Here is a 56,186-nt window from a genome sequence, read left to right as displayed (position 1 = left end):
GTCGGACTCGTAGACCACCTTGAACTGGCCGTTGGGCTGCACTTCGCCGATGCGCGTCTTGCTCCACAGGTGATGGTTCTCGTGCACCTTCACGTAGCCTTCCGGTGCAGTGGTGAGCTCGATGCCTGGCGAGGCGGCGACCACCTTGTCGACGTCGAAGCTGCCGGCCTTCTCCACCGCGGCCTTCCACAGCCATGGGCCGAGGTAGGCGGCCTGGGTCACGTCGCCGATCACCGCGTCCTTGCCGTACTTGGCCTTGAAGGCCTCGACGAAGGCTTTGTTGTTGGGGTTGTCGAGGCTCTGGAAGTACTTCATCGAGGCGTAGAAACCGGCCATGTTCTCGCCGCCGATCCCCAGCAGTTCGTCCTCGGTCACCGACAGGGTCAGCAGGGTCTGCTTGGCCGCGTTCACGCCGGCGGCGTTGAGCTGCTTGTAGAAGGCCACGTTGGAGCCACCGACCACGGCGGCGAACACCACGTCGGGCTTCTTCAGCTTGACCTTGTTGATCAGCGAGCCGAACTGGGTGTTGCCCAGTGGGTAGTAGTCCTCGCCGACCACCGTGCCGTTCAGCACGTTCTCGATGTGCTTGCGCGCGATCTTCATCGAGGTGCGTGGCCAGATGTAGTCCGAACCGACCAGGTAGAAGGTCTTGGCGCCCTTGGTCTTGGCGATCCAGTCGAGGCTGGCGAGGATCTGCTGGGTCGCCTCCTGGCCGGTGTAGATGACGTTCTTGGACTGTTCCAGGCCTTCGTAGAAGGTCGGGTAGTACAGCAAGCCGTTCTCTTTCTCGAAGATCGGCAGCACGGCCTTGCGCGAGGCCGAGGTCCAGCAGCCAAACACCGTGGCGACCTTGTCGTTGACCAGCAGCTTCTTGGCTTTTTCGGCGAAGGTCGGCCAATCGGAGGCGCCGTCTTCCTGAACCACCTTGATCTGCCGACCCAGCACGCCGCCTGCGGCGTTGATCTGCTCGATGGCCAGGCGCTCGGCCTGGATCGAACCGGTTTCGGAAATCGCCATGGTGCCGGTGGCCGAATGCAACTGACCGACCGTGACTTCGGTGGCAGTAACGGCCAGGCCGGTGCTATTGGCCTCGTCGGCCAGTGCGCCCTGGCTGAACACGCTCGCCGCCAGCAGCGACAGCGCGGCGGCGCCCAGCGCCAGGCGGCGCGGCAACAGACCTTTGGTGCGGATCAATCGTGGTTCCATGCTGCTACTCCTATGCGGTGGTGGCACCAGCATGGAGCTGCACGACAGCGACAGGTATACGCAGCCTGACGTAGCGGCGTACGTCATTTGACGTAGGGTGAATTGCACCAGCATGGGGCAGGATGCCGGGGCGACTGTCTTTGTGAGTCAGTGGCGGCCTCTTCGCGGGTAAACCCGCTCCCACAGGTACCCCGCTGATTTCGGAGCCTGCGGGGTACCTGTGGTCGCGGCCCCGACAATCCCGGGGCATGAAACTTGCTCGATTCCCAACCACACCCGCCAGGCACGGACCGCCACCACCGCAGGAGCCACCTCACCGTGCCAGCCCCCGGTACCCAGCGCATCGCCAAGATCCGCCGCGACTACAACCGCTGGGTCGCCGACGAGACCATGGAGGACTACGCCCTGCGCTACACCCCCAAGTCGTTTCGCAAATGGTCGGAAACCCGCATCGCCAACACCGCCCTGGGCGCGGTGTCGTTCCTGGCCCTGGAAGCGATCGGCGGGGTACTGGCGCTGAGCTATGGCTTCACCAACACCTTCTGGGCGATCCTGGCGGCGAGCCTGGTGATCTTCTTCACCGGCCTGCCCATCAGCTACTACGCCGCCCGCTACGGTGTGGACATGGACCTCCTGACCCGGGGCGCCGGCTTCGGTTACATCGGCTCGACCATCACCTCGCTGATCTATGCCAGCTTCACCTTCCTGTTCTTCGCCCTGGAAGCGGCGATCATGGCACTGGCCCTGGAGATGTACTTCCACATCCCGCTGGCCTTCGCCTATGTCATCTGCTCGCTGCTGGTGATTCCGCTGGTCGCCTATGGCGTGACCCTGATCAGCCGCCTGCAACTGTGGACCCAGCCCCTGTGGCTGGTGCTGCTGGTGCTGCCCTACCTGTTCGTGCTGCTGAAAAACCCCCAGGCCTTCAGCGACTGGACCAGCTTCCAGGGCCGTAGCGCCAGCGGCGGCGATTTCAATCTGCTGGCGTTCTGCGCCGCCTGTACCGTGGCGCTGTCGCTGGTGACGCAGATCGGCGAGCAGGTCGACTACCTGCGCTTTCTCCCCGAAAAGACCGCGGCCAACCGAAAGCGCTGGTGGGCCGCACTGCTGTGTGCCGGCCCCGGCTGGATCGTCCCGGGCGCGCTGAAGATGGCCGGCGGCGCCTTCCTGGCGTTTCTTGCCCTGCAGCACGAGATCCCCATCGAGCACGCCGCCGAACCCACGCAGATGTACCTGGTGGCCTTTCATTACGTGTTCGCCTCACCGGAGTGGGCACTGGGGGCGATGGTACTGTTCGTGTTCGTCTCGCAGATGAAGATCAACCTGACCAACGCCTATGCCGGCTCCCTGGCCTGGTCGAACTTCTTCGCCCGGGTCACCCACAGCCACCCTGGGCGCGTGGTATGGCTGGTGTTCAACGTGGCGATCGCCCTGATGCTGATGGAACTGGGCGTGTTCGATGCCATCGAGCAGGTACTCGGGCTCTACGCCAATATCGCCACGGCCTGGATCGGCTCGGTGGTCGCCGACCTGGTGATCAACAAACCCCTGGGGCTGTCACCGAAACACATCGAGTTCAAACGCGCGCACCTGTACGACATCAACCCGGTGGGCGTCGGTTCGATGCTGATTGCCTCACTGCTGTCCATGCTCGCCCACGTCGGCCTGTTCGGCGCCCTGGCCCAGGCCGCGCCGCCGCTCATCGCCCTGGCCACGGCGCTGCTGGCGACCCCCGTGCTGGCGGTGCTCACGCGCAGCCGCTACTACGTCGCCCGCAGCAGCGACCCGCTGCAGTTGCAGCCTCTGACACCGCTCACCCAGGTCACCTGCGGCCTGTGCAGCAACCCGTTCGAAAGCGCCGACCTGGCGTTCTGCCCAGCCTACGCCACGCCGATCTGCTCGTTGTGCTGTTCGCTGGACGCCCGTTGTGGCGACCGCTGCAAATCTCCACAGGCACGGCTGTCGGCACAGTTCGAGAGCCTGCTGCGCTGGCTGCTGCCCAACACCGAACTGCCGCGCCTGCACACGCGCCTGATGCACTATCTCGGCCTGCTGCTGGTGTTGATCCTGCTGCTCAGTGGCGCCCTCGCACTGATCTACGGCCAGGCCTCGCAGCCCCTGCCCGTCTCGGCCCAGGCCACCCTGCAGCAAGCGTTCTTCAAGGCCTTTCTGGTGCTGTCGGTGCTGGCGGCGATCCTCGCCTGGTGGACCGTGCTGACCCGCGAGAGCCGCCACGTGGCCCAGGAAGAGTCGAACCGCCAGACACAGTTACTGATGCAGGAGATCGCCGCGCACCGGGTCACCGACCAGGCCCTGCAGGACGCCAAGGAAGCCTCCGAGGCCGCCAACGCGGCCAAGAGTCGCTACATCACCGGGTTGTCCCACGAGCTGCGCACGCCGCTCAACAGCATCCTCGGTTTCACCCAGGTCCTGCAGCGTGACGCGGCCATGCCGGCCCAGCACCAGGATGCTCTGGCGACCATCCTGCGCAGCGGCTCGCACCTGTTGTCGCTGATCGACGGCCTGCTCGACGTGGCCAAGATCGAGGCCGGCAAGCTGCGCCTGGAGCAAACCGAGATCCCCTTCCCCGAACTGCTCCACGACCTGGAGCTGATGTTCACCCCGCAAGCACGCGACAAAGGCCTGCGCTTTCACCTGGAGCCGCTCGGTGCGCTACCGGCGGTGGTACGCGGCGACGAGAAACGAGTGCGGCAGATCCTCATCAACCTGCTCGGCAATGCGGTCAACTTCACCGACAGCGGTGAAGTGCGTCTGCGTGTGGGCTACCTGCGCGAAACTGCGACCTTCGAAATCATCGACACCGGCATCGGCATCGACCCTGGCCAGCTCGAGCGACTCTTCCAGCCATTCGAGCGCGGCGACCTGATGCGCCAGGACAAGGGGGTTGGCCTGGGCCTGACCATCACCCGCATGCTCACCTCGCTGATGGGCGGCGAACTGCAGGTGCGCAGCGAGCGGGACAAAGGCACCTGCTTCCAGGTGCGCCTGTATCTGCCCCAGGTGCGCGCACCGCAGGCGGTGGTGCATGTGGCCCACGACATCATCGGCTACGACGGCCCCCCGCAGCGCGTGCTGGTGGTGGACGACCACGTCGACCACCGCAAGGTGCTCAGCGGCATGCTCACGCCGCTGGGGTTCGAGGTGGTGCAGGCCAGTAATGGCCATGAAGCGATCCGCCAGGTCGCCCTGCTCGGCCCGGACCTGATCCTCATGGACCTGTCGATGCCCGGCATGGATGGCTGGGACACCAGTCGGCTGATCCGTCGCAACGCCTTGTCCAAGGCTCCGATCATCGTCATCTCGGCCAACGCCCTCAACGACGAGCGCGCCCTGGCCAGCACCTGCAACGACTACCTGGCAAAGCCCGTGCGCACCCCCGACCTGCTCGAGCGCATCCAGCGCCAGCTCGGCCTGCAGTGGCGCCGCCGCCAGGCCACAGGCGCCTGCACGCAACGCGTGTTGCCGGCCTACGCCGAGCTGGTGGCCCTGGGCGAGCTCAGCGCCATCGGCCATGTGCATGGCATCAAGGCCCGGCTCGATGCAATCCAGGCCGAGGCGCCCGAGACGGCAGCCTTCCTCGACACGCTACGCCCGCTGCTGCGGCAATTTCGCCTGGACGAACTCACCCGCACTCTCAAGGAGGCCGAAGATGAATGCGCTGACCACCGCCCCTGAACCTGGCGTCGTGCTGATCGTAGACGACACCCCGGACAACCTCGCGCTGTTGTCCGACGCCCTCAACGACGCCGGACACATGGTGCTGGTCGCCCTCGATGGCCTGAGCGCATTGAACCGCATCGAACGCCGACGCCCGGACCTGATCCTGCTCGATGCGATGATGCCGGGCCTGGACGGTTTCGAGACCTGCCGGCGCATCAAGGCGCAGCCCGCCAGCAGCGACATCCCGGTGCTGTTCATGACCGCCCTCACCGAAAGCGCACATGTGGTGCAAGGCTTCGAAGTCGGTGGCAGCGACTACGTGACCAAGCCGATCCGCATCGACGAAGTATTGGCCCGCGTTGCCGCCCATCTGCGCACCTCTCGCTCGTTGCTGTCGGCACGCGCAGCCTCGCAGCCTGCAACCCTGAGCCTGGACGATGCGCCGGCCAGCCGGTTGCTGTCGGCGCGTTTCCAGTTGACCGGACGCGAAGTCGAGGTGCTGCGCTGGGTGGCCTGCGGCAAGACCAACCGCGACATCGGTACCATCCTCGACCTGAGCCCACGCACCGTGAACAAGCACCTGGAGCATGTGTACATCAAGCTGGGGGTGGAAACCCGTACCGCCGCCACCGCGGTGGTGCTGGCGGCGCTGAGCCGCGATGGCAGCACCCTGGACAATGTGCTTGCCTGAGCGGGCCTCTTTGCGGACAAGTCGGGGCGCCGAACCGTCGCACCCACAAAGGACGGAGGCCCCCGCGACAGGGTCGATACCTCAGCCCAGCAGGACCTGCTGGATGCGCTCCAGCCCCCAGTCCAGCTCCTCGCGGCTGATGCACAGCGGCGGCGCGATGCGCAGCACGGTCTCGTGGGTTTCCTTGGCCAGCACGCCCAGCGCCATCAGTGCCTCGCAGTATGGCCGCGCCGGGCGATCCAGCTCGATCCCGACCCACAGCCCACGGCCACGGATATCACGCACGAACGGCACGGCCATCTCACGCAAGCGCTGTTGCAGGTAGGCGCCAAGCTCGGCACTGTTGTGCGCCAGTTGCTCGTCTTCCAGCACGCGCAGCGCCTCCAGGCCTACCGCTGCCGCCAGCGGATTGCCGCCGAAGGTCGAACCATGGCTGCCGGCATCGAACAGGTCCATCAATGCGTGATCGGCGATGAACGCCGAGACCGGCAGGATCCCGCCGCCCAGCGCCTTGCCGACGATCAGGCCATCCGGGCGAATGCCCTCGTGCTCGAAGGCGAAGGTCTTGCCGGTACGCCCAAGGCCGGACTGGATCTCGTCAAGAATCAGCAGGGTGTTGGTGGCGTCGCACAGCTCGCGCAACTGACGCAGGAACCCCTGTGGCGGCACGCGAATGCCGGCCTCGCCCTGGATCGGCTCGATCAGCACGGCGCAGGTATCCGGACCGATGGCTGCACGGAAGCTATCGATATCGCCGAAGGTCGCCGTGTCGAAACCGTCGCTGAACGGGCCGAAGCCATCCTTGTACTGCGGCTCGGTGGAGAACCCGACGATGGTAGTGGTGCGACCATGGAAGTTGTCGGTGGCAGTGACGATACGCGCCTTGTCACGGGCGATGCCCTTGACCCGATAGCCCCAGCGACGCGCGGCCTTGATCGCGGTCTCCACCGCCTCGGCACCGCTGTTCATCGGCAAGGCGGCCTCGAAGCCGGCGATCTCGCACAGGGCTTCGAGGAAGTGACCGAGGGTTTCGGAGTGGAAGGCTCGCGATACCACGCTGACCTTCTGCAACTGGGCGATGGCGGCAGCGACGATGCGCGGGTGGGCGTGGCCATGGCTGACCGCCGAGTAGGCCGACATCATGTCCAGGTAGCGCTTGCCGTCGCAGTCCTCGACCCAGACACCCTGGGCACGGCTGATGGCCACCGGCAGCGGCGAGTAATTGTTGGCGCCGAAGCGCTGTTCACGGTCGATGATACGGGTGATGTTCATGAAAACTCCTGATCAGGCGCTGAGCAGCTTGCCGGTGCGAATGGGGGTGGTGCCGGTGACGCGTCCCAGCGGATCGCCAGGGCGCACGAAGCGCACGTCGCGGCGCATGTACAACACGCCAGCGGTGGCGCTGCGGACCGTGGTCACCTCGCCGCTGAGCGGGTCGATCAGGTCGAACATCGGTTCGCCCGGCTGCACCTGGGTGCCCAGGGCAACGCGGTGCACCAGCACGCCACCGACCGGGGCGATGAACTGCTCGCTGCCAGCCAGCGGGGTGCCCGGCCACCGCAGTTCCGGCAGCGCTGCCGGCTCGCCGCTGATGAAGCCGGCATGGCACAGGTAGTCGATGATCGCGCTGGCATCCTGTTGCGCCAGGGCGCTATCGACGTCGCGCTGGCCACGGTGCTCGACGGTCACGCAGGCATTACCCAGCGGGATCGGGTAGGCGCCTTGCAGACGCTCGCGCAGGCGCCACCAGATCAGACTCAGCGCCTCGTCGAACGACAGCGCCTGGGAGTCCACCGACAGCAGCGAAGCCTTCGCGCCAATGTAGCGGGCCAGCGGCTCGACCTGCTCCCAGCTCCACTCGGAGGTGTACAGGTGCATCACCGCCTCACGCGAGCAGTGCAGGTCCAGGACCAGGTCGGCATCGTGTGCCAGCAGCATCAGCCGACGCTGCAGCGACGCCATTTCATCGCGCGGGGCGATCGCCTCCAGGCTTTGCTGCCAGGCGGCGCGCACAGCCTTGAGGTTGTGTTGGGAATCGTCGGTGAGTTCCCCTTCCACCCGCTGCAGGATCGCCTCGAGCGGGAAGGGAAAATCACGGTTGTAGTTGCGCCCGCTGGCCAGTTCGAAACGTCCGCTCGGCGCGCCCATGACGAACTGGGCGAGCCCTGCCGGGTTGGCCACCGGCACCAGGACGATCTGTGCCGTCAGCCGGCCAGCCGCCTCCAGCGCCAGTAGGCGCTGGCGCAGGTCGGTGGCGACCAGCATCGCCGGCGTTTCGTCGGCGTGCAGGCAGGCCTGGATGTACACCTTCCTGGTGTAGACGTCCGGCCCAAAGTGCTCGCTGACGATCTCGCGTTGGGTGCCGTGGGTGGCAGTGAGCAGTGGATGTGCGATTCGTTTCATACAGAATTCCATGGCCGCGGGCGGCGTCGTTCATGAAGCAGAAGGCAAGCCACCTCCCGCGGGAAACCCGGCGCTACCAGAGCGCCCAGGTGTACCCCACGATGAAGCGGTTCTCGTTGATGTCGTTGGCATAGCTGGAGTTGAGCTGGGCGTTGCGCCAGCGCAAGGACAAGCCCTTGACCAGGCCGGACTGCACCACGTAGCCGATATCCAGGTCGCGCTCCCACTCACGGCCCTGCTCGCCGACCAGCTTGGTGGTTTCGATGCCCCAGCCCTGGGCGTAGCGCATGCCGAAGGTCAGGCCCGGCACGCCGAGGGCGGCGAAGTCGTACTCGTAGCGGGCATGCCAGGCACGCTCGTTGGTCTGCGAGAAGTTGACCAATTGATACTCGGTGAACAGGTAGGTGTTGGCGCCATCGACATACGGGAACGGGGTGTCGCCGTACTGCTTCTGGTAGCCCACGCCGAAGTTGTGGCCAGCCCACTCATAGCTGAAGCGAGTGCTCAGCGCGCGGTTGTCGACCTTGCCGGCCAGGCCTACGCCGTCCTTGTCGGCATCCCAGTAGCGCAACTCGCTGCGCACGGTGCCGGGGCCGAACTTGAAGGCATGCTTGAGGCCGAAGAAGTGCTGCTGGTAGAGGCGCTCGAGCTCGCCGTAGTAGTAGCTCAGCTGCAGATCCGGCAGCAGGTTGTAGTCACCGCCCGCGTAGCGGAACTGATTGCTGGTGGCGGCTTTGTAGGCGCCGTTCTGGGCGGTCATGCTCATGGTTTCGCGGTCGGTCGACTCGCGGTCACGCATGCGGTCGAACTGGCCCAGACCCAAGGTCAGGTTGGAAATGTCCTTGGAGCTGACGGTCGCGCCCTGGAAGGTCTGCGGGAACAGACGGCTGGTGTTGGGTTGCAACACCGGCAGCTTGGGCACCTGCTCGCCGACGCGCAGCTCGGTCTTGCTGATGCGCACCTTGCCGGCCACGCCGAGCTTGGAGTACTCGTCGGCGGCACGTCCGTCACTGCCCTTGGGCAGCAGGCCGGTGCCGGAACGGTCGGGGCTGGAGTCCAGCTTCACACCCAGCATGCCGGTGACATCCAGGCCGAAGCCGACGGTGCCTGGGGTGTAGCCGGAGATGAAATTGAAGGTGAAACCCTGCGCCCATTCGTCACGCTTGGACTGCTTGGCGGCCTCGCGGTAATCGCGGTTGAAGTAGTAGTTCTTGGTATCCAGGTTGGCGCTGGAGTCCTTGAAGAAGTCGGCCATGGCCGCCCCCGGCAGGACCGTGACGACGCTCGCGCCCATCAGGATTTTCTTGAAATCTCGGTTCATGTCTGTGCTCCCCACCTTCTTGCTTTTTTCGTTGTTGGATGTTTTGAAGGCATGACTTCCCCCTGGGCGCTCAACCGGGGGTTGGCGCCATCCGAGGAAGGTGAATCAAGGTTTGTGGATCAGCTCGTCGCAGGCGTCTGGCGCAGCCTGAAACCGCCACCTTCGAGCTTCTCCAACGGGCACGACGCTGCCAGCAATTGCCGGGTATAGGCATGCTGAGGGCGATCGAAGATCTCGTCGCGCGGCCCGATTTCCACCACATCGCCCTGGCACATCACCGCGACCCGGTGAGCGATGCGCTCCACCGCTGCCAGGTCGTGGGAGATGAACAGGCAGGCGAATCCGTACTGCTTCTGCAGGCGCTCGAACAGCTCGAGGATCTGCTTCTGCACGGTCATGTCCAACGCCGAGATCGGCTCGTCGGCCACCACCAGGCTGGGCCTGCGCACCAGCGCCCGGCCGATTGCCACACGCTGGCGCTGGCCGCCGGACAGCTCGTGCGGCAAGCGGTCGATCAGGCGCTCCGGCAGGTTGATGTCGTTCAGCGTCGCCAACACCCGTGCGCGACGCTGGGCCGGGCTCATGTCCGGCACGTGGCGCAGCGGCTCGGCGAGAATCTGGCCAATGCTCATGCGCGGGTTAAGCGAGGAGAACGGGTCCTGGAAGATCATCTGGCATTGCAGGCGATGGCTGCGATTGGCCGCCTGGGCAATGTCGTGGCCCTGGAAACGGATCTCGCCAGCGCTGGGCTTGACCAGCCCGACGATGGCCCGACCCAGGGTAGTCTTGCCCGAACCACTGCCGCCCACCAGCGCCAGCGTCTCGCCCGGCGCGATGTGCAGGTTGGCGCCATGCACCACGGGCCGCGCCTCGCTCTTGCGCCACATCCGACGCGGGCCGGGATAGGCGATCTGCACGCCATCGATCTGCAACAGCGGCGCGTTGGCCTGCGGCAGTGGCGGCAACTCACCACGGCTGGGCAGCGCTTCGAGCAACTGACGGGTGTACTCGGCACGGGGGTTGAGCAGTACCTGGTCGATCGGGCCCTGCTCGACCTCCTTGCCATTGCGCATCACCACCACCTTGTGTGCATAGCGTGCGACCAGCGACAGGTCGTGGCTGATGAACAGCACCGCGGTGCCCTGCTTGGCGGTCAGCTCGAGCATCAGCTTGAGCACATCGAGCTGGGCCAGGCAGTCGAGCGCGGTGGTCGGCTCGTCGGCAATCAGCAGCGCCGGGCGCAGCAGCATGACCGAGGCGAGCATGATGCGCTGACGCATGCCGCCAGAAAACTCGTGCGGGTAGGCCTGCAGGCAGCGCTCGGCGTCGCGGATGCCGATGTCGCCGAGCATCTGCAGGCATTTCTGGCGAATGGTCTGCTCGTCGAACTCGGTGTGCAGGCGCATGCCTTCGGCCATCTGCTCGCCGATGCGCAGTGCCGGGTTGAGCGACACCATGGGTTCCTGGAACACCATGCCGATCTTCGCCCCGCGAATCTCGCGCAGGGCTTGCGGGCTCAGGCTGCCAAGGTCCTGGCCCTGGAAGCGGATGCTGCCACCGCATACCCGCATCGGCGGCGGCAACAGGCCGATGGCGGCACGCGCGGCCATGGTCTTGCCGCTGCCGGACTCGCCCACCAGCGCCACGATCTGGCCCGGGGCGATGTCGAACGCCAGGTCATCGACCACCACCGGGCCATCGACACCGGCACGGATCTTCAGGCCCTCGACGGCCAGCAAGGGTTGGGTCTGGCTCATTGCAGCGTCCTCATGCGCGGATCGAGGCGGTCGCGCAGGGCGTCGCCGGCAAGGTTGAAGGCCAACAGCGAAAGGGCAATGCACATGCCGGGGAACAGCCCCAGCCAGCCCGCGGAGGCAATGAAGGGACGGCTGGCGGCAAGCATGTTGCCCCAGGTCGCAGCGGGTGGCGGCACGCCCAGGCCGAGGAAGCTCAGCGAGCTTTCGGCGAGGATGGTCCAGCCGAACATGCTGGTGGCGATCACACACACCGGCGCCACGCAATTGGGCGCGACATGGCGCAGCATGGTGTACAGCTCGGAGTTGCCGATCACCCGCGAGGCCTCGACGAACTCGCGCTCGCGCAACGACAGCACGCTGCTGCGCACCACACGCACCACCGACGGCGTGTAGGCGATGCTCAGGGCCAGGATGATGCCGTACTGGCTCGGGCCGATGATCGCCATCAGCGCCAGCGCCATGAGAATCCCCGGGAAGGCCAGCAGGGTGTCGTTGATCATCATCAGCACCCGGTCGACGTTGCCGCGCAGGTAGCCGGCGAGCAGACCGAGAATGGTGCCGCAGGTCACCGCGACGATCACCGTCAGCAGGCTCACCCACAGGCTGGTGTGTGCGCCGACCATCAGGCGGCTGAGCACATCGCGGCCGTATTCGTCGGTGCCCAGCCAGTGCGCGGCCGAAGGTGGCTGCAGGCGCGTCAACAGGTCCAGTCGCACCGGGTCGTGGGGCGTCCAGACCAAGCCGAGCAAGGCCACCAGGGTCAGGATCGCCAGCAGGGTCAGGCCGACCAGCGCGTTCAGTTGCAGCGGCCGACGGCGACGAGCGCGCGGTGCTGGCGTGGATGACATGTCCGCAGGGGACAGGGTCGGAGTCTGAGGCTTGCTCATAGCTTCACCCTTGGGTCGAACAGTGGGTACAGCAGGTCCACCAGCAGGTTGACCAGTACGAAGATGAAGGTGACCAGCAACAGGCAGCCCTGCAGCACGGGATAGTCGCGACCGAAGATCGCATCGACCATCAGGCGCCCGATGCCAGGCAAGGTGAACACCGTTTCCAGCACCGCGATACCGCCCAGCAAGTTGCCCAGGATCAGCCCGATCAGGGTCATGGTCGGGGCAAAGGCGTTGCGCAGGGCGTGCTTCCACAGCACTGCGCTTTCCGACAGGCCCTTGGCCCGGGCATGGGTGATGTATTCCAGGCGCAGCACCTCGATGGCATTGGCCCGGGCCATGCGGGTGATCGCACCGATCTCCACCAGGGTCAGGGTCGCCACCGGCAGGATCATGTAGCGCATCGACTGCCAGGCGTCCTGGTCGAAGCTCACGTAGCCCACGATCGGCAACCAGCCCAGCTTGATGCCGAAACCATAGAGCAGCAGCAGGCCCAGCCAGAACGACGGGATCGACAGCAGCAGGGTGGCCACCGCCACCACCGACAGGTCGAGCGAGCCGTTCTGTTTCCAGGCCGCCAGCATGCCGGCGGGCACCGCGATCAGGCTGGCGAGCAGCACGGCGATCAGCACGATGCTGGAGCTGACGCCGAAGCGCTCGAGCATCATCGGCAGCACTGCTTCGCGGGTGGTGATGGAGTGGCCCAGGTCGCCACTGAGCACGGCCTTGAACCAGATCACGAACTGCACGGCCATCGGCTGGTCGAGCCCCAGGGCCTGGCGAGTGCTCGCCAGGCTCTGTTCGTCGGCCATGTCACCGAGCATCAGCAGGGCCGGGTCGCCCGGAATCAGCCGAATGATGGTGAACACCGCTACCGCGATCAGCAGCAGGGTCGGGATCGCCATGCCCAGCCGCTGAAGGATGTACCGAAACATGTCAGCTCTTCCCCTGGTTATCGAGGCTGAGCATCCACAGGCGCGGCTTGGACACCGGCCATGGGCGCTGGCCCTGCACGTACTCGCGGGTCACGGTGATGGCATTGCCGTTGTACAGCGGGATCAGCGGCAGGTCGCGCAGCATGTCCTTGTGCAGCTCGTCGAACAGCGCCTGGCGCTTGGCCGGCTCGCCTTCGCGGCGGGCTTCGGCGATCAGTTCGCGGGCCTTGGCGTCATCCCAGACCTTGCGCGGCTCCTTGCTCTTGTCGCCGGCGGCAGCATCGTAGTTCAGCGCCGGGTCCAGGCGCTCGGAATAGGTGGAAACCATCACTTGGTAGTTACCGCTCTGGTAGCGCTCGAGCTGGGTGCCCCATTCCATGGTCTGCAACTGGATGTTCAGGCCGACCTGGCTGGCCATGGCCTGCACATAGACGGCGATGTCGAACATGTTCGGGTAGCGCTTGTTGGTGATCAGCTGGATCGGCTGGCCTTTGTAGCCGGCCTCCTTGAGCAGCCGTTTGCTTTCTTCGGGCGAGTAGCCCCAGCCCTTGTCCTGCGCCGCGGTGTGGTAACGGCTGCCCAAGGCGACCATCGAAGGGTTGGGCTTGGAGCGGCCTTCGGTCAGCGCGGTGACGATGGTGCTGGTGTCCAGCGCGTGGGCCAATGCCTGGCGCATGCGCACGTCGGAAAACAGCGGGTCCTTGGTCTGGAACAGCACGGCGCTGGTCGACATGGTGGTGCTCGCCGAGATACGCACGCCAGGCAGCGCTTCGAGCTCCTTGGCTTCCAGGGCACTGACGTCGTTGAGCATGTCGACGTTGCGCGACAGCAGCGCAGCCTTGGCGGCGGCCGGATCCGGGATGATGGTCATGTGCACGCGGTCGAGGGTGGTCGACTTGTTGCCGGTATAGCCATCGGCAGCCTCGTCACGCGCCTTGTATTCGGCGAAACGGTCCAGGTCGACGTATTGACCCGGTTTCCAGGTCGCCAGCTTGAAAGGGCCGGTGCCGATCGGCGTGGTCCACTCACCATTGACCACCGAGTCGGGGTGCATGATGCCGCTGCCACCGCACTCGGGCAGCGCCATGCTGGCCAGGAACAGGGCGTTGGGCTGGTCGAGGGTGAAGACCACGGTCTGCGCGTCAGGGGCCTTGATATCGACGATCTTCGCGCCGCTGTGGCCGTCGAACGACGCGGTGCAGCGCCACTGGGTGGCCGGGTCCATGTAGCGCTGCCAGGTCCACAGCACTTCCTTTGAGGTCAGCGGCTTGCCGTTGTGGAAGGTGACGCCGTCGCGCAGCTTGAAGGTGTAGGTCAGGCCGTCGTCGGAAGTGACGACTTCCTTGGCCAGCAGCGGGCCGACGCTTGCGTCTTCGCGGAAGGCGACCAGGCCTTCGAACAGGTGCAGCACCACCGCATCGGAGTTGGTGTCGCGGTTCACGCCTGGCTGGGTGCTGCGGATGTCGGCGTTGAGGGCGACATTCAGGGTGTTTTGTGTCTGAGCGTTGGCGCAGATGGAGGCCATCAGGCCAGTCATCAGAATCAGAGTCTTGTTCAAGTTATTCCCCTCGGGCTCGAGATCCAATGCAGTCGGCGGCAGAGTCGTGAAAGGTTGCGCCCCGATCCGGGAACTCGTTGTTGTTGTTATGACCGTGGCTCTGGGGTGACGTACGCCCGAGGCCCGGTAGCGATGCCTGGCGCATCCTGTCTCAGGTGGCGTCGCTGCGTAAGCACATAAATTCCGATCATGAGTGACATAGCCAATCACGCTGATCGCAGACTTGCCGTGCACCCCTGCCAAAATCGTTCGGCAAAGGCCATGCTGCGCTGGTCATAACGGGCTCTTCGCCCGGAAACACCTGATCCAATAAAGCTATCGGGATCAGCAAAAGCGCACTGACGGCAAATTCGATCGCTCTCTAACATGGCCGCATCAAGCACGGCCCCCACGCACCCTGCGGAGTTCGAACAATAATGACCCTGACCCACCTGCGCGCCTTCTGCTCCGTGGTCGACATGGGCAGCTTCCGGGCTGCGGCCCGCGCACTGAACATCGCGCAAAGCACCCTCACCCAGTCGGTCCAGGCGCTGGAGCGCGAGCTCGGCGGCCCGTTGCTGCACCGCACCAACCAGGGCATCCGCCTCAGCGACTCCGGCCAGCGCTTCATCGCCCACGCCCGCGCCATCCTGATGGACTGCGACCGCGCCGTGGCTGACGTCCGTGCCCTGGTCGAACCCCAGGGCCATGTAGCCCTGGGCGTCACCTCCGAACCGTTGGCCGAACTGCTGGTGCCGGTGTTCGAAAGCTTTACCTCGCAGCACCCGCAGACCCGCCTCGAGGTGACCAGCGGTTCGACCAAGATCCTCATCGAGAAACTGCGCGAAGGCCGCCTGGACTTCGCCCTGTGCGCCCTGCCCGCCCACGTCGATGAAATCGACCTGTCCATCCAGCGCCTGCACGCGTCCCGCGCCGGGGTGATCGCACGCAAGGATCACCCGCTGCGTGATGCCCGCTCGGTACGCGACCTGACCCAGTGCAAATGGATCAGCGTGCGCCGCGACGGCCTGGTCGGCGGCACCGAGGGCCGCCTGATCGAGCTGTTCCGCGCCCACGGGCTGGGCATGCCGAAGATCGGCATCACCACCGAATCGCTGCTCGAGACCCTGCACATCGTCGCCGAGACCGACTACCTGACCATCGAGCCGGCGATCATTCCGTCGCTGAAACTGTTCTCCTCCTCGCTGGTGAAGATCCCCATCGAGGAGCGCCTGAGCCACCGCGACGTGGCCCTGATCACCCGCAAGAACGCGACGCTGACCAGCGTGGCCCAGGTCTTCATCGGCATGCTGGTGTCCTACAGCCGATTGGTCCACCCGCGCACCGCCGACTGAACAACGCCCCGCATCATGAGGAATACCCATGCCCCAGCCAATCACCGCCGATCAGCCTGCCACCCATGACCTGCCCCGTGGGCTGCCCTCCAGCGTCGGCATCGACGGCTTCGAGGTCGCCGCCTTTCTCGAGGCGGTGCAACAGGCCGGGCTCGAACTGCACGGGGTGATGCTCGAGCGCGACGGCGTGCTGGTGGTGGACGCCTGGCGCTGGCCGTACGATTCGCTGACGCCACGGGTGACCCACTCGATCACCAAGAGCTTCACCGCCTGCGCCATCGGCCTGGCCATCGACGAAGGGCTGCTGCGCCTGGACGACCCTCTGACAAAGTTCTTCCCGCAAGCGGCGGCAGGCGCCACCGACCCACGCGCCGCGCAAATCACCGTCGAGCACCTGCTGACCATGCGCACCGGCCACGGCGGCAACACCTCCGGCTCGATCTGGCGCGGCATCGATGGCAGTTGGGTCGAAGAGTTCTTCCGCATTCCGTTGACCAGCGCGCCGGGCACCGACTTCGTCTACACCAGCGCCGCCAGCTACATGCTCTCGGCGGTGCTGACCCAGGTTGCTGGCGTCACCCTGCATGACTACCTCAAGCCGCGCCTGCTCGAGCCGCTGGGCTTCGAGGAGCAGCACTGGGACATCAGCCCGGAAGGCATCAGCCCCGGCGGCAACGGCCTGACGGCGCGGCCTGTGGATGTTCTCAAGCTGGCCATGCTGCACCGCGACGGCGGGCGCTGGAACGGCGAGCAGGTTCTGCCGCAGGCGTGGGTGGAGGCGGCAACGCGCGCCCAGGGTGGCGAGGGCAGCCGCTATGGCTATCACTGGTGGACCGACCGCCCGGCGAACGGCTACAGCGCCGTGGGCGTGTTCGCCCAGATGGCCGCCGTGATCCCCGGCGAGCGCGCCACGCTGACGGTATTCGGCGCGATGGAGAAGTCGGCGCAGGTGACGCCCTTCATCGATCGTCATCTGAGCGCGGCGCTGCGCGGTGAACAAGCTGGGGCCGCAGGTGACGAACGACTACGCGAGGTGCTACAGCGTTTCGCCGAAGAGCAACCACTGCGCTCGCTCGCACGTCCGACCCAGCCGCTCCCTGCACGGATGAGTTTTGCGCTCGAGGCCAATCCGTATGGCATCGAAACGCTGAACCTGTTGCAGGCGGGCGAGCGGTTGGTAATGGAGTGGGTAGAGGCGACGGGCAGCGAGCGCATCGAAGCCGGGATCGATCATTGGGTCGCGGGCACCAGCTCGTTGCCGGGGGCACAACTGCACCATGGCTATGCACTGCGTGATGCACCGGTGGTGGCGACGGCGCGCTGGGTGGCGGCAGATCGACTGGAGCTGGAATGGGTGTACCCGCGCTCGGCATTCCGCGATCGGGTGTACCTGAGCTTTGCAGGCGAACGGGTTTGCCTGGAGCGCAGCGTGAACATCAACAGCGGCATCCGTGCCTGGGAGCCGCTGCATGGAATGAGCACTCACAACCCGACCCGACACGTGTAGCAGCAACTGTCTTGCTCAAAACCCAAAGATCCGCCCAACCCCTGTGGGAGCGGGCTTGCCCGCGAACACGGGCGGAGCCCGTGCCAGGCAGCGCGGTGTCCTTTTCGCGGGCAAGCCCGCTCCCACAGATGCTGCGCCAGCCTCGAAATCACAGGCTCAACCGTACTGCGCCTGAAACCGCCCGACCGTCTCCAGCAGAAAGCGATCCAGCACTCCAGTGTCGCTGCGCTCGCCACGCGCCACCTCCACCGTATCGGCCCGCGCCAGCTCGGCCTCGATGAACCGGTGCAGCACGTCATCCCGCGGCCCGTGCTGCGCCTCGCCCGCCCGGCGCTTGCGCTCGAGCAACTGATCGATCGCCTGGCGCACATCTACCTCATCGACGGTTCGCTCGAGCAGTGCCGTGAACGCAGTCGGAGGCATACCCAGGCCCTGGTCGATCCAGCGCACCGCCAGCAACGGGCGGATCACGTAGAGGTACTTCTTCAGCCGCACCGTGTCACCCGACAGATAGCCGCGCAGGTTCTTGCGGGCCATCGACAGGTAGTGGTGGCGCACAGCGCGTGGCGAATAGAACGCACGAGCCAGCGCGCCCAGTTGCTCACGGGCCTGCTCGTCGGCCCGGTACACCAACGGCGAGCCCAGCCATTCGAGCAGGCTCGGATTGGCACCTCGCAGCAAACGCAGTGCCTTGCGCAACTCCCAGCCACTGACGTCCAGCTCATCGCTCAGGGGCCGCTCGATCACATCGCGCGGTTCCTCCACGCGCAGGTACCACTCGGCACGCTGCACATAGACGAAACGCACGTCGTAGTCGCTGTCCGGCGAGGCGAAGCCCCAGGCGCGGCTGCCGGACTCGCAGGCGTACAGCACAGTCACGTCATGCTCGCGCTCGATGCGCTGCAGTTCTTCGAGCACCCGCATGCGCATGGCGTCGGACAGTGGATGTGGGTCGTCCTGGTACATACTTTCACTCCTTGTCAGGGCGCCCCTGGCGCCTGCTTCAACCTTTCACACACACCACCTGACGCAGGGTGTGCACAACCTCGACCAGCTCGCGCTGGGCCTGCATGACCGCATCGATATCCTTGTAGGCCATCGGAATCTCGTCGATCACACTTTTGTCCTTGCGGCACTCCACATGGGCCGTGGCACGCTGCTGGTCCTCGACGGTGAACAGGTTCTTGGCTTTGGTCCGGCTCATCACCCGCCCTGCACCGTGGCTGCACGAGCAAAAAGCCTCTTCATTGCCCAACCCACGGACGATGAAGCTCTTCGCGCCCATGGAGCCGGGAATGATGCCCAGCTCACCCTTCTGCGCCGATACCGCGCCCTTGCGGGTCACCAGCACTTCGCGCCCGAAGTGTTGCTCACGCTGCACATAGTTGTGATGGCAATTGACCGCCTCCAGGCTGGCCTCGAAAGGCCTGCCCAGCACCTTGCGGGTCGCTGCCACCACCGCCTGCATCATCAGTTCGCGATTTTGCCGGGCAAAGTCCTGCGCCCACTCCACCGCCTCGACATAGTCGGCAAAATGCCGGCTACCTTCCTCGAAATAGGCCAGGTCCTTGTCCGGCAGGTTGGCCAGGTGCTGACGCATGTCGGCCTGGGCCAGCCCGATGAACAGGTTGCCAATAGCATTGCCCACCCCACGCGAACCGCTGTGCAGCATGAACCAGACCCGGTCGGCCTCGTCCAGGCAGACTTCGATGAAGTGGTTGCCGCCGCCCAGGGTACCGAGGTGGCTGCGGTTGTTGGTCTTCTCCAACTGCGGATGCTTGTCGGTGATCACCTTGAAACGTCCGGCCAGGCGGCCCCAGGTCTGGTCGGCCTGGCTCGGCACTTCGCCCCAAGCGCCCTGGTCACGACGACCGAACGTCTTGCCATGGGGCACGGCCTTCTCGATGGCACTGCGCAGGCCATGCAGGTTGTCCGGCAGGTCGCGCGCGTGCAGCGAGGTGCGTGCGGCGATCATGCCGCAACCGATGTCGACACCAACCGCTGCCGGGATGATCGCACCCACGGTGGGGATCACACTGCCGATGGTCGAACCCTTGCCCAGGTGCACGTCCGGCATCACCGCAAGGTGCTTGAAGATGAACGGCATGCGTGCGGTGTTCATCAGTTGCCGACGCGCGTCGTCCTCGACCGGCACGCCATCGGTCCACAGTTTGATCGGCTTGCCGCCGGCCACTTCCAACAGGTTCATGTCCTTGTTCCTCGCGTTCGATCAGCCTGCCTTGAGGCTAACCAAGCCATTCAATACCTGATCCAGACCACCGAATACCGAGATCCGGTCGATGCGTTCGGCCACCCGCTCCAGGGTTTCCAGCTCCTTCAGGCGCAGGGCCGTCGGGCTACCTTCCATCACCTTGGCGGTGTTGAGCAGCGAGCGCGTCGCCTGGGTTTCCTCACGGCGACGAATCACGTTGGCCTGCGCCGCCTTTTCCGCCTCCACTACTTGCGCCAGCAGGGTCTTCATCTCGCCCGGCAGGATGATGTCGCGCACCCCGAGGCTGCTGATTTCCAGACCGCTGCCCGGCAGTTGCGTCTGCAGGTGGCGGCTGATGCTGTCGTCGATGAACTGCTTGTCTTCCAGCAACTCATCCAGGGTCCGAGTCCCCACTGCGGCGCGCAGACCGAATTGCAGTTCACGGTACAGGTGCTCCACCGGTTTGCTGAAGCGTGCATGGGCCATCAGCACGTCGGCGTAGCGCCAGTTGGCGACCAGGTTCAGACGCAGGTTCACCTTGTCGCGGGTAAGGATTTCCTGGCCGCCGACCTCCAGCGCCTGCACACGGGTATCGACGGTTTCCACCGTCACCTGGCTGCCGCAGCGCCAGAAGCCATACTGCCCGGCTTCGAGCAAGTCGAACACGGCGCCGTCGATCTTCAGCACACCGACATGGAACGCCGGCACGCTCACCAGCAGTACATGCTCAAGGCCGGCCATGCCTGGACGGTTCAAGCGTGCGAGCAATGCAGGCGCCACGCGCCGTCCGCCACTCAGGTCGACTCGCTCCAGGGTCTGCCGGGCCTGGCCCTTCCAGTACAGGCGACGGCTGTCCGGTGCCAGCAGCTCGACCAGCCGACCGTCCTCGAAACGCAGGCCCAGCTCATGTTCGCCCAGGTCCATGCGCTCGAAATACTGCTCGACCAACTGCGGCTGGTGCTGACGCAGGTAGCCTGCCAGCGGATGGTCGAACAGCGGGGAATTGAGGCTGAAGGTCTGCACCGTCAGCCGGTCGCGCCAGTCGACACGCGAATACTGCCCAGGCTCGAGGATGGCCTCGAAGTCGCCTTCATCGAGCAGCAGGCCACGTTCGTTCTTCTTCACGACAAAGCGTTTGAACAATTTCATCTTTCTATCCTTTTCATCCATATCCAGGGTTGCCGGTGGTGCCGGCACACCGGGCACTGCGGGCGAGACCTGGCGGAGTCAGGCACCGTGAGCAAGGCTCAGGCGGCGTCCTTCGTTGCGCCAGGTCCGGCCGGCAGGCCGGGTGGGCCGGCGGTGGTGCAGACGTCCGTGGCCGTCGAGGGGCCATCCTGGCCCTGCTTGCCTGACCTGCACCGCACCAGCGGGTGTTACGTTCACAGCTACCGTAGGAGGGTAGTGCCGGGGCTTCCCGGCGAGCGTCTGCGCAGCCGTTTCACGGGTACTGCACAGGGCGACCGGTCGTTGCAGCGGCGGCATGCACGACACCGACACCTGAGTGGGTACGTGCACCAGCGGGGTCTCAACCCCTTGCCCTTGGGCCTGCCTGGCGATTCGGTCGAGAGGGATATTGCGAGCGGCATGCCAGCTTTTGGAGACTGCTCGAGTTATTTATTAAATAACTGATTTTTAACGATTTATTTTTTAAATCTGGTTTGCTGGCAATTTTAGTGGCCGCAGGAAACCCGGTCATTCATATATAGTTGGATAAGACTTTATCTTCTGGGATAACTCCATGAGCAAAGCCCGTGTTGCCATCGGTTTTCTCGGCACCACCCTCGACCGCAATGGCAAGGGCGCCGCACGCTGGAACCGCTGGCGCCCCACGATCGGCCTGTGCCGCCAGCCAGACCTGCCGCTCGATCGCCTGGAGCTGATTCACGGCCCCGGCGTACGTGACGTCAGCCTGGCCGAACGCATCCGTGCCGACGTCCAGCAGGTGTCACCCCACACCGAGGTGCGACTGCACCCGCTCAGCCTGCGTAACCCATGGGATTTCGAAGAGGTCTATGGCGCCCTGCACGACTTCTCCAGCGGCTACCCCTTCGACACCGAGCGCGAGGACTATCTCGTGCACATCACCACCGGCACCCATGTCGCGCAGATCTGCTGGTTCCTGCTCACCGAAGCGCGCTACCTGCCCGCACGCCTGGTGCAGACCTCGCCCTCACGCAAGCACGACGAAGCCAGCGACCCGGCCGGTATTGCCACGCTGATCGACCTTGACCTGTCGCGCTACGACCTGATCGCTTCGCGCTTTCGCCACGAGCAGGTCGAGGCGCAGTCGCTGCTCAAGTCCGGCATTGCCACGCGCAACGCGGCATTCAACCGCACCATCGAACAGATCGAGCGCGTCGCCCTGCGCTCGAAGGCACCGATCCTGCTGGTCGGGCCTACCGGCGCCGGCAAGTCGTTCCTGGCCCGGCGCATTCACGAGCTCAAGCGCGGCCGGCACCAGTTGCAGGGGCGGTTCATCGAGGTCAACTGCGCGACCTTGCGAGGCGATGGCGCGATGTCGGCCCTGTTCGGCCATGCCAAGGGCGCCTTTACCGGTGCGCAGAACGCCCGCGATGGCCTGCTGCGCGCTGCCGACGGCGGCATGCTGTTTCTCGACGAGATCGGCGAGCTTGGCGCCGACGAGCAGGCCATGCTGCTCAAGGCCATCGAAGAGAAGCGCTTCTTCCCGCTGGGCTCGGACCGCGAAGTGCAGAGCGACTTCCAACTGATCGCCGGCACCCATCGCGACCTGCGCGCCAAGGTCGCCGAAGGCTCGTTTCGCGAAGACCTGTTCGCCCGTATCAACCTGTGGACCTTCGCCCTGCCGGGGCTTGCGCAGCGGCGCGAAGACATCGAGCCGAACCTGGACTTCGAGTTGCAGCGCCATGCCCGCGAACAAGGCCGGCAGGTACGTTTCAACCTGGAGGCCAAACGCAGCTACCTGGCGTTCGCCCACGCCAGCGAAGCCCGCTGGGCCGGAAACTTTCGCGAGCTGTCGGCCTCGATCACGCGCATGGCGACACTGGCCGACAGCGGGCGAATAGACGAAGCCCTGGTGGCAGAGGAGATCGAGCGTTTGCGTCATGCCTGGGGGCTGGAGGGCGAGAGCGAGCCGGTACTGGCCGGGCGCGAACTGGACCTGTTCGACCAGGTGCAGTTGCAGGCGGTGATCGACGTTTGTCGCCGCGCAGCAAGCCTGTCCGAGGCCGGGCGCCAATTGTTCGCGGTGTCGCGCCAGGAGAAGGCCAACCCCAACGACGCCGATCGCCTGAGAAAGTACCTGGCGCGATTCGGGCTGGATTGGCAGCAGGTGAAGGGTCAGGGGTGACAGCTAGGCCGTAGGACGTTTCCCAATCTGAAATCAAATGCTTCCTGAAACACCTCGGGGCCTGGTTTTACGGCCGCTGCGCGCCCGACCGCGGGACAAGTCGGGACGCCGAACCGCCGCTGCTAAAGGGATCAAGGGAAAGGCGGGCATCGACTTAAGCAGGGCTTGCCAGCAAACGGTCGGTTTGCGGTATGCTCCCCCGGTCTTCAGGGCGGGGTGAAAGTCCCCACCGGCGGTAAATCGAAAGATGAGCCCGCGAGCGCCCCGGCCATGCCGGGGGTCAGCAGATCTGGTGAGACTCCAGAGCCGACGGTCATAGTCCGGATGAAAGAAGGCGCAAGCGCGGGGCCATCGGGCGCCCTTGCGCGCGCATTTTGTTCGCCCCGAGACGTTCATCGATCATTCACGAGGAGCGTTTCATGTCCACCTTGCACCACTCGAAATTCCCCAACGTCACCGCCGCCATCGCCGCCTTCCAGGCCGGGCGCCCCGTGCTGCTGCTCGACGACGACGATCGCGAGGACGAAGCCGATATCGTTGCCGCTGCCGAAAACCTGTCGCTGCAGACCATGGCCATGATGATTCGCGATTGCAGCGGCATCGTCTGCCTGTGCCTGGATGAAGCTACGGTCGATGCGTTGCAGCTCGCGCCCATGGTGCAGAACAACCAGGCCCGCCACGGCACCGGCTTCACCGTCACCATCGAGGCGGCCGAGGGTGTGAGCACCGGCGTGTCGGCCCAGGACCGGATCACCACCATCGAGGCCGCACTGCGCTCGACCGCCGAGCAACGTCACATCGTCAGCCCTGGCCATGTGTTCCCATTGCGTGCGCGTGATGGCGGGGTGCTGACCCGTCGCGGCCATACCGAAGGCTCGGTGGACCTGGCGCGGCTGGCCGGGTTGCGGCCAGCCGCGGTGCTGTGCGAGCTGATGAACCCCGACGGCAGCATGGCCCGGGGCGAGCAGGTGGCCGTGTATGCGCGCCAGTACAACCTGCCGGTAGTGACCATCGAGGAGCTGGCGCGCTATCGCGAAGCGATGCTGGAGCTTGAGGCACAACCCGCCTGATCTGCGGCGCTGCTCTTTGGTAGGGGCGGGCTTGCCCCGCTCCTACCAGTACAGCACTCAGCGCAGCCCCAGTTGCCCCTTGAGATAGGCGTACAACATCGCCGCACTCTTGCGATAACCCTCGGCAGTCAGGTGCACCAGGTCTGGTCGCCCCAGGCCGCTGGCCTGCCAGGCGACAATCGAGCACGGCCCGCCCATCTCTGCCTGCCAATCCCAGAACAGTGCCTTGTACTTCTGCGCCGCCTGGCGCTGGATGCGGATCACGCTCGCCAGCGGCTGTGGCTGGCGCGCAGCGCAACTGGCGGCCTTGCGCTGCTTGATCGAATCGGGCGGCCCGACCAGCAGGATCGCCGCCTTGGGCATTTCCTGGCGCAACCGGGCCAAGGTGGCCTCCAACTGCGACTGGTACAGGGCAAGATCGAGCTTGTCGTCGAAGGCTTCGTTGGTGCCATAGGCCAGGATCACCAGGTCAGGCCGCAGCGCCTTAAGCGTGCCTTGCCAACCCGCCTGCCACTTGTCGACCACCTCCAGCCGTGCGCCGTTGATACCCAGCGACGAATAGGTGACCCCGGCGTTTTTCTGGCCCTGGATATACCAACCACCCAGCGCCACGCCCTGGACACCCTCCACACTCAGTTGCACCGGCAGGCCGAGATTGATGAAGGCTGGGCTGAAGCGCCACTCACCGTTGGTGGCCGGCAGCATGCGGCGCTGGCTGCCGTTGGCCACCAACGTGCTGCTGCGCGTTGCCTGATACAGGGCCGAGATCCGGTAGCGTTGTGCGTCGGGGTCGCGGGCCTGGATCTTCACGCCGGGGCGATCGACCACCGGCAACGACAAGTAGCCACCCAACGGAAACTGGCTGCTCTGCTGGTTGCGCGCAGAAACCAGTTCCCACTGACGGCGCTCGCTGGTGACGATCACGCGGTCGTTGCGAATTCCCGGCACGGGCGAAGCCGGCACCAGGCCAATGCCACCGTCGCCATAGCGGGCCTGCAGCAGCTTGCGCAACTCACCGCTGAACAGGTCGGCAGCGGTGTGCGAATCACCCAGCTGGACGATGGAAATGGGCGCACGGCCGGCGTTGCGGAACTTGCCGGCGAGCAGCGCGAGGTTGCCGTCGTCGCGCACATTGGCGACAACGGCGGGCTTGGCCGCAGGCTGGGGTGGCGCGCTGGCGCCGGTGCTGCACGCGGGCAAGGCGCTGATCAGCAGCGCCACGCCCAGCAGGTGATGCCATAGGCGCATCTCAATGTCCTGTTGCAGTCAGGACCGGGAAGCTGATCAGTGACAGTACCTGCGCGGCGATCATCTTCTGGCCCGTGATGGTGAAATGAATGCCGTCGTCGACCCGGACCTTGACCCGCTTGCCCTCCGGCGTCTGCACCGTATACGAGAACTGCTCGTCGGGATAGCCGAGAATCGGGTTGGCCGAGACGTAGTGCTGGCCGAATTGCTTGGTGCGCTCCTGATAAAGGCCACTGAGGTAGCTCATCGCCGTCGACAGCCGCGACTTCTCCATGTTCGGCGGGCCGACCCAGATCACCTGGACATTGTGCTCGCGGGCCTGCTCGAGGATCGCGTCGATGCGCTCACGGTAGGCCACTTCCCACTCCGGCGACTTGAAACGCAGGAACGGCTTGCCCTTGCCCTGGGGCATGTCCCACGGGTCGTTAGGGCCGAGGAATACCACCATCAGGCGGACCTTCGGCGCGCTGGCGAGCGTGTCGGCCACGGTCTTCGGCCAGTTGAAGAAGCCCGGGTAGGCAAGCCCGGTGCTCTGCCGACTGAGGTTGATGGTGTGGATCTGGTAGCGCTTGCGCAGGCTGTTGGCCAGGTGCGGGGCGACGCCCTGCATCAGCGAGTCCCCCACCAGGAACACTTCATCGCCCGCCGCCAACGACGCCAGGGTGCCCGGTGCCACCATCTGCGGCAGCGGTGGCTTCACGACCACGGCAGCGGGCGGTGGCGCCGGTGCCGGTGCCGGTGCCGGTGCCGGTGCGACAGGGTGCGGGGCAGCTGCAGCGACATGCTCAGGCCTGGCCACAGGCGCCTGCAGATCGACACTCACCACCGGCATCGGCGGCGGCAGTTCCACCACAGGCTCTGTACTCGCCACCGCAACCTGCCCGTTGAGGCTGTCGAGGAAGCTGTCACGGCCCTGCTCCAGCGCTGTGGTCAGGCCCGCGCCCAGGCGCCAGGCTGGCAACTGCCCCAGCACCGGCAGTTCGCAACTGTCGTGATACTTCTGCTGGCAATACAGGCTGATCGAGTCCTGGTTCAGCCAGAACAGCAGGCCTGTGGCGACCACCATGGCATACAGCGTGCGCGCCGCGCCCATCTGCACCCGGACCAGCTGACGGATATCAGAAGCTTGCATAGATGAACCCCGGCACACCCGATTGCGACGCGAAGATCACCAGCGACACGAAGATCGCCAGTGGCAGTGGGTACAGTTGCCAGGGCAGGCGCTGGCTAGCTACGAAGCCCTGGCGCAGGGACGCCAGCCACTGTGGATACGTGGCGACGTACAACACACAGGCCAGCAGCGCTACACCGGTGGCCGAGTCGAGCCCGGCCAGGCTGACCTGGGCGATATCGCCAAGCATCTCCCAGGCGCCATCCAGGGTTGGGCTGCGGAAGAAGATCCAGGCGAAGGCGACGTAGTGGAACGTCAGCAGGCGCGCCAGCAGCCCGCTGCCCGGCAGGCGCACAAAGCCTGGGCACAACTGCTCGAACAGCTTGTACAGCGCCAGCCCCACCCCATGCAGCGCACCCCAGAGAATGAAATTCAGACTCGCGCCGTGCCACAGCCCGGAGATCAGCATGGCCAACAGCATGTTCAGGTTGCCGCGCCACACCCCTTTGCGATTGCCGCCCAGGGGGATGTAGATGTAGTCACGAATGAAGCGCGACAGGCTGATGTGCCAGCGCCCCCAGAACTCCTTGAGGTTGCGCGCGGCATAAGGCGCGTTGAAGTTCTCCGGCAGGCGAAAACCCAGCAGCAGGGCGATGCCGGTGACCAGGTTGGTATAGCCGCTGAAGTTGAAATAGATCAGGAAGCTGTAGCCATAGACGCTGAGCAGCACCTGCTCGGGCGTGAAGCTGCCCGGGGTTTCGAATACCGGATCGACCCACTGGCTGCCCAGCCAGCCGCTGAGCAGGAACAGCTTGACCACCGCCAGGGCGATCAGGCCAAGCGCCCGCTGCGGCTCCAGCACTTCACGCATGGCCTGCGGGCGGATCTGCGGCAGCAGATGCGCCGCGCGATTGACCGGGCCTGCGATCAGGCTGGGGAAGAAGGCGAGGTACAGGGCCAGGTCCAGCGGCGGCGCCGAGACCATCTCGCCGCGGTTGATCGACACCAGGTAGCTGACCGAATGGAAGGCATAGAACGAAAGGCCGATCGGCACCAGCAGCTCGAGCACCGGCAGCGACACCTCGAGCCCGACAGCCGTGAATGCGCCCTGCACACTGGCGGCGAAGAACTCCTGGTACTTGAAGAGGTAGAAACACCCCAATACCAGCGCCAGCAGCAAAACGCCATTGAGCCAGCGGCCGGGCTGGCGCGCAGCCAGCAACCCCAGCAGATACACCAGCACGCTGTAGCCGAGCAGGATGTACAACGATTGCAGGCTGAAACTCGCCACCAGCCCGTAGCTGGCCGCAAGCAGCAGCAGATTCTGCAGGCGCAGGCTCCAGCACAGGCTCCAGTAGACAATGAAGAAGAGCGTGAAACAGAGGCCGAATTCGATCGAAAGGAAGCTCACAACGTAGTCCGTTACGTGACGTCGAGAAGAAGATGGCCCAAGGCCATCAAGATGCCCAGGCCAGAGCGCGCGGGATTATGGCAGAGCCCCCATGGGGTCACAATCCGACCACGTCTCAAATTGCAATAAGAAACTTCTGAAGCAAGTGCAACAAAATACTACCAACGGATTGCCTCCTGGGAGGTACCGCAATTTGCTCCCCCCGCCCCGCTCTGCTAGTGTCGCGCCGTTAAAAACGCCACCGAGACAGTCGCCATGGCCCGCAAGAAAACCTCCATCGATTTCGAACAATCCCTCGCCGACCTGCAAGCCTTGGTCGAGCGCCTGGAGACCGGCGAGCTGTCGCTGGAAGAGTCGCTGGCAGCGTTCGAGCAGGGGATCGCCCTGACCCGCGACTGCCAGGGCGCGCTGGCCCAGGCCGAACAGAAGGTGCAGATCCTCCTGGAGCGTGACGGCGAACTGGCCGCCGAGCCCTTCGACGCGGAACCGCAGGAATGATCAACAGCTACCAGAGCGCCTGCCAGGCGCGCGTCGACGCCGCCCTCGAGCCGCTGTTCGTGGCGCCGTCCAAGGAGCTCGAACGGCTCTACGCAGCGATGCGCTACAGCGTGATGAACGGCGGCAAGCGTGTACGCCCGCTGCTCGCCTACGCCGCCTGCGAAGCCTTTGGCGTTGCGCCCGAGCAAGCCAACGGCGCAGCCTGCGCGGTAGAGCTGATCCATGCCTACTCGCTGGTGCATGACGACCTGCCGGCCATGGACGACGACGACCTGCGCCGCGGTCAGCCGACCACCCACAAGGCATTTGACGAAGCCTGCGCGATCCTCGCTGGCGACGGCCTGCAGAGCCTGGCCTTCAGCGCGCTGCTCGATGCGCGCCTGAGCCCGCAGCCTGACGCCATCCGCCTGGCCATGGTCCAGGCCCTGGCCAAGGCCGCAGGCCCGGCCGGCATGGTCGGCGGCCAGGCCATCGACCTCGGTTCGGTCGGGGTCAAGCTCGACCAGCAGGCCCTGGAATACATGCACCGGCACAAGACCGGCGCACTGATCGAGGCCAGCGTGCGTCTCGGCGCCCTGGCCAGCGGCCGTGCCGAAGCCACCCAACTGGATGCCTTGCAGACTTATGCACAGGCCATCGGCCTCGCGTTCCAGGTGCAGGACGACATCCTCGACGTCGAAAGCGATACCGCCACCCTGGGCAAGCGCCAGGGCGCCGACATCGCTCGTGACAAACCAACCTACCCCGCCCTGCTCGGCCTGGATGCCGCCAAGGCCTATGCGATCGAACTGCGCGACCAGGCGCTGGTCGCACTTGAAGGGTTCGGCGAAAGCGCCGAGCCGCTGCGGGCGCTGGCGCGCTATATCGTCGAGCGCCGCCATTAAGCGTTGATGCCAATCCCCTGTGGGAGCGGGTTTACCCGCGAATGCGATGCCGGGCCTACCGCCGTCTTCGCGGGTAAACCCGCTCCCACAGGGTCGGCGTAACCCGTGGTCCAATGGGCACTTTTCCCACAATGGGGTAAACTGCCGCGTCTTCAAACCTATAACGACTCGCCTGATGCCCACGACGTTTCAAGAGATCCCCCGCGAACGCCCGGTCACGCCTCTGCTGGACCGCGCCGACACGCCAGCCGGCCTGCGCCGGCTAGCCGAAGCCGACCTGGAGAGCCTGGCCGACGAACTGCGCCAGGAGCTGCTCTATACAGTTGGCCAGACCGGTGGGCACTTCGGCGCAGGCCTCGGCGTCATCGAGCTGACGATCGCCCTGCACTACGTCTTCGACACCCCGGACGATCGTCTGGTATGGGACGTCGGTCATCAGGCCTACCCGCACAAGATCCTCACCGGTCGTCGCCAGCGCATGCTCAGCCTGCGTCAGAAAGACGGCGTCGCTGCCTTCCCGCGCCGCAGCGAGAGCGAGTACGACACCTTCGGCGTCGGCCACTCCAGCACCTCGATCAGCGCCGCACTGGGCATGGCCATCGCCGCCCGTCTGCAGAACGACCCGCGCAAGTCCATCGCCGTGATCGGTGACGGCGCGCTGACCGCTGGCATGGCCTTCGAAGCGTTGAACCATGCCCAGGAAGTCGATGCCGACATGCTGGTGATCCTCAACGACAACGACATGTCGATCTCGCGCAACGTCGGCGGGCTGTCCAACTACCTGGCCAAGATCCTGTCCAGCCGCACCTACGCGAGCATGCGCGAAGGCAGCAAGAAAGTGCTGTCGCGCCTGCCCGGCGCCTGGGAGATCGCCCGGCGCACCGAAGAGTACGCCAAGGGCATGCTGGTGCCCGGCACCCTGTTCGAGGAGCTGGGCTGGAACTACATCGGCCCGATCGACGGTCATGACCTGCCGACGCTGATCGCCACCCTGCGCAACATGCGCGACCTGAAGGGCCCGCAGTTCCTGCACGTGGTCACCAAGAAAGGCAAGGGTTTCGCCCCCGCCGAGGTCGACCCGATCGGCTACCACGCCATCACCAAGCTCGAACCTGTCGACAAGCCCGTCGCACCGAAAAAGCCCAGCGGGCCCAAGTATTCCGCCGTGTTCGGGCAGTGGCTGTGCGACATGGCTGCCGCCGACAACCGCCTGGTGGGCATCACTCCGGCAATGAAGGAAGGTTCGGACCTGGTCGCCTTCAGCGAGCGCTTCCCGGAGCGCTACTTCGACGTGGCGATCGCCGAGCAGCACGCCGTCACCTTCGCTGCCGGCATGGCCTGTGAAGGCGCCAAGCCGGTGGTGGCGATCTACTCGACCTTCCTGCAGCGCGCCTACGACCAACTGATCCACGACGTGGCGGTACAGGACCTCGACGTGCTGTTCGCCATCGACCGCGCCGGCCTGGTCGGCGAGGACGGCCCGACCCACGCTGGCAGCTTCGACCTCTCGTACCTGCGCTGCATCCCCGGGATGCTGGTGATGACGCCGAGCGACGAGAACGAGCTGCGCAAGATGCTCAGCACCGGGCACCTGTACAAAGGCCCGGCCGCCGTACGCTACCCGCGCGGCACCGGCCCCAACGCGCCGATCGACGGCGACCTGGAGCCGCTGGAAATCGGCAAGGGTGTGATTCGTCGCCAGGGTTCGAAAGTCGCGCTGCTGGTGTTCGGCGTGCAACTGACCGAAGCGCTGCAGGTGGCCGAGCAGATCGATGCCACGGTGGTCGACATGCGCTTCGTCAAGCCGCTCGACGAAGCGCTTGTACTGGAGATGGCCGGCAGCCATGAGCTGCTGGTGACCATCGAGGAAAACGCCATCATGGGCGGCGCCGGTGCGGCGGTCAGCGAGTTCCTGGCGCGTGAGGCGGTGGTCAAGCCACTGCTGCACCTGGGCTTGCCGGATATCTATGTCGAGCATGCCAAGCCTGCGCAGATGCTGGCCGAGTGCGGGCTGGATGCTGCTGGCATCGAGGCCTCAGTGAAAGCCCGCATGGCCAAGCTCGGCCTGTAAGGCCCTTTCGCGCGCAAGCCCGCTCCCACAGGGATTGCACAGTATTCGAGTACTGTAGAAACCCTGTGGGAGCGGGCTCGCCCGCGAATGCTATTGTACTGCCCATGAAAATCCTGACCTTTGCACCGCTGCTCTGCCTCCCTCTGCCCTTGCTGGCCGCCGAACGCGACAACGCCCTGAAGCTCCCCGACGTGCTGATCAGCGCCAACCGCGAAGTCGAATCGCGCAGCGCCACCAGCGCCGCCAACACGGTCTTCACCCGCGCCGACATCGACCGCCTGCAACCCTCCAGCGTCAACGACCTGCTGACCCGCGTGCCCGGCGTGCAAGTCGCCCCCACCGGTGGCCGCGGCAGCCTGCCCGGGATTTTCATCCGCGGCACCAAGGCCGCGCAGAGCCTGGTGCTGGTCGATGGTGTACGCATTGCCAACGCCACCTCCGGCGACAGCGGCCTGCAGTTTCTCGACGTCGACCAGATCGAGCGCGTCGAAGTGCTGCGCGGCTCGCGCTCGGCGGTCTACGGCAGCGACGCCATCGGTGGGGTGATCCAGATCTTCACCCGACGCGCCAGCGGCCCCGGCCTGCAACCGCGGCTGCGCCTGGCGGCCGGCAGCAACCAGACCTTCCAGCGCAGCCTGGGACTGTCCGGTGGCGATGGCCAGACACGCTTCAACCTCGGCGCCAGCCTCGACGAAACCGCAGGCATCGATTCGACCGGGCCGTCCTTCGCCAGCGATGGCGATCACGACGCCTACCGCAACAAGGCTTTCAACCTGAGCCTGAGCCACACCTTCGGTGAGCGCTTCGAGGCCGGGGCGAACCTGCTCGACAGCCGGGGGCGCAGCGAATACGACAACCCCTTCGGCCGATTCGACCCCGTCAGATTCGAAAGCTTCGGCCAGAAACCCTACACCGACTTCACCGTCAGCAGCCTGGGCACCTATATCGATGCCCAGCTCAGCGACCTCTGGCATTCGCGCGTGGAGATCGGCCATAGCGAGAACCGCGACCGCAAGCGCGACAAGCTCAGCGACGATGGCAGCGTGTTCAACACCTATCGCGACCAGATCACTTGGCAGAATGATCTCGCCCTCGATGCACGGAACAACCTCTCGCTGGGCGCCGACTGGTATCAGGACCGGGTGCACGGCAGCACCGACTTCGCCGAGGACAGCCGCTACAACCGGGCAGCCTTCCTCCAGCATCGCTACAGCGGCGAACGTTTCTCCACCGAATTGGGCGTGCGGCGCGATCAGAACCAGCAGTTCGGCGGCCAGACCACCTGGAGCGCCAGCCTGACCCTGCCGCTGAACACCGACAACGACGTGCTGCTGTCGTACAGCGAAGGGTTTCGTGCCCCCACCTTTAACGACCTGTACTACCCGCAGTACAGCAACCCTGACCTCGACCCTGAGCGCTCCAGGAGCTATGAACTGCAATGGCGCAGCCAGTTGAGCGATAGCAGCCGCCTGGAAACCTCGCTGTACCGCACCGATCTGCGCGATGCGATCATCTTCGGCGAGGGCTCGATCCCGCGAAACGTTGCCTCGGCGCGGATCAACGGCATGGAGATGTCACTGACCCAGGACTGGGGGCCCTGGCGCAGCCAGCTTGGCCTTGCGCTGATCGACCCACGTGACCGTGACACCGGCCATACCCTGGCTCGCCGCGCCCGCCGAACCTTGAGCCTGGACCTGGACCGACAGTTCGAGCGCTTCAGTGTGGGGGCGAGCTGGCAGGCGTTGAGCAACAGCTATGACGACGAGGCCAATCGCAACAGGCTCGGCGGATATGCACTGCTGGGCCTGCGCGGCAGCTGGGCGGCAAGTGATGCGCTGAAGTTCGAGGCCAAGGTGGATAACTTGCTGGACAAAGGCTACAGCCGCGCGCTCTACAACTATGACGGCAGTGACTACGGCTACCGCGAAGAAGGCCGCACCTGGCTGCTGAGCCTTACCTGGACACCGGCGCTGTAGACGCCAGCAGCGCACACAGGCGCGCCGTCGCTTCGATCATTTGTCCGCTGGGGCGCTCCAGGCCCTTGTCGGGCACCACCAGCAGGTGCCCACCGGCAACGGCGCTGAGCTTTGGCCAGGCCTTCCAACCAGCCAACTGCGCAGCGTCGCCGGCCAGGATCACATCAGGGTCGCGCGCCAGCACCGACTCGACGCTCACCTGCGGCGCAGGCTGCTCAAGGTCGGCAAAGACGTTGCGCGCCCCACAGACCGCCAGTGCATCACTCACCACCTGACGGCCACCCAGGGTGTACAACGGCTGATCCCAGACCTGATAGAACACCTTGAGTGGCTGTTCGCGGCGATAGCGCTCGCGCAGTTCGGTCAGGCGCTCGCGCAGCCTCTCAGCGTAGCGCTGCCCCTGCTCGGCACGCCCCAGGCGCACGGCGATGGCCTGGATCTGCTCGATCAGTTGCTCAAGGTCGTGGGGCTCGCTGCTGAACGTGGCAATCCCCAGCTGACGCAACTGGTCGCGCTGGGCCGGAGGCACGCTGCCGGGCCAGAGCAGCAGCAGGTCGGGCTTGAGCGCCAGCAGGTGCTCCATGTCCAGTTGCCCGTAGCGCCCGACCGATGGCAGATCCTTCAGACGCTGCGGCCGCTCGCCGCTGTCGAGCACGCCCACCAGCAAATCGTCCGCTTCAAGCTCCAGGACGATCTCGGTCATCGACGGCCCGAGGCTGATCACGCGCGGCCCAGCCTCGGCAAATGCACCGATCGACAGCAGCACGGCAACGAAAAAGGCGCGCATCAGCCCAGTTGGCGCGGGATGCGGTAAAGGTAGAGCAGCACCACGGTGGACAACGCCAACAGCACCTGAGGCACCGCCTCCAGCCCCACCAGCACCGAGAGCGCGGCGATCCAGGCCGGGAAGCAGGCGTAGGTCATGGCCAGGCGACGAACCCGCGCCAGTTCGATCCAGGCGGCGGGCTCTTCGGGGGTGTCGAGCACTTTCGAGGTGGCGATCAGCGCTCGTTTGTAGGCACCGAAGCGCGGCAGGCTGAGAAACATGGTGGCGGCACCGGCAATGAACAGTGGCATCGCCAGCACCGGAATCAGCGCTTCACTGCCCCCAAAGGCCCAGGCCATGACCGGTAGCGGCACCAGCCCGACAGCCAGATACTGCCACCAGGCCAGCGCCAGGCGCCGCTTCACCTGGCCACGGGTCACGCCTGGGGCGCCTCGCCCTGGTGACGGTTGCCCATCATGTGACCGAGCTTGTCGGCCTTGGTCGCCAGGTACAGGCGGTTGTGCGGGTTGTGGCCAGTGTGCAGCGGCACGCGTTCGGCAACCACGATGTTCATGTCGGTCAGGGCTTTGACCTTGCGTGGGTTATTGGTCATCAGGCGCAGCGACTTGACGCCCAGGTGCTCGAGCATCGGCAGGCACATGGCGTAGTCTCGCTGGTCGGCCGCAAAGCCCAGGCGCTCGTTGGCCTCGACGGTATCGGCACCGCCATCCTGCAGCTCATAGGCGCGGATCTTGTTCAACAGGCCGATGCCTCGACCTTCCTGACGCAGGTACAGCAGCACGCCACGACCTTCACGGGCGATGGCCTGCAGCGCGGCTTCCAGTTGAGAGCCGCAGTCGCAACGCTGGCTGAACAGAGCGTCGCCGGTCAGGCATTCGGAGTGCAGACGCCCGAGCACCGGTTCACCGTCGGCGATATCACCCAGGCTGAGCACCACATGCTCGCGGCCGGTGGCTTCGTCGAGAAAGCCGTGCATGGTGAATGTCGCAAAGGGCGTTGGGAGTTTGGAGGCGGCAACAAAGACGACGGGCACGTTGTGCTCCTGATAAGTAGGAAATTTCAATGGGCCAGATTGTATCAGCAGCCCAGCGGGCATGCGCAGGCTGAATCTCGCGGCCTAAGATCGAAAAGTTCGATGCATAGGCTCGCCAGATACGCCCCCGTGGTCGGAGCCTCGGCGATCAATGCGGCTGGCTGTCGGAAGCGAACGGGTACGGCTGCTTCCAGCGTTCGAAGATCGAGCGCAGCTCGCCACTGCGTACCAGCTTCTCCATGCGCTGGTCGAACAGGTCGCGCAGGGCCTTGCCTTGATCGCTGCGGGTAAAGGCCAGGTACAGCGGCAGCTCAGCGATGTGGGTGCGGCGGAAGTCCTGCGGCTTGCTGGCCTGGTGCAGCACGTAATCCACTTCGGTTTCGGCATCGATATAGAAATCCACCCGGTCATGCTCCAGCATCGGCAGGATGCCTTCGCGGCGCTGGATCTCGCGGAAGTTTTTCACATCGGGCAGGTAGCTCTGGTAGTCATAGCCGCGCACCCACGCCAGGCGGTACTCGCCGACGCTGTTCAGCGTCGGAACCGGCTTGCTGGCAAGCCCCAATGCATAGATATGGTCCATATCGAAGTGCCAGCGCGGGTAGAGGTTGTCGTCGTTCTCCTGCTTGTACGAACCCACCCAGGCGTCGGCCTCGCCGCGCTTGACCAGCCCGACTGCACGGCTGTAAGGCGCGCTCGTTACCTCGACCTTCACCCCGGCCGGTTCGAACACCTTGCGCAGCACATCCCAGGCAACCCCGCTGCCATCGGCGTTGGTGTAGTCGATCCACTCCTCGCTGACCAGCCGCACCTGCTTCGGCAGCTCGGCGGCCCCGGCACTCCAGGGCAGGAAAACCAGTATCAGCGCCAGTAGCACAGTCCGTATGGCCATCGACCCGCTCCCTGTATCAGGCTACCGCCCAAACCAGTACCTGCATGCCCAGCCAGGCAAACACGCCGGCCAGGATATCGTCGAGCATGATGCCGACACCGCCGTGCACATGGCGGTCGATCCAGCGGATCGGCCAAGGCTTGAGGATGTCGAAGAAGCGGAACATCAGGAACCCTGCGAGCAGCCACTGCCAACCTTCGGGCACCAGCCACAAGGTGATCCACATGCCGACCATCTCGTCCCAGACGATGCCTTCATGATCGTGCACGCGCAAGTCATTCGCCACCTTGCCGCACAGCCAGAAGCCGAACAGCATGGTGATTCCCAGCAGCAGCCAGTAGCCCCAATCCGGCAGCATCTGCCACAGCGGGATGAACGGCAGCGCCACCAGCGAGCCCCAGGTGCCCGGCGCCTTGGGCAAGGTACCGGAGCCGAAGCCGAACGCGATGAAGTGCCATGGATTGCGCCAGACCGAAGGCGGAACGAACTCCGCAGGCACCTGATTGGGGTGGTCGGTCACGGTGTCTCCCTGAAATGTTGATAGCCCCGTTGCGTGGGGGTGATGTCACGACCCTGGCGATCACGCAGCGTGACGCCCTGCCCGTCCAGGACGCGGCCGATGACATGGACATGGATGAACCCCGGCAGCTGCAATGCCTGGTGTTGCGCGGCGGGGATGGTGAAGGCCAGCACATAGTCGTCGCCGCCGGTGAGCGCCGCGTGCGCGGCAGCGTCACGCCCGAGGAAAGCCTCCAGTTCGGTAGATACCGGAACCTGATGCTGGTTCACTTCGAGGGCGACGCCCGAGGCCCGGGCGATATGACCGCAGTCCGCAAGCAGGCCGTCGGAAACGTCCAGCGCCGCCGTGGCATGGCCACGCAGCAGCTCGCCCAAGGTGAGCTGCGGCATCGGCGACCAGTACTGCGCAAGCAGCGCCTGGGCCTGTTCAGCCGGCGCCTGGCGCTCGCCCAACACCAGCGGCAAGGCCCCTGCGGCGTTGCCCAGGTTGCCGCCGACACACAGCAGGTCGCCCGGCCTGGCACCGTCACGGCGCAAGGCCTGCCCGGCCGGAACCCGGCCAAACACGGTGACGGTTATGCTCAGGGGGCCGCGGGTGGTGTCGCCGCCGATCAGGCTCATGCGACAGCGGTGGGCCATGCGCTGCAGACCTTGGGCATAGGCTTGCAGCCAATCCGCGCTGACCTCCGGCAAGGTCAGGGCCAGGGTGAAGCCGATGGCAGTCGCGCCCATGGCCGCCAGGTCGCTCGCGGCCACGGCCAACGAGCGCTGGCCGAGCAGCGAGGGGTCGCAGACTGCCGGGAAGTGCACACCTGCGACCAGCGTGTCGGTGGAGACTGCCAGCTGTTCGCCGGCCGGCAGCTCCAGCAGGGCGCAATCGTCACCGATCCCCAGGGCCACGCCGTTACCGCCCTGCGCACAAGGCGCGGCGGCAAAGAAGTGACGGATCAGCTCGAACTCACCCATGGCTCGTCAGCGCCGCGATCAGCGCTTGTTGGCCTTGACTTCAGCTTCGCGCAGGTTGGGCGCGAGCTTGTCGAGCACACCGTTGACGAACTTGTGGCCATCGGTGGCACCGAAGACCTTGGCCAGCTCCACGCCTTCGTTGATCACCACGCGGTACGGTACGTCGACGCGCTTGATGAACTCCCAGGTGGACAGACGCAGCACGGCCAGCTCGACCGGGTCGAGTTCGTCCAGTGCCAGGTCCAGGCAAGGGCTGAGTGCGCTGTCGATTTCGCCCTTGATTGCCGGAACCCCGTGGAGGATTTCACGGAAATAGGCACCGTCGACATCGGAGAAATCGTTATCGACCCGGAACTGAGCCTCGATCTCGTTCAGCGAATGCTGCGCCATGTGCCACTGGTAGAGCGCTTGCGTGGCGAGCTTGCGGGCTTCGCGACGCTTGGCACTCTTGGAGGGCTTGCCGGCATCCGCAGGTTTTGGATCGCGCGGGTTGAAACGATCGCTGTCGTCGCTAATCACTTGGCCTCCAACTGCGCCAGCAGGCTGACCATTTCCAGGGCGGACAGGGCAGCTTCGGCACCTTTGTTACCGGCTTTGGTGCCGGAACGCTCGATGGCTTGCTCGATGGAGTCGACGGTCAGCACGCCGAAGGATACCGGAACGCCGAACTCCATGGACACCTGGGCCAGGCCCTTGGTGCATTCGCCCGCCACGTATTCGAAGTGCGGGGTACCGCCACGGATCACTGCACCCAGGGCGATGATCGCGCTGTAGTCGCCTTGCTGGGCGACTTTCTGTGCCACCAGCGGGATCTCGAAGGCACCCGGGGCACGGATGATGGTGATGTCGCTTTCGCTGACGCCATGGCGAACCAGGGCATCGACGGCACCGCTCACCAGGCTTTCGACGACGAAGCTGTTGAAGCGGCCAACCACCAAAGCATAGCGACCTTTGGGGGCGATGAAGGTACCTTCGATGGTCTTCAGGGTCATTCCGGTATTCTCATATTAAAGAGCGAGGCCGCACCAGGCGGCCTTCGGGAGGGTTCGGACACGAGCGCCAGGACAATGCTGGCGCACCTGTGTCACTCGGAGGGCACGTATTCTACAACTTCCAGATCGAATCCGGATATCGCGTTGAACTTCATCGGCGAGCTCATCAGGCGCATCTTGCGCACACCGAGGTCGCGCAGGATCTGCGAACCGGCACCCACGGTGCTGTAGGTGCTCGGCACCTTGGCCTGCACATCGCCCGCGCTTTCGCGGATATGCGCCAGCAGCACATCGCCGTCCAGCGGGTGACCCAGCAGCAGCACCACGCCGCTGCCGGCCTCGGCCACTGCGGCCATGGCCGCGCGCAGGCTCCAACGGCCCGGCTGCTTGACCAGCAGCAGGTCACGCAGCGGATCCATGTTGTGCACACGCACCAGGGTCGGCTCTTCGGCGCAGATCTTGCCCAGCGTCAGCGCCATGTGCACGTCGCCTTCCACCGAGTCACGGTAGGTGACCAGGTTGAACTGGCCCAGCTCGCTTTCGACCGGCTGTTCGGAGACGCGCTGCACGGTGCGCTCGTGGATCATGCGGTAGTGGATTAGGTCGGCGATGGTGCCGATCTTGAGGTTGTGCTCGGCGGCGAACACTTCCAGCTCGGCGCGGCGCGACATGGTGCCGTCGTCGTTCATCACTTCGCAGATGACGCCACTCGGCTCGAAACCGGCCATGCGCGCCAGGTCGCAGGCCGCTTCGGTGTGGCCGGCGCGGGCCAGGGTGCCGCCAGGCTGGGCCATCAGCGGGAAGATGTGGCCAGGGCTGACGATGTCCTCGGCCTTGGCGTCCTTCGCGGCGGCAGCCTGCACGGTGCGGGCGCGGTCAGCGGCGGAGATGCCGGTGGTGACGCCCTCGGCGGCCTCGATCGACACGGTGAACTTGGTGCCGAAGCCGGAGCCGTTGCGCGGCGCCATCAGCGGCAGCTTGAGCGTTTCGCAGCGCTCGCGGGTCATCGGCATGCAGATCAGGCCACGGGCGTGCTTGGCCATGAAGTTGATGTGCTCGGGCAGGCAGCACTCGGCTGCCATGATGATGTCGCCTTCGTTTTCGCGGTCTTCGTCATCCATGAGGATGACCATTTTGCCCTGGCGGATGTCTTCGACCAGTTCTTCGATGCTGTTGAGCGCCACGCGGCACCCCCTTCTCAATCAGGATTTCAAGAAGCCGTTGGCGGCCAGGAAGCTTTCGGTGATGCCACTGCCTTTGCTCGGCTCGGCGGCCTTGTCGCCCAGCAGCAGACGCTCCAGGTAACGGGCCAGCAGGTCGACCTCAAGGTTCACCCGACGACCTGCACGGTAGTCGGCCATGATGGTTTCGGACAGGGTGTGCGGGACGATGGTCAGCTCGAACTCAGCGCCATCGACCTCATTGACCGTCAGGCTGGTGCCATCGACGGTGATCGAGCCCTTGTGGGCAATGTACTTGGCCAGCTCTTTCGGGGCGCGTACGCGGAACTGGATGGCGCGGGCGTTATCGCTGCGCGAGACGATTTCGCCGACACCGTCGACATGGCCGCTGACCAGGTGGCCGCCCAGGCGGGTGGTGGGGGTCAGGGCCTTTTCGAGATTGACGCGGCTGCCGCTCTTGAGCTCGACCATCGCGGTGCGCTTGAGGGTCTCGACGCTGACGTCGGCCCAGAAGCCATCGCCTGGCAGTTCCACGGCGGTCAGGCACACGCCGTTGACCGCGATACTGTCGCCGAGCTTGACGTCGCCCAGGTCGAGCTTGCCGGTTTCGACGTAGACGCGCACGTCACCGCCCTTGGGGGTCATGCTGCGAATGGTGCCGATGGATTCGATGATGCCGGTGAACATGGTGTTCTCCTCAGGTACGGGCTGCGCGAAGCAAGCCCGGCATTATACGCCGGGCGCGGGCAAGGGGATGGCCGTGACTCGCCAGTCATCGCCCACGGCGCGCATTTCGATGATCTTTAGCCGCGGCGCTTCGCTCATGTGCTCCAGCGGCCACTCCAGCAACGGGCGGGCCTGGGAACCGAGGAAAGTGCCGGCGACGAACAGCTGGTATTCGTCGATCAGGCCGTGGCGAGCGAAGGCGCCGACCAGACCGGCGCCCGCTTCGAGCAGGACCTCGCTGGCACCGCGCTCGGCCAGCAGGCGCAGCAGCGCAGGCAAGTCGACCTGGCCATCGCTGCCGGGCAGCACCAGCAACTCGTGGCCGGCGGCGGCGTAGCGCGGGTCCTGCGCGGCGGCGGTGACCACCAGCGCCGGACCGGCCTGAAAGAACGGGGCGTCCAGCGGCAGGCGCAGACGGCCATCGATCAACACCCGCAGCGGCGGGCGCGACACGGCCAGCGCAGTCATTTCGTCGTCCAGGCCAAGCTCGGCGGCGCGCACGGTCATCCGCGCGTTGTCGGCCAGCACGCTCTGGGCGCTGGTCAGCACCACGCTGGAGCGGGCGCGCAGGCGCTGTACCGCGGCGCGCGCAGCGGGGCCGGTAATCCACTGGCTCTCGCCGCTGGCCATGGCAGTGCGGCCGTCCAGGCTCATCGCCAGCTTGGCACGAACGAATGGCAGCCCATGCTCCATACGCTTGAGAAAGCCCGGGTTGAGCGCGCGGGCTTCGGCCTCGAGCACGCCACTGGCAACCTCGATACCGGCTTCGGCTAGCCGACCCAGGCCACGCCCGGCCACCTGCGGGTTGGGGTCTTGCATCGCCGCCACCACCCGCGCCACACCTGCTTTGACCAGCGCCTCGGCGCACGGTGGCGTGCGGCCATGGTGGCTGCAGGGCTCGAGGGTGACGTAGGCGCAGGCGCCACGCGCACGCTCACCGGCCTGGCGCAGGGCATGCACTTCGGCATGCGGCTCGCCGGCACGCACATGCCAGCCCTCGCCGACCACTTCGCCGTCGCGAACGATCACGCAGCCCACCCGCGGGTTGGGGTGGGTGGTGTACAGGCCCTTGCGGGCCAGTTCCAGGGCACGGGCCATGTAATGGGCGTCAAGCAACGCGGTCTGGCTGGACATGCTTACTCTTTGGCTGGCTCACGGGCCAGGCGGTCGATTTCTTCACGGAATTCGTCGAGGTCCTGGAAGCGCCGATACACCGAAGCGAAGCGGATGTAGGCAACTTCGTCGAGCTTGCGCAGCTCGGACATCACCAGCTCGCCGACCACCAGCGACTTCACTTCGCGCTCGCCGGTAGCCCGCAGGCGGCTCTTGATGTGCGCCAGCGCCGCTTCCAGGCGCTCGACGCCGACAGGGCGCTTCTCCAGCGCCCGCTGCATGCCGGCACGCAGTTTGTCTTCGTCGAAGGGCTGGCGCGTGCCGTCCTGCTTGATCAGCCGGGGCAAGACCAGTTCGGCGGTCTCGAAGGTGGTGAAGCGCTCGCCGCAGGCGACGCATTCGCGGCGGCGGCGGACCTGTTCGCCCTCGGCGACCAGTCGCGAATCGATGACCTTGGTGTCGTTGGCACCGCAAAAGGGACAGTGCATGGTGGCAGGCAACAAAAAAAGGGAGGGCCATGGTAGCGCATCCCACTGGCAAGACAAGCCAAAGGGGTTACCATCCAGAGAAATCTGCCTGTGAAGGATTACCCCATGCACCATCGAGCCCTCGTCGTCCTGTGCCTGGCCGGCCTGCTCGCCGCCTGCGGCAGCGACCGACCGAAGCCCGAACAGCCTGTGGCGCCCAGCGCGCCCAAGACGGTCAAGAAGAGCGACGAACCGGGCCCGCTGCCGGCCTACCAGCGCGAACTCAGCGGCACCCTGATGGAAATCCCCGCAGGCGCCGAAGTCGAGCTGGCACTGCTGGTGATCGACGAGCGCGGCCGCCCCCAACGCCTGCTGGCCAGCAGCGACCTGACCGGCACCGGCCAGGCCCTGCCTTATCATCTACGCTTCAACCCCGAGGCCTTTCCTGCCGGCGCCCGGGTCGAGCTGCGCGGGCGCGCCAGCCGCTCCGGCCAACTGATCATGCACCTGCCGCCGCAGCGCATCGTCCAGGCCGAAACCCAGACCACCGGCCCACTGCGTTTCGAGAAGGCGCCATAACGTGACACCGCTACACCTGCAACAGGCCCTCAGCGGCCTGATTGGCGAAGCGCGCCTGGTCATCAGCGAATTGCCGGGCTGCGACCTCAAGCTGTGGCTGCTCGACGCCGAGAACATGGACCGGGCATTCAGCCCCGACGAGACCCGGCGCATCCTCGACGAGCCCCCCTACTGGAGCTTCTGCTGGGCCAGCGGCCTGGCCATGGCTCGCTACCTGGCCCAACACCCCGAATGGGTACGTGACAAGCGCGTGCTGGACTTCGGCGCAGGTTCGGGGATCGCCGGCATCGCCGCAGCCCGTGCCGGTGCGCGCGAGGTGGTCGCCTGCGACCTCGACCCGCTGGCCCTGGACGCATGCCGCGCCAACGCTGCACTCAACGGCGTGACGCTGGGCTACAGCGAGGATTTTTTCGCCGAAGCCGACCGCTTCGACCTGATCCTCGTCGCCGACGTGCTGTACGACCGCGCCAACCTGCCCTTGCTCGATGCCTTTCTCGGCCGGGGTCGCCAGGCACTGGTCGCCGACTCGCGGGTACGCGACTTCAGCCACCCGCTCTATCGCCAGCTCGGCGTGCTCGACGCCCTGACCCTGCCAGACCTGGCCGAGCCGCACGAATTCCGCCGGGTCAGCCTGTACCACGCCAGCCGCGAGCCTTTATAGTGGTGCCATTCCGAATTTGCGAAAGCTGCGAGAGTTGCGATGAGCCAAGCTTCCTCTAATACCGCCACGCCCTACATCTTCGACGCCACCGATGCCAACTTCCAGCAACTGGTGATCGAGAATTCCTTCCACAAGCCCGTGCTGGTGGACTTCTGGGCCGAGTGGTGCGCGCCCTGCAAGGCGCTGATGCCGCTGCTGGCGAAGATCGCCGAGGGCTACCAGGGCGAGCTGCTGCTGGCCAAGATCAACTGCGACGTCGAGCAGCAGGTGGTGGCCCAGTTCGGTATCCGCAGCCTGCCGACCGTGGTGCTGTTCAAGGATGGCCAGCCGGTCGACGGCTTTGCCGGTGCCCAGCCGGAGTCGGCGATTCGCGCCATGCTCGAGCCGCATGTGCAGATGCCTGCACCGCCGACTGCCTCGCCACTGGAGCAGGCCAAGACGCTGTTCGCCGAGAGCCGTTTCAGCGAGGCCGAAGCGCTGCTGCAGGCCGTGCTCGGTGAAGACAACAGCAACGCCGAGGCGCTGATCTACTACGGCCGCTGCCTGGCCGAACGCGGCGACCTGGACGCAGCGCAGCAAGTGCTGGACGCAGTCAAGAGCGATGAGCACAAGGCCGCGCTGGCCGGTGCCAAGGCGCAACTGACCTTCTTGCGCCAGGCCGCCAGCCTGCCGGAGGCCGCCGAGCTCAAGAGCCGCCTGGCGCAGAACCCGCAGGATGACGAAGCGGCTTACCAGCTGTGCATCCAGCAACTGGCGCGCCAGCAGTACGAAGCTGCGCTGGACGGGCTGCTCAAGCTGTTCCAGCGCAATCGCGCCTATGACAACGGCCTGCCGCAGAAAGCCATGCTGCAGGTGTTCGACCTGCTCGGCGGTGACCATCCGCTGGTGGGCGTGTACCGCCGCCGGTTGTCTTCGGCGATGTTCTGAGCCCTAAGCCGCCACCTCCTGCAGGAGGTGGCCTCCAGCCACGCACCGTCCCCGGCAACTAGCCTACCCAGCGATATACCGGCGCATCCGCACCGCTTTCCACCTTCACTTCACTGCTGTGGCGCAAACGCACCAGCAGCCGCTTGCCTGCCGCGACACTCCCGGCCAACCCTTCCAGCCGCTCCAGCAACTCAGGCCCACTGAGCGCTCCAGCCTGACGCAACACCTCGCGCGCCGCCGACCACTGGCTATCATCCTGCCGCACTGGCGCAGCACCAGGCGCGCTCGCCACCTCTGCCAGCGCAGGCGCCTCTTCGAGCCTGCGCCCAAGCTGGGCCCACTCCGCCGGATCCAGTTCGATGGTCAGGTCCACCGGCCAGTCGCCGATCTGTCCTCGGATTCTCACGCTGCCTTCCTTCAATCGCGGATCGATGACGTGCATGCTCCCACGACATGAAACCTGCGCCAAGCGTCTGGCATCGACAAGAAAAGTTGTTATAACATTACCAAATCTTTCCCGTCCGCTTCTGGAGTCGTCCATGCGCCGCCTGCTCCTCGCCTTGCCCTTCGCCCTGCTGCCCCTGGCCGTTGCCCAGGCCCATGACGATCACGACCACGATCATGCCCACGGCACCTTGCCTGCCCACGAGCACGGCGTCGCACGCCTGAACGTCGGCCTGGATGGCAATACCCTGGAGCTGGCGCTGGAGAGCCCGGCAATGAACCTGGTCGGCTTCGAGCACATGCCCGGCAGCGATGCCGACAAGGCCAAGGTCGAGGCTGTGCGCAAGCAACTCGAACAGCCGCTCAAGCTGTTCGGCCTGGCCAGCGCGGCCGGTTGCAAGGAAGACCAGCAGGAGCTGGAAAGCCCGCTGTTCGGTGACGAGCCATCGGCCAAGGACGACGACGGTGACGACGATCACGACCATGACCATGACCACGCGCATGAACACCAGCACAGCGAGATCCACGCGCACTACCAGCTGACCTGCGCAGCTCCGGCCAAGCTGACCCAGATCGACCTGTCGTCGCTGTACAAGGCGTACCCGCAAACCCAGAAGATCAATGTGCAGTTGGTCGGCCCGAACGGCCAGAAGGGCTTCGAAAGCACCCCGGCCAAGGCCGTGGTTGCGTTCTGAATGAGCCAGCCGCTGATCGAACTGCATGACCTGGTCTTCGCCTGGCCAGGTCAGCAGCCGTTGCTGAACATCTCCCAGTTCCGTCTGGAGGCCGGTGAGGCGCTGTTCCTCAAAGGCCCCAGCGGCAGCGGCAAGACCACCCTGCTCGGCCTGCTGGGCGGGGTCAACCTGCCCGACCAGGGCGAAGTGCGGCTGCTCGGGCAGAACCTGGCGGAGCTGGGCCAGGGCGCTCGCGACCGTTTCCGTGTCGACCACACCGGCTACATCTTCCAGCAGTTCAACCTGCTGCCGTTTCTCTCCGTGCAGGAAAACGTCGAGTTGCCCTGCCGCTTTTCGCGCAGCCGTGCCGAACGTGCGGCGCAGCGCCATGGCAGCATCCACCAGGCAGCGGCGCAATTGCTCGCCCACCTGGGCCTGGGCGACCCCGACCTGCTCGCCCGGCGCGCCGACACCCTGTCGATCGGCCAGCAACAGCGGGTCGCCGCTGCGCGTGCACTGATCGGCCAACCGGAACTGGTGATCGCCGACGAGCCGACCTCCGCGCTCGACGCCGACACCCGCGAGGTGTTCATCCGCCTGCTGTTCGACGAATGCCGCGCCGCAGGCTCCAGCCTGCTGTTCGTCAGCCATGACCAGAGCCTGGCGCCCCTGTTCGACCGCGACCTGTCGCTGGCCGAGCTCAACCGCGCCGCCAAGCCTCGGGAGGCCTGATGTACCTGCTCCGTCTAGCCCTGGCCAGCCTGGCCAACCGCCGCTTCACTGCCTTCCTCACCGCCTTCGCCATCGCCTTGTCGGTGTGCCTGCTGCTGGCGGTGGAGCGCGTGCGTACCGAAGCCCGCGCCAGTTTCGCCAACACCATCAGCGGCACCGACCTGATCGTCGGGGCGCGCTCGGGGTCGGTCAACCTGCTGCTGTACTCGGTGTTCCGTATCGGCAACGCCACCAACAACATCCGCTGGGACAGCTTCGAGCATTACGCCAAGGACCCGCGGGTCAAGTGGGCGATCCCGATCTCCCTGGGCGACTCGCACCGCGGCTACCGGGTGATGGGCACCAACAGCGATTACTTCACCCACTACCAGTACGGCCGCCAGCAGCACCTGCAACTGAGCCAGGGCCGCCAGTTCGCCAACGACCCGTTCGAAGTGGTGCTTGGCGCCGAAGTGGCCGAAGCCCTGCACTACAAGCTCGGCGACAGCCTGGTGCTGGCCCACGGCATCGCCACCATCAGCCTGGTCAAGCACGACGACAAGCCCTTCACCGTGGTCGGCATTCTGCAGCGCACCGGCACCCCCGTGGACCGCACCCTGCACATCAGCCTGGCGGGGATGGAAGCCATCCACGTCGACTGGCAGAACGGCGTGCCAGCCCGCGGCGCCGCGCGCATCAGCGCCGACCAGGCGCGCACCATGGACCTTCAACCCACCGCCATCACGGCCTTCATGCTCGGCCTGAACAGCAAAATCGCCACCTTCAGCGTGCAGCGGGAGATCAACGAATTCCGCAGCGAGCCGCTGCTGGCGATCTTGCCCGGCGTGGCCCTGCAAGAGCTGTGGGGCATGATGGGCATCGCCGAGCAGGCGTTGTTCGTGGTGTCGCTGTTCGTGGTACTGACCGGTTTGATCGGCATGCTCACGGCGATTCTCACCAGCCTCAACGAACGGCGACGCGAAATGGCCATCCTGCGCTCGGTGGGTGCGCGCCCCTGGCATATCGCCGGGCTGCTGGTGCTCGAAGCGCTGGCGCTGTCGGTCAGCGGTATCGTCGCCGGGCTGGGATTGCTCTATGGGGGAATCGCCTTGGCCCAGGACGCGGTACAGTCCAACTACGGGCTGTTCCTGCCGCTGGCCTGGCCAAGCCCGCACGAATGGACGTTGCTGGCGATCATCCTCGGTGCGGCGCTGCTGATGGGCAGCGTTCCGGCCTGGCGTGCCTACCGGCAGTCGTTGGCCGATGGCCTGTCGATCCACCTCTGAGAGTTTGTCATGTCGATCCCTGTGGGAACGGGCTTGCCCGCGAAGAGAGCACTACAGATCCTCCTGCTGTTGCTGCTGGTGCTGATCATCCCGGCCTGGGCGGACGAGCCGCGCGAGCTGGACTGGCCGGCACTGATCCCCGAGGGCGCGCCAGTCATCCCCCCACAGCTCACCCCGCTGCATGACCTCTCGCAGATGGGCAATTCGCTGGGCGACGCGCTCGCGGCCGAGTCTGCCCCGGCAGCCCGCCAGCAGGCGCCCGACGCACCGGTGGTCAAGGCGCTGGACGGGCAGCAGGTCAAACTGCCCGGCTACATCGTGCCGCTGGAAGTCAGCGAAGAAGGCCGCACCACCGAGTTTCTCCTGGTGCCCTACTACGGCGCCTGCATCCACGTGCCGCCGCCGCCGTCCAACCAGATCGTGCACATCTTCAGCGAGATGGGCGTGCGCGTCGAAGACCTGTACCAGCCCTACTGGATCGAGGGACGTATGCAGGTCAAGAACACCAGCAGCGAGCTGGCCGACGCCGGTTACCAGATGGAAGCCGAGAAAATCTACGCATATGAGCTGAAATGAGAACTGTGTCGCCCGTGTGAAGCCCGCTTCGTTGAGCTGAGTCAAACAATGTGTTTGGACGGCTCCTTACCATTGGACTACTCGATTACTTACGTCCTCTGGGAGCTTCCATGAACAAGACATTGCTCGGTGCCTCGCTCGTCGCGTTGGCGCTCGCAGCCCCCGTTGCCCACGCCCACCAGGCGGGTGACTTCATCATGCGTGCCGGCGCCATCACCACTGCGCCGAATGAAAGCAGCAGTGACCTCAAGCTCGACGGCGCCAAGGTCTCCGGCACCAAGGCCACCCTCGACAGCGACACCCAGCTGGGCCTGGCCTTCGCCTACATGCTCACCGACCACGTCGGCATCGAGCTGCTCGCTGCCACGCCGTTCAAGCACACCGTGGGCGTCAAGGGCCTGGGCGGCGGGCTCGACGGCAAGCTGGCCGACATCAAGCAACTGCCACCGACCCTCTCGCTGCAGTACTACCCGATGGAAGCCTCGTCGAAGTTCCAGCCCTATGCCGGTATCGGCATCAACTACACGCTGTTCTTCGATGAAGACCTCAGCAGCGCCCGCAAGCAGCAGGGCTTCAGTAACATGAAGCTGCAGGACTCCATCGGCCTGGCTGGCCAGTTGGGCATGGACTACATGCTGACCGACAACCTGCTGGTCAACGCCGCGGTCTGGTACGTCGACATCGACACCAAGGCCACCATCGACGGTCCGAGCGCCCTGGGCGTGGGCAAGACCAAGGTCAACGTCGATGTCGATCCGTGGGTCTACATGGTCGGTATCGGCTACAAGTTCTGACACGCAACGCACTCAGGCCCCGCCGTACAGCGGGGCCTCTGGCTGCCGCTCAGCCCTGGCGTTGCAGCCACCACCAATACCCCCACGCCAACGCGCTGACTCCAGCTCCCAGTCCACATACCGCGCCCCACCCCCACGCCCCGTAGACCCAGCTCGCCGTCACCGCCCCCGCCCCACTACCCACCGAATAGCAGCACATGTACGCGCCAATCAGACGACTGGCCATCTCCGCCCGCCCGGCCAGCAGCAGGCTCTGGTTGGTCACATGCACTGCCTGCACGGCGAGGTCCAGCATCACCACACCGGCTACCAGCGCCAGCAGCGACTGCCCGACGAACAGGCTCGGCAGCCACGACAGTGTCAGCAGCCCCAGCGCCAGCCCTGTGGTGCGCTGCCCAAGGCCGCGATCGGCCAAACGCCCGGCACGCGATGCGGCAAGGGCTCCGGCGACACCGGCCAGGCCGAACAGGCCGATCTGGGTGTGGGTCAGTTGCAGCGCACTCAACGGCAGCACCATGCTGCTCCACAGCACGCTAAACGCGGCGAAGATCAGTAATGCGAACACACCCCGCTGGCGCAGCAGGCGATCATCGCGCAGCAGCACCGCCATAGAGCGCAACAACGCCCGGTAATGTTGGCGCTGCCCCAGAGGTCGTGCAGAGGGCATACGCCAGCCGAGCAGCACGACCATCAGCAGCGCCAACCCGGCAGCAGCGAAATAAACCCCTCGCCAGCCAGCCAGATCAGCCACGACTCCCGCCACCAGCCGCGCCAGCAAAATCCCCACTACGATGCCGCTGGTAACCGTTCCCACCGCCTGCCCCTGCTGCGCCGGTGTCGCCAGGGTGGCCGCCTGGGCGACCATCAGCTGCACCACCACGGCCATCAGCCCGACCATGCCCATGGCCGCCAACAGCGCCGCCCAATGCTGGGCCAGGCCGACCGCGACCAGCGCCAGTGCCGACAGCAGCAACTGCGCAAGGATCAAGCGCTTGCGGTCGAGCAGGTCCCCTAGCGGCACGATCAGCAGCAATCCTAGTGCGTAGCCTGCCTGGGTTGCGCCGACCACCCAGCCGACCTGACGACTCGGCACGCCCAGGCTCTGGGCCATGGACTCCAACAGCGGCTGGGCGCAGTACACCGTGGCCACCGCCAGTGCGCAGGCTGCGGCCAGCAACAGGGTCAGGCCGCGAGTGAGTTGAAACGAAGATGCATCGTGGGCAGATGACATGCAGACTCCTGGCAATCTGGTTTCAAAACAAAACCACAAGCTGGATTTCTAACAAACCTGGTTTTAATCTGCAACCAAACTGTCTCATCCGGAATGATCGATGCTCGACGAAAACAACAGCCGATGCCCCGTGGCCCGGGCACTCGAAGTGCTGGGCGACCGCTGGGCACTGATGATCCTGCGCGACGCGTTCGATGGGCTGCGCCGTTTCAGCGAGTTCCAGAAGAACCTGGGGCTGGCGAAGAACATCCTCGCCACGCGCCTGAAGCTGCTGGTGGAAACAGGGCTCATGGAGCTGCAGCCGGCGTCGGATGGCAGTGCGTACAAGGAATATGTGCTGACAGAAAAAGGCCGCTCGGTGTTTCCGATCGTGGTGGGCCTGCGTCAGTGGGGGGAGCGGTTTCAGTTCGAGGCGGGCGAGACGCGTTCGGTGCTGCTGGACAATGCCAAGGGCGAACCTGTAGCGAAGCTGGAAGTACGGGCGCGGGATGGGCGGGTGCTGGGGCCGGAGGATTGTCGGCGGGCTTGATGGTGTTCTGGCCTATCAGGGCTTGTTCGCGGGTACTCCACTGTTCTGGAGATCAGTGGAGTACCTGGAACGCCAACGTGTTTGTCAGTCTTTGCCCAACAAACGCGCCAGCCCCTCGGCGATCGGCGTCGCCTGGGGAAAATCGAAACGCGCCAACAGCCGGTGGTTGTCCGCCCGCGAGTGGCGGATATCACCCGCGCGCGCCGGGCCATGGCTGATCGTCGGCAAGCTGCCAACCACCTGCTGCAATGCTGCAAGCAAGTGATTCAGCGAAGTCGCCTGGTTCAAGCCGATGTTAACAGCGCCCTCTTCCACCTGCGGCTGCTCCAGCGCCTGTACCATCACCTGCACCAGGTCGCCGACATAGAGGAAGTCGCGGGTCTGCTCGCCATCGCCGAACACGGTGATCGGCAAGCCCTTTGTCGCACGCTCGCAGAAGATGCTGATCACCCCCGAGTACGGCGACGAGGGATCCTGGCGCGGCCCGAAGATATTGAAGAAGCGGAACACCACAGGCTCCAGCCCATGTTGGCGGCGGTAGAAGTCCAGGTACTGCTCGCCAGCCAGCTTGTCCACTGCATAGGGCGTCAGTGGCGCCTTGGGCGTGTCCTCGGTGATCGACTGGCCTTCGCCATTGTTGCCGTAGACCGCCGCGCTCGAGGCGAACAACACCCGGCGCACACCATTGATGCGCATCGCCTCGCAGACATTGAGAGTGCCGATGAAGTTGCTCTGGTGGGTCTTGACCGGGTCGTCCACCGACGCCTGCACCGACGCGACCGCAGCGAGGTGGACCACCGCCGCGCAACCGGCGGCTGCACGGGTAACCAGTGCAGTGTCGGCAACATCACCTTCGATCAGTTGCAGGCGTGGATGGTCGATCTGCAGGTTGCTGCGCTTGCCGGTGGACAGGTCATCGAGAATGCGCACCGCATAGCCTTTGTCCAGCAGCGCATCGCACAGGTGGGAGCCGATGAAACCAGCTCCGCCGGTAATGAGGATGGGGGCATCAGCCATGACGATAGAAACGGTCCAGTAGGGGCGGCAAGCCGGCGCGCCAGGCGCGGGGCTTGATGCCGAAGGTGTGAAGGATCTTCTTGCAGGCCAGCACCGCGTGCTGCGGCTCCTCGCTGGCATCCGGGCGCGCGGCATGGGCCTGTGCGGTGGGGGCCTGCACGGCCAGCTTGTGCCACTGCGCTGCCTCGGAAAGGATAGCTTGTCCCAGCGCCAGCGGTGTGGTCGCCTCGTTGCCAGCGTAATGGTAGGTGCCCCACAGCGGCGCATCGCAGTCCAGCTGCTTGATCACCGAGAGGATCACCCGGGCGGCATCGTCGACCGGCGTCGGGTTGCCGCGGCGGTCATCGGCCAGCAGCAGCTCCTGCGGTTGCTCGGCGCGCGTCAGGAAGCGCCCGAGTGCGCCGTCGAGGCTTTCGTCCAGCACCCAACCGAAACGCAGCAGCACATGCTGCGGGCAGGCCGCACGCACGCTCTGCTCGATGCGCCACAGCGCCTGGCCACGCAGGCCCAGCGGCACCGGCTCGTCCTTCTCGCTGTAGGAGGTGGCGCGCGAGCCGTCGAACACGCGATAGCTGGAAGGCTGGACCAGCGTGATCTCGTGGTGCTGGCACAATTCGGCCAGACGCTCCACGGCACGTTCCTGAAGGGCGAGGCGCTGTTCGCTGACCGACTCGGCCTGGAACCAGTCGAAGTAATAGGCCAGGTTGACCAGGGCATCGGGGCGGTGATCGTCGAGCAACTGGGTGAGGCTGGCCGGATCCCAGCCCTCGTCCGGCGGGCGCGGTGCCAGAAACGCGATGTCTTCCTCGGCCCCGAGACGAATCAGCGCTTGCCCGAGGGCATTGCCACCACCCAACAGCATCAGGCGCATACGCATAGAGTCAGCAGGTCCGCTCAGATCGATTAGGGAAAGGGGTCATTTTGCGGTTTCCGCCAGGGGAAGTCCAACCCTAGGGGCTTCCTCGTCTGTAGGTAGGAAGTTTCCAACAGGCATCGAAGCTTTCTCTGGCGCTCACATAAAACCGGTCTTGCACCACGCCAGACGAAAACCCTGAGTTAATAGCAGAGGCCGGGGCATGGCAGCCCCGTATGCGCACCCGATAACCAGGAGCACCACCATGACGCGCCGGCTTCGATCTTCACAACGTTTCACGGCTGTGAAATTTTCCACCCCCTCTTTTGCACCTTCGGAAACTACCCGATACTGCGCGGCAGTTGGCCACTACCGACTGGAGTTACACCAGTCAGGTCAACTCACTCCAGCTGTCGGCCGGCACGGAACGCCAACACAACAATAACAAGGAAGGTTTCCCATGCAGGATTCCGAAGTCGCGTACCTGGAATTTACCCAGGATCAAGCCGATGCGCTGTTCGTCGCCAGCCAATCCCTCGCCCGACTCGGCGGCCCGGAAGTCTTCGGGGCAGCCGGCAAGGCACGGCAATGCGCCGAAGCGCTGACAAGATCGCTCGATGCCCAGCAACAAGCGACACTGCGGCGCTTCGCCGACGGCACGCTGTCTGCACTGATGTACCGCGGCATGAGCTGCCCGGAGCACGATCCCATCCCCGAAGACCTGCCTGAGCTGCAGGGCCTGGAGCACGACCCCCGCTGCCTCTACCTGGCTTCACGCAACCAGATCCTGCTGGAACTGGTGCGCTACCGGGCGTTCGCCTTCGATATCGACAACGAAGGCAAGCAGGTGCGTCTGGTCGGCAACTTCAAGGGCGGCGGCAGCCAGCCGCGTCCGCAGGAAACCCGCGACACCCGCGTGGAACTCAGCTCCCACGCTGGCTTGCGCCTGGGCCCACACACCGAAGCTCCGTACAACTGCTCGGTGATCGCTCGCGATGACCATTCCCCGGCCCCCTCTGCGCTGATCCTCACCGCGCGCTGGAACCCGGCGAACGAGCCGACCCACGTCATTCCCATGCGCGAGGTCATAGAAGGCTTGGGCAGCCTGCACGCGCTGGCGCTAACCTCAGCGTCGTTCGACTTCACCCGCAGCGACTGTTTCGTCGCGGGCAGCGGTGAACCGGAGCAGGCCACCGCGATGCTGCAGTTCGACGCCAACGGCGGCTTTGCCCTGCGTTACAACTCGTACCGGTTCTCGCTCAACGACCAGGCCAGCGACCTCGCCGCCCAGGCCTTCGACGCCTTCCAGCAGCGGGTCGCCGAGACGCGGCCAAGGCCCTTCGTGCTGCAACCGGACACCGCCCTGGTGATCAACAACAACCGCGCCCTGCATGGTCGCGACATCGTCCAGGACAACCGTCGCCTGCTGGTGCGGCTGTTCGGCTACTCCCCCTTCGCCCAACCTCGGGTGATCACTCCGGATCCGCTGCTGGTGCGCGGCTGAATAAAAGGAACGTGCGGTAATGATGGAAATCGATGTCCCCCTGCTGCTGACCCTCGCGTCGGTGGCGCTGATGGCCGGCTTCTTCGACGCCATCGCGGGTGGCGGCGGGCTGATCACCCTGCCGGTACTGTTCGTCGCCGGCATCGACCCGTTGGCGGCCATCGCCACCAACAAATTCCAGGCGGCCTCGGCGACGGTGTCGGCCACCGTCGCCTTCGCCCGCAAGGGCATGATCGACTGGCAACGCGGCCTGCCTATGGCCGCCATGGCCTTCGCCGGCGGCGCCCTCGGCGCGCTGTCGGTGAGCCTGGTGCCCAAGACGTTCCTGCAAGCCTGCGTGCCGGTGCTGCTGATCCTGGTTGCGGCCTACTTCGCTTTCAGCCCCAAGCCCGATGAGCACGAGCGCAAGGCGAAGATCTCCAACGCCGTGTTCTGCCTGACCGCCGCCCCGCTGATCGGCTTCTATGACGGCGTGTTCGGCCCTGGGGTGGGTTCGTTCTTCATGCTCGCCTGCGTAATCCTGCTTGGTCAGCACCTGCTGCGCGCCGTGTGCAACAGCAAGCTGCTCAACGCCGCGTGCAACCTCGGCGCCCTCTCGGTATTCTCGCTGAGCGGGGCGATCATCTGGCCCCTGGCCCTGGCGATGGCCTGTGCCGCGGTCATCGGTGCGCAACTGGGCGCACGCTGCGCGGTGCATTTCGGACCCAGGCTGATCAAGCCGTTGCTGGTCTGCGTGTGCTGCATCATGGCCCTCAAGCTGCTGCTTGGCGCAGGCAACCCGCTCGGCGAATGGCTGCAACATCAGTTCCTCTAGGGTCTGTATGAAAAGCCTTGAGACGAAGGTCAGGCAAGGCGAAAACAGCCGAGGAAGCGGAGTTTACGGGTTGTAAATGAGCATTCCGAGGCTGTTTTCAACGCAGCATCACCGAGTATCAAGGTTTTTCATACAGAGCCTAGGAGCGCCATGGACTTCGCGAACACCTCCGACCAACGCGGCAGCTGGCAATACGACGAACCTGCGCCGGGCACCGAATGCTTCATCGACGAAGCATTCGACGGTTATCAACAGCAGGCACGCCTGCTTTTGCCCGACAGCGAGCGGGCGCCGCCGCTGTTCGTGGTTGGCGGCGCGCGCTCCGACTTCACCCGCCTCAACCCGCTGCTCTATCGCCTGCAACGCCAGGGCATCGGCTCGCTGACCGGCAACCTGTCCGGCCACAGCCAGGCGAGCGAACCCGGCGCCAGCGCACCGACCCTGGCGATCAACCTGCAGGAGGCCCGGCGCTTCCACCGGCATATCGCCGAACGCTGCCGCACCCTGGTCGGCCACAGCCTGGGTGGCGCCATTGCCCTCAAGCTTGCGGCGCAACTGCCAGACATCGACAAGCTGGTGCTGATCTGCCCGGCGGTCTACCCCGATGACGCCCACGACGCGCCATTCGGGCCGGCCTTCAGCGCGGCGATCCGCAAGCCCTACGCCTTTCTCGACTGCGACAGCTACGCCTTCCTGCGCCAGTTCCAGGGGCGGGTACTGCTGGTGATCGGCGAGTACGACGGCCTCAACTCCCAGACCCACGGCCAAGGCCCCGGCACCAGCGCCGGTACCCGAATGCTGCGCGGGGTGCAGCGCTACAGCCCGATTCCGGAGGAAGTCACCCATGCGCTGCTGCGCTCGGTGCCGGCGCCCCATGTGGAGTGCCTGTTGCTGACCGACTGCGACCACGGCATCGCCGCACACCTGCGCGATGCACCGGAGATTGCCGATCAGGTAGCGGATGCGGTGGCGGCGTTCATACTCGACCGAGAGTGACTGGTTCGGCACCCCACTTGTCCCGCGAAAAAGACGCCGCGCTGGTAGAGCCGAAACCCCTATTCGATCTCGAACAACCCGTTGCTGATCGCGCCGGCGCCGAGCCGGTCGCGAATATCATCGTCGATGCGAGGGTCGTCCGGGCGATAGAGCTTCACCTGGCGATAGGCGTTGATACGGTTGATCTCTTCACCAAGAAACTCCCACACCACGCGGGTGCAGGCAGGGTTGCGCCGGTCGCCGCTGGAGACCCCGGTCTTGAGCCCGTTGAGGCGGGTGATACGGCTCTTGAAGCTGGGGATGAGCACGGTCTGGCTCATCTCGTTGAGGGTCAGCGACTCGTAGTCGATCAGGAACACCCGATCCTGCAACTGAAACGCTGCGCCCAAGTAGCGGCAACGTACCTCCGCATGCTGGCTGCCGGCACTGCTGCGCTCCTGGCGTTCCTGGCGCTCGAACAGGAAGCTGCCGCGCTCTTCCCACAGGTGTACCAGCGACACCAGGATCGAGCCTGGTACCGACATGCAGTTGGAATATTCGAAGTAGTAGCCGCAATAGCGCGACAGGTTGCCGGCCTGGGCATGCAAGGGCTTGAACAGCTCGCTGATCGGGTCGTCCTGCGGGCCTGACGACACCGAAGGGTTGCGCGCACCGATCAGCCGGGCGAACTGTTCCGGCGGCAGGTTCAACTCGTAATCCTCGACCCCGAAGAAATCGCCGATGCGCTTGAGGTTGTAGGTCGTCGGCTGGCTCTGCCCGCTCAGGTACTTGTTGAATTGCGCGCGATTTATCGACAGCTGTCGGCAAACCTCTGAAATA

The 56,186-nt window shown here is 65.3% G+C and carries 53 protein-coding genes and 1 riboswitch (2 of these 54 running past the window's edge); of the genes, 22 read left to right on the top strand and 31 right to left on the bottom strand.

Features of this window, described 5'->3' with window-relative positions:
* Positions 1–1,206: the 5' portion of an urea ABC transporter substrate-binding protein gene (gene urtA / locus AB688_RS05130; RefSeq protein WP_063542568.1), read on the bottom strand. It extends 39 nt beyond the left edge of the window; 1,206 of the gene's 1,245 nt are visible here — the first part of the coding sequence; its start codon is at positions 1,204–1,206; its stop codon lies off the left edge, out of view.
* A gap of 318 nt (positions 1,207–1,524) precedes the next feature.
* Between urtA and AB688_RS05125 the strand changes: the two genes are divergently transcribed.
* Together AB688_RS05125 and AB688_RS05120 are read left to right on the top strand one after the other, a co-directional pair.
* A complete protein-coding gene (locus AB688_RS05125) occupies positions 1,525–4,902 on the top strand; it encodes an ATP-binding protein (protein WP_063542566.1) in 3,378 nt (1,125 codons plus the stop codon).
* Positions 4,877–5,578, top strand: coding sequence for a response regulator (locus AB688_RS05120; protein ID WP_063542561.1), 702 nt, complete (start codon positions 4,877–4,879; stop codon positions 5,576–5,578). The genes AB688_RS05125 and AB688_RS05120 overlap by 26 nt, the downstream gene beginning before the upstream one ends.
* 81 nt (positions 5,579–5,659) lie before the next feature.
* Here the strand turns inward: AB688_RS05120 and rocD are convergent, their stop codons facing one another.
* The 7 genes from rocD to AB688_RS05085 form a co-directional block, all read right to left on the bottom strand.
* Positions 5,660–6,850: an ornithine--oxo-acid transaminase gene (gene rocD, locus AB688_RS05115; protein WP_063542559.1), complete on the bottom strand. Its 1,191-nt coding sequence runs from the start codon at positions 6,848–6,850 to the stop codon at positions 5,660–5,662.
* 12 nt (positions 6,851–6,862) lie between these two features.
* Complete coding sequence (locus tag AB688_RS05110; protein WP_063542557.1) at positions 6,863–7,981, bottom strand: succinylglutamate desuccinylase/aspartoacylase family protein; 1,119 nt, start codon at positions 7,979–7,981, stop codon at positions 6,863–6,865.
* A 73-nt stretch (positions 7,982–8,054) separates the two neighbouring features.
* Positions 8,055–9,302, bottom strand: coding sequence for an OprD family porin (locus AB688_RS05105; protein WP_063542555.1), 1,248 nt, complete (start codon positions 9,300–9,302; stop codon positions 8,055–8,057).
* A gap of 119 nt (positions 9,303–9,421) precedes the next feature.
* Positions 9,422–11,059: an ABC transporter ATP-binding protein gene (locus AB688_RS05100; protein ID WP_063542553.1), complete on the bottom strand. Its 1,638-nt coding sequence runs from the start codon at positions 11,057–11,059 to the stop codon at positions 9,422–9,424.
* Positions 11,056–11,946: an ABC transporter permease gene (locus tag AB688_RS05095; RefSeq protein WP_081255193.1), complete on the bottom strand. Its 891-nt coding sequence runs from the start codon at positions 11,944–11,946 to the stop codon at positions 11,056–11,058. Before AB688_RS05095 ends, AB688_RS05100 begins: the two co-directional genes overlap by 4 nt.
* Positions 11,943–12,884, bottom strand: a complete 942-nt coding sequence (locus tag AB688_RS05090; RefSeq protein WP_063542551.1) for an ABC transporter permease — start codon at positions 12,882–12,884, stop codon at positions 11,943–11,945. The genes AB688_RS05095 and AB688_RS05090 overlap by 4 nt, the downstream gene beginning before the upstream one ends.
* 1 nt (position 12,885) lies before the next feature.
* A complete protein-coding gene (locus AB688_RS05085) occupies positions 12,886–14,442 on the bottom strand; it encodes an ABC transporter substrate-binding protein (RefSeq protein ID WP_063542549.1) in 1,557 nt (518 codons plus the stop codon).
* 416 nt (positions 14,443–14,858) lie between these two features.
* Between AB688_RS05085 and AB688_RS05080 the strand changes: the two genes are divergently transcribed.
* Both AB688_RS05080 and AB688_RS05075 read left to right on the top strand, forming a co-directional pair.
* Positions 14,859–15,776: a LysR family transcriptional regulator gene (locus tag AB688_RS05080; protein ID WP_054892768.1), complete on the top strand. Its 918-nt coding sequence runs from the start codon at positions 14,859–14,861 to the stop codon at positions 15,774–15,776.
* Positions 15,777–15,804: 28 nt separating this feature from the next.
* Positions 15,805–17,283: a serine hydrolase domain-containing protein gene (locus tag AB688_RS05075; protein ID WP_063542547.1), complete on the top strand. Its 1,479-nt coding sequence runs from the start codon at positions 15,805–15,807 to the stop codon at positions 17,281–17,283.
* A gap of 156 nt (positions 17,284–17,439) precedes the next feature.
* Here the strand turns inward: AB688_RS05075 and AB688_RS05070 are convergent, their stop codons facing one another.
* Genes AB688_RS05070 through AB688_RS05060 form a run of 3 tightly spaced genes read right to left on the bottom strand, consistent with a single transcriptional unit; the run spans position 17,440 to position 20,644 of the window.
* Positions 17,440–18,249: a nucleotidyltransferase domain-containing protein gene (locus tag AB688_RS05070; protein WP_063542545.1), complete on the bottom strand. Its 810-nt coding sequence runs from the start codon at positions 18,247–18,249 to the stop codon at positions 17,440–17,442.
* Positions 18,250–18,286: 37 nt separating this feature from the next.
* Positions 18,287–19,492 carry an RtcB family protein gene (locus AB688_RS05065; protein WP_054892765.1) on the bottom strand — a complete coding sequence of 402 codons (1,206 nt, stop codon included), beginning with the start codon at positions 19,490–19,492 and terminating at the stop codon, positions 18,287–18,289.
* A 21-nt stretch (positions 19,493–19,513) separates the two neighbouring features.
* The gene (locus AB688_RS05060) at positions 19,514–20,644 is read right to left on the bottom strand and encodes a slipin family protein (RefSeq protein ID WP_063542543.1); all 1,131 of its coding nucleotides are present in this window, start codon (positions 20,642–20,644) and stop codon (positions 19,514–19,516) included.
* Positions 20,645–21,236: 592 nt separating this feature from the next.
* Here AB688_RS05060 and rtcR point away from each other — a divergent pair.
* Both rtcR and ribB read left to right on the top strand, forming a co-directional pair.
* Positions 21,237–22,826 (top strand): RNA repair transcriptional activator RtcR, encoded by a 1,590-nt coding sequence (gene rtcR, locus AB688_RS05055; protein ID WP_063542541.1) that lies wholly within the window; start codon positions 21,237–21,239, stop codon positions 22,824–22,826.
* Between the two features lie 198 nt (positions 22,827–23,024).
* A riboswitch (FMN riboswitch) is annotated at positions 23,025–23,166 on the top strand.
* Between the two features lie 79 nt (positions 23,167–23,245).
* Positions 23,246–23,896: a 3,4-dihydroxy-2-butanone-4-phosphate synthase gene (gene ribB / locus AB688_RS05050; RefSeq protein ID WP_054892761.1), complete on the top strand. Its 651-nt coding sequence runs from the start codon at positions 23,246–23,248 to the stop codon at positions 23,894–23,896.
* Between the two features lie 57 nt (positions 23,897–23,953).
* Here ribB and AB688_RS05045 read toward each other — a convergent pair whose 3' ends face one another.
* Genes AB688_RS05045 through AB688_RS05035 form a run of 3 tightly spaced genes read right to left on the bottom strand, consistent with a single transcriptional unit; the run spans position 23,954 to position 27,666 of the window.
* On the bottom strand, positions 23,954–25,144 hold the full coding sequence (locus AB688_RS05045) for an SGNH/GDSL hydrolase family protein (protein WP_063542539.1): 1,191 nt from the start codon (positions 25,142–25,144) through the stop codon (positions 23,954–23,956).
* 1 nt (position 25,145) lies between these two features.
* On the bottom strand, positions 25,146–26,276 hold the full coding sequence (locus AB688_RS05040) for a DUF459 domain-containing protein (protein WP_063542537.1): 1,131 nt from the start codon (positions 26,274–26,276) through the stop codon (positions 25,146–25,148).
* On the bottom strand, positions 26,263–27,666 hold the full coding sequence (locus AB688_RS05035; RefSeq protein ID WP_063542535.1) for an MBOAT family O-acyltransferase: 1,404 nt from the start codon (positions 27,664–27,666) through the stop codon (positions 26,263–26,265). The genes AB688_RS05040 and AB688_RS05035 overlap by 14 nt, the downstream gene beginning before the upstream one ends.
* Positions 27,667–27,921: 255 nt before the next feature.
* Between AB688_RS05035 and AB688_RS05030 the strand changes: the two genes are divergently transcribed.
* The 4 genes from AB688_RS05030 to AB688_RS05015 all read left to right on the top strand — a co-directional run bounded on the left by AB688_RS05030 (position 27,922) and on the right by AB688_RS05015 (position 33,095).
* Entirely contained in the window at positions 27,922–28,164 is a 243-nt protein-coding gene (locus AB688_RS05030; protein WP_054892757.1) for an exodeoxyribonuclease VII small subunit, read from the top strand.
* Positions 28,161–29,048, top strand: coding sequence for a (2E,6E)-farnesyl diphosphate synthase (gene ispA / locus AB688_RS05025; protein WP_063542533.1), 888 nt, complete (start codon positions 28,161–28,163; stop codon positions 29,046–29,048). The genes AB688_RS05030 and ispA overlap by 4 nt, the downstream gene beginning before the upstream one ends.
* Positions 29,049–29,223: 175 nt before the next feature.
* The gene (gene dxs / locus AB688_RS05020; RefSeq protein WP_063542531.1) at positions 29,224–31,119 is read left to right on the top strand and encodes a 1-deoxy-D-xylulose-5-phosphate synthase; all 1,896 of its coding nucleotides are present in this window, start codon (positions 29,224–29,226) and stop codon (positions 31,117–31,119) included.
* Positions 31,120–31,223: 104 nt separating this feature from the next.
* On the top strand, positions 31,224–33,095 hold the full coding sequence (locus AB688_RS05015; RefSeq protein ID WP_063542529.1) for a TonB-dependent receptor domain-containing protein: 1,872 nt from the start codon (positions 31,224–31,226) through the stop codon (positions 33,093–33,095).
* Here the strand turns inward: AB688_RS05015 and AB688_RS05010 are convergent.
* From AB688_RS05010 to nrdR, 12 genes are all read right to left on the bottom strand, one after another.
* Positions 33,073–33,882, bottom strand: coding sequence for a cobalamin-binding protein (locus AB688_RS05010; RefSeq protein WP_063542527.1), 810 nt, complete (start codon positions 33,880–33,882; stop codon positions 33,073–33,075). The two genes, AB688_RS05015 and AB688_RS05010, sit on opposite strands and share 23 nt — an antisense overlap.
* Positions 33,882–34,301 carry a hypothetical protein gene (locus AB688_RS05005; RefSeq protein ID WP_063542525.1) on the bottom strand — a complete coding sequence of 140 codons (420 nt, stop codon included), beginning with the start codon at positions 34,299–34,301 and terminating at the stop codon, positions 33,882–33,884. Before AB688_RS05005 ends, AB688_RS05010 begins: the two co-directional genes overlap by 1 nt.
* Positions 34,298–34,915 (bottom strand): GTP cyclohydrolase II, encoded by a 618-nt coding sequence (gene ribA / locus AB688_RS05000; protein WP_054893604.1) that lies wholly within the window; start codon positions 34,913–34,915, stop codon positions 34,298–34,300. The genes AB688_RS05005 and ribA overlap by 4 nt, the downstream gene beginning before the upstream one ends.
* Positions 34,916–35,063: 148 nt before the next feature.
* The gene (locus AB688_RS04995) at positions 35,064–35,807 is read right to left on the bottom strand and encodes a substrate-binding periplasmic protein (protein ID WP_063542523.1); all 744 of its coding nucleotides are present in this window, start codon (positions 35,805–35,807) and stop codon (positions 35,064–35,066) included.
* Between the two features lie 16 nt (positions 35,808–35,823).
* Positions 35,824–36,327, bottom strand: a complete 504-nt coding sequence (locus tag AB688_RS04990; protein WP_054893602.1) for a phosphatidylglycerophosphatase A — start codon at positions 36,325–36,327, stop codon at positions 35,824–35,826.
* Positions 36,324–37,292, bottom strand: coding sequence for a thiamine-phosphate kinase (thiL, locus tag AB688_RS04985; RefSeq protein WP_063542521.1), 969 nt, complete (start codon positions 37,290–37,292; stop codon positions 36,324–36,326). Before thiL ends, AB688_RS04990 begins: the two co-directional genes overlap by 4 nt.
* Before the next feature lie 18 nt (positions 37,293–37,310).
* Entirely contained in the window at positions 37,311–37,811 is a 501-nt protein-coding gene (gene nusB, locus AB688_RS04980) for a transcription antitermination factor NusB (protein ID WP_054893600.1), read from the bottom strand.
* Positions 37,808–38,284: a 6,7-dimethyl-8-ribityllumazine synthase gene (ribE, locus tag AB688_RS04975; protein WP_054893599.1), complete on the bottom strand. Its 477-nt coding sequence runs from the start codon at positions 38,282–38,284 to the stop codon at positions 37,808–37,810. The genes nusB and ribE overlap by 4 nt, the downstream gene beginning before the upstream one ends.
* 92 nt (positions 38,285–38,376) lie before the next feature.
* Positions 38,377–39,468 carry a bifunctional 3,4-dihydroxy-2-butanone-4-phosphate synthase/GTP cyclohydrolase II gene (ribBA, locus tag AB688_RS04970; protein ID WP_054893598.1) on the bottom strand — a complete coding sequence of 364 codons (1,092 nt, stop codon included), beginning with the start codon at positions 39,466–39,468 and terminating at the stop codon, positions 38,377–38,379.
* A gap of 18 nt (positions 39,469–39,486) precedes the next feature.
* Positions 39,487–40,152, bottom strand: coding sequence for a riboflavin synthase (locus AB688_RS04965; protein WP_054893597.1), 666 nt, complete (start codon positions 40,150–40,152; stop codon positions 39,487–39,489).
* Positions 40,153–40,194: 42 nt separating this feature from the next.
* Positions 40,195–41,325: a bifunctional diaminohydroxyphosphoribosylaminopyrimidine deaminase/5-amino-6-(5-phosphoribosylamino)uracil reductase RibD gene (gene ribD, locus AB688_RS04960; RefSeq protein ID WP_063542519.1), complete on the bottom strand. Its 1,131-nt coding sequence runs from the start codon at positions 41,323–41,325 to the stop codon at positions 40,195–40,197.
* Between the two features lie 2 nt (positions 41,326–41,327).
* Complete coding sequence (nrdR, locus tag AB688_RS04955; protein WP_054893595.1) at positions 41,328–41,792, bottom strand: transcriptional regulator NrdR; 465 nt, start codon at positions 41,790–41,792, stop codon at positions 41,328–41,330.
* Between the two features lie 105 nt (positions 41,793–41,897).
* On the opposite strand from nrdR, the gene AB688_RS04950 reads away from it, so the two are divergent.
* The 3 genes from AB688_RS04950 to trxA are packed head-to-tail and all read left to right on the top strand — an operon-like array spanning position 41,898 to position 43,938.
* The gene (locus tag AB688_RS04950) at positions 41,898–42,350 is read left to right on the top strand and encodes a YbaY family lipoprotein (RefSeq protein WP_063542517.1); all 453 of its coding nucleotides are present in this window, start codon (positions 41,898–41,900) and stop codon (positions 42,348–42,350) included.
* Between the two features lies 1 nt (position 42,351).
* A complete protein-coding gene (locus AB688_RS04945; RefSeq protein WP_054893593.1) occupies positions 42,352–43,011 on the top strand; it encodes a class I SAM-dependent methyltransferase in 660 nt (219 codons plus the stop codon).
* 39 nt (positions 43,012–43,050) lie between these two features.
* Complete coding sequence (trxA, locus tag AB688_RS04940) at positions 43,051–43,938, top strand: thioredoxin (RefSeq protein ID WP_063542515.1); 888 nt, start codon at positions 43,051–43,053, stop codon at positions 43,936–43,938.
* Positions 43,939–43,996: 58 nt separating this feature from the next.
* On the opposite strand, the gene AB688_RS04935 is transcribed toward trxA, so the two are convergent.
* Positions 43,997–44,344: a hypothetical protein gene (locus tag AB688_RS04935; RefSeq protein ID WP_063546622.1), complete on the bottom strand. Its 348-nt coding sequence runs from the start codon at positions 44,342–44,344 to the stop codon at positions 43,997–43,999.
* A gap of 133 nt (positions 44,345–44,477) precedes the next feature.
* Between AB688_RS04935 and AB688_RS04930 the strand changes: the two genes are divergently transcribed.
* The 5 genes from AB688_RS04930 to AB688_RS04910 all read left to right on the top strand — a co-directional run bounded on the left by AB688_RS04930 (position 44,478) and on the right by AB688_RS04910 (position 48,423).
* Positions 44,478–45,077, top strand: coding sequence for a DUF2796 domain-containing protein (locus tag AB688_RS04930; RefSeq protein ID WP_063542513.1), 600 nt, complete (start codon positions 44,478–44,480; stop codon positions 45,075–45,077).
* Complete coding sequence (locus AB688_RS04925) at positions 45,078–45,788, top strand: ATP-binding cassette domain-containing protein (protein WP_063542511.1); 711 nt, start codon at positions 45,078–45,080, stop codon at positions 45,786–45,788.
* Entirely contained in the window at positions 45,788–47,053 is a 1,266-nt protein-coding gene (locus AB688_RS04920) for an ABC transporter permease (RefSeq protein ID WP_054893589.1), read from the top strand. Before AB688_RS04925 ends, AB688_RS04920 begins: the two co-directional genes overlap by 1 nt.
* Positions 47,054–47,062: 9 nt before the next feature.
* Entirely contained in the window at positions 47,063–47,629 is a 567-nt protein-coding gene (locus AB688_RS04915) for a DUF3299 domain-containing protein (RefSeq protein ID WP_054893588.1), read from the top strand.
* Between the two features lie 110 nt (positions 47,630–47,739).
* Positions 47,740–48,423, top strand: coding sequence for an OmpW/AlkL family protein (locus AB688_RS04910; RefSeq protein WP_063542509.1), 684 nt, complete (start codon positions 47,740–47,742; stop codon positions 48,421–48,423).
* A 49-nt stretch (positions 48,424–48,472) separates the two neighbouring features.
* Here AB688_RS04910 and AB688_RS04905 read toward each other — a convergent pair whose 3' ends face one another.
* Positions 48,473–49,654: an MFS transporter gene (locus AB688_RS04905; protein ID WP_063542507.1), complete on the bottom strand. Its 1,182-nt coding sequence runs from the start codon at positions 49,652–49,654 to the stop codon at positions 48,473–48,475.
* A gap of 100 nt (positions 49,655–49,754) precedes the next feature.
* Between AB688_RS04905 and AB688_RS04900 the strand changes: the two genes are divergently transcribed.
* Entirely contained in the window at positions 49,755–50,183 is a 429-nt protein-coding gene (locus AB688_RS04900; protein WP_054893585.1) for a winged helix-turn-helix transcriptional regulator, read from the top strand.
* Positions 50,184–50,267: 84 nt separating this feature from the next.
* Here AB688_RS04900 and AB688_RS04895 read toward each other — a convergent pair whose 3' ends face one another.
* Positions 50,268–51,200 carry an NAD-dependent epimerase/dehydratase family protein gene (locus AB688_RS04895; protein WP_063542505.1) on the bottom strand — a complete coding sequence of 311 codons (933 nt, stop codon included), beginning with the start codon at positions 51,198–51,200 and terminating at the stop codon, positions 50,268–50,270.
* Positions 51,193–52,077, bottom strand: coding sequence for a sugar nucleotide-binding protein (locus AB688_RS04890; RefSeq protein ID WP_063542503.1), 885 nt, complete (start codon positions 52,075–52,077; stop codon positions 51,193–51,195). The genes AB688_RS04895 and AB688_RS04890 overlap by 8 nt, the downstream gene beginning before the upstream one ends.
* Positions 52,078–52,513: 436 nt before the next feature.
* On the opposite strand from AB688_RS04890, the gene AB688_RS04885 reads away from it, so the two are divergent.
* The 3 genes from AB688_RS04885 to AB688_RS04875 all read left to right on the top strand — a co-directional run bounded on the left by AB688_RS04885 (position 52,514) and on the right by AB688_RS04875 (position 55,367).
* Positions 52,514–53,557 carry a hypothetical protein gene (locus AB688_RS04885; protein ID WP_063542501.1) on the top strand — a complete coding sequence of 348 codons (1,044 nt, stop codon included), beginning with the start codon at positions 52,514–52,516 and terminating at the stop codon, positions 53,555–53,557.
* Positions 53,558–53,576: 19 nt separating this feature from the next.
* The gene (locus AB688_RS04880; protein WP_063542499.1) at positions 53,577–54,371 is read left to right on the top strand and encodes a TSUP family transporter; all 795 of its coding nucleotides are present in this window, start codon (positions 53,577–53,579) and stop codon (positions 54,369–54,371) included.
* A gap of 150 nt (positions 54,372–54,521) precedes the next feature.
* Positions 54,522–55,367: an alpha/beta hydrolase gene (locus AB688_RS04875; protein WP_063542497.1), complete on the top strand. Its 846-nt coding sequence runs from the start codon at positions 54,522–54,524 to the stop codon at positions 55,365–55,367.
* Between the two features lie 59 nt (positions 55,368–55,426).
* Here AB688_RS04875 and AB688_RS04870 read toward each other — a convergent pair whose 3' ends face one another.
* Positions 55,427–56,186, bottom strand: partial view of a helix-turn-helix domain-containing protein gene (locus AB688_RS04870; RefSeq protein ID WP_054893579.1) — the 3' portion only. It continues 53 nt past the right edge of the window; the window shows 760 of its 813 coding nt (coding positions 54–813); its start codon lies off the right edge, out of view — the gene reads right to left on this strand; its stop codon occupies positions 55,427–55,429.

Source organism: Pseudomonas putida (assembly GCF_001636055.1).
Taxonomy (GTDB): Bacteria; Pseudomonadota; Gammaproteobacteria; order Pseudomonadales; family Pseudomonadaceae; genus Aquipseudomonas; species Aquipseudomonas machongensis.
Note: the sequence above shows the minus strand (reverse complement) of the source record. Positions and strands in the feature narration are given on the sequence as shown.

What these genes read in the sequence shown, in the direction of transcription:
- AB688_RS04910 (WP_063542509.1), top strand. Translation starts at nt 47,740, where the DNA reads ATGAACAAGACATTGCTCGGTGCCTCGCTCGTCGCGTTGGCGCTCGCA.
- rocD (WP_063542559.1), bottom strand. Translation starts at nt 6,850, where the DNA reads ATGAACATCACCCGTATCATCGACCGTGAACAGCGCTTCGGCGCCAAC.
- AB688_RS04890 (WP_063542503.1), bottom strand. Translation starts at nt 52,077, where the DNA reads ATGCGTATGCGCCTGATGCTGTTGGGTGGTGGCAATGCCCTCGGGCAA.
- AB688_RS04915 (WP_054893588.1), top strand. Translation starts at nt 47,063, where the DNA reads ATGTCGATCCCTGTGGGAACGGGCTTGCCCGCGAAGAGAGCACTACAG.
- thiL (WP_063542521.1), bottom strand. Translation starts at nt 37,292, where the DNA reads ATGGGTGAGTTCGAGCTGATCCGTCACTTCTTTGCCGCCGCGCCTTGT.
- AB688_RS05070 (WP_063542545.1), bottom strand. Translation starts at nt 18,249, where the DNA reads ATGTACCAGGACGACCCACATCCACTGTCCGACGCCATGCGCATGCGG.
- AB688_RS05030 (WP_054892757.1), top strand. Translation starts at nt 27,922, where the DNA reads ATGGCCCGCAAGAAAACCTCCATCGATTTCGAACAATCCCTCGCCGAC.
- AB688_RS05065 (WP_054892765.1), bottom strand. Translation starts at nt 19,492, where the DNA reads ATGAACCTGTTGGAAGTGGCCGGCGGCAAGCCGATCAAACTGTGGACC.
- AB688_RS04885 (WP_063542501.1), top strand. Translation starts at nt 52,514, where the DNA reads ATGCAGGATTCCGAAGTCGCGTACCTGGAATTTACCCAGGATCAAGCC.
- AB688_RS05045 (WP_063542539.1), bottom strand. Translation starts at nt 25,144, where the DNA reads ATGCGCCTATGGCATCACCTGCTGGGCGTGGCGCTGCTGATCAGCGCC.
- AB688_RS05110 (WP_063542557.1), bottom strand. Translation starts at nt 7,981, where the DNA reads ATGAAACGAATCGCACATCCACTGCTCACTGCCACCCACGGCACCCAA.
- AB688_RS04880 (WP_063542499.1), top strand. Translation starts at nt 53,577, where the DNA reads ATGATGGAAATCGATGTCCCCCTGCTGCTGACCCTCGCGTCGGTGGCG.
- AB688_RS05075 (WP_063542547.1), top strand. Translation starts at nt 15,805, where the DNA reads ATGCCCCAGCCAATCACCGCCGATCAGCCTGCCACCCATGACCTGCCC.
- AB688_RS04900 (WP_054893585.1), top strand. Translation starts at nt 49,755, where the DNA reads ATGCTCGACGAAAACAACAGCCGATGCCCCGTGGCCCGGGCACTCGAA.
- AB688_RS05090 (WP_063542551.1), bottom strand. Translation starts at nt 12,884, where the DNA reads ATGTTTCGGTACATCCTTCAGCGGCTGGGCATGGCGATCCCGACCCTG.
- ribE (WP_054893599.1), bottom strand. Translation starts at nt 38,284, where the DNA reads ATGACCCTGAAGACCATCGAAGGTACCTTCATCGCCCCCAAAGGTCGC.
- AB688_RS05080 (WP_054892768.1), top strand. Translation starts at nt 14,859, where the DNA reads ATGACCCTGACCCACCTGCGCGCCTTCTGCTCCGTGGTCGACATGGGC.
- AB688_RS04895 (WP_063542505.1), bottom strand. Translation starts at nt 51,200, where the DNA reads ATGGCTGATGCCCCCATCCTCATTACCGGCGGAGCTGGTTTCATCGGC.
- AB688_RS04950 (WP_063542517.1), top strand. Translation starts at nt 41,898, where the DNA reads ATGCACCATCGAGCCCTCGTCGTCCTGTGCCTGGCCGGCCTGCTCGCC.
- AB688_RS05120 (WP_063542561.1), top strand. Translation starts at nt 4,877, where the DNA reads ATGAATGCGCTGACCACCGCCCCTGAACCTGGCGTCGTGCTGATCGTA.
- AB688_RS04875 (WP_063542497.1), top strand. Translation starts at nt 54,522, where the DNA reads ATGGACTTCGCGAACACCTCCGACCAACGCGGCAGCTGGCAATACGAC.
- AB688_RS05040 (WP_063542537.1), bottom strand. Translation starts at nt 26,276, where the DNA reads ATGCAAGCTTCTGATATCCGTCAGCTGGTCCGGGTGCAGATGGGCGCG.
- ribB (WP_054892761.1), top strand. Translation starts at nt 23,246, where the DNA reads ATGTCCACCTTGCACCACTCGAAATTCCCCAACGTCACCGCCGCCATC.
- AB688_RS04930 (WP_063542513.1), top strand. Translation starts at nt 44,478, where the DNA reads ATGCGCCGCCTGCTCCTCGCCTTGCCCTTCGCCCTGCTGCCCCTGGCC.
- AB688_RS04965 (WP_054893597.1), bottom strand. Translation starts at nt 40,152, where the DNA reads ATGTTCACCGGCATCATCGAATCCATCGGCACCATTCGCAGCATGACC.
- AB688_RS05060 (WP_063542543.1), bottom strand. Translation starts at nt 20,644, where the DNA reads ATGAAATTGTTCAAACGCTTTGTCGTGAAGAAGAACGAACGTGGCCTG.
- AB688_RS05100 (WP_063542553.1), bottom strand. Translation starts at nt 11,059, where the DNA reads ATGAGCCAGACCCAACCCTTGCTGGCCGTCGAGGGCCTGAAGATCCGT.
- rtcR (WP_063542541.1), top strand. Translation starts at nt 21,237, where the DNA reads ATGAGCAAAGCCCGTGTTGCCATCGGTTTTCTCGGCACCACCCTCGAC.
- nrdR (WP_054893595.1), bottom strand. Translation starts at nt 41,792, where the DNA reads ATGCACTGTCCCTTTTGCGGTGCCAACGACACCAAGGTCATCGATTCG.
- dxs (WP_063542531.1), top strand. Translation starts at nt 29,224, where the DNA reads ATGCCCACGACGTTTCAAGAGATCCCCCGCGAACGCCCGGTCACGCCT.
- AB688_RS04995 (WP_063542523.1), bottom strand. Translation starts at nt 35,807, where the DNA reads ATGGCCATACGGACTGTGCTACTGGCGCTGATACTGGTTTTCCTGCCC.
- AB688_RS04905 (WP_063542507.1), bottom strand. Translation starts at nt 49,654, where the DNA reads ATGTCATCTGCCCACGATGCATCTTCGTTTCAACTCACTCGCGGCCTG.
- AB688_RS04925 (WP_063542511.1), top strand. Translation starts at nt 45,078, where the DNA reads ATGAGCCAGCCGCTGATCGAACTGCATGACCTGGTCTTCGCCTGGCCA.
- AB688_RS05105 (WP_063542555.1), bottom strand. Translation starts at nt 9,302, where the DNA reads ATGAACCGAGATTTCAAGAAAATCCTGATGGGCGCGAGCGTCGTCACG.
- AB688_RS04920 (WP_054893589.1), top strand. Translation starts at nt 45,788, where the DNA reads ATGTACCTGCTCCGTCTAGCCCTGGCCAGCCTGGCCAACCGCCGCTTC.
- trxA (WP_063542515.1), top strand. Translation starts at nt 43,051, where the DNA reads ATGAGCCAAGCTTCCTCTAATACCGCCACGCCCTACATCTTCGACGCC.
- ispA (WP_063542533.1), top strand. Translation starts at nt 28,161, where the DNA reads ATGATCAACAGCTACCAGAGCGCCTGCCAGGCGCGCGTCGACGCCGCC.
- ribD (WP_063542519.1), bottom strand. Translation starts at nt 41,325, where the DNA reads ATGTCCAGCCAGACCGCGTTGCTTGACGCCCATTACATGGCCCGTGCC.
- AB688_RS05095 (WP_081255193.1), bottom strand. Translation starts at nt 11,946, where the DNA reads ATGAGCAAGCCTCAGACTCCGACCCTGTCCCCTGCGGACATGTCATCC.
- AB688_RS05015 (WP_063542529.1), top strand. Translation starts at nt 31,224, where the DNA reads ATGAAAATCCTGACCTTTGCACCGCTGCTCTGCCTCCCTCTGCCCTTG.
- AB688_RS05010 (WP_063542527.1), bottom strand. Translation starts at nt 33,882, where the DNA reads ATGCGCGCCTTTTTCGTTGCCGTGCTGCTGTCGATCGGTGCATTTGCC.